Here is a 53,185-nt window from a genome sequence, read left to right as displayed (position 1 = left end):
GCACGCGACGGGCTGCCGCTGGTGCTCGACCGCATCCAGCGCACACCCAACAGCTTCGACGCACACAGGCTGGTCCGCATCGCCGGACGCCAGGGGCTGGGCAATGCAATGGCCGACGCGCTGTTCGCCGCCTATTTCGTCGAGGGCGTCGACATCGGCGACCTGGATGCGCTGGCCAGCGTCGCCGCCGGGCTGGGAATGGATTTCGTCGAGACGCGGCGCCAGTTGTCGAGCGACGCCGAATCGGCCGCGGTGCTCGCCGCCGACGCCCTGGCCCGCCAGATGGGATTGCAGGCGGTGCCCTGCTACATCTTCAACCGCCGCTACGCCCTGTCCGGCGCGCAGGAACCGGCAAGCTTCCTGCCGCTGCTCGACCTCGGTAGCGAGGAGCCGGAAAACCTGTCGGTCGTCGCCGGCTGATCCGGCAAGCGGAACAAGGCCGCCGGAACGGGAAAGGGCGGCCCGGAGGCCGTCCCGTCCCTGTTCGGCACCTCAGGCCGGCGTGCTGCTGGTCTTGGCGTAGCCCAGCGTCTTCAGAGCGTCGGCGATCTCCGGCAGGATGCCCGGATCGTCGATGGTCGCCGGCATCTTGTAGTCCTGGCTGTCGGCGATCTTCTGCATGGTGCCGCGCAAGATCTTGCCCGACCGCGTCTTCGGCAGGCGGTCGACCACCAGGGCACGCTTGAAATCGGCGACCGGGCCGATCTGCTCGCGCACCAGTTGGACCACCTCCTTGACGATCTCTTCATGCGGTCGGGTCACGCCGGCCTTCAGGCAGACGAAGCCCAGCGGCACCTGCCCCTTGAGATCGTCGGCCACGCCGATCACCGCGCATTCGGCGACGTCCTTGTGGCTCGACAGCACCTCCTCCATGGCACCGGTGGAAAGACGGTGGCCGGCGACGTTGATGATGTCGTCGGTGCGGGCCATGACATAGACATAGCCGTCATCGTCGATGAAGCCGGCGTCGCCGGTCTGATAATAGCCCGGGTAGTCGGCGAGGTAGGACTTCTTGAAGCGCTCGTCGGCATTCCACAGCGTCGGCAGCGTGCCCGGAGGCAGCGGCAGCTTGACGCAGATGGCGCCGATGTCGCCGCGCGGAACCTCCTTCAGCTCGGCGTTCAGCACCCGCACGTCCCAGCCCGGCATCGGGCGGGTGGCGGAGCCGTACTTGATCGGGAACAGGTGAACGCCCAGCGGGTTGCCGGAAATCGCCCAGCCGGTCTCGGTCTGCCACCAGTGGTCGATCACCGGGACGTTCAGATTGTCCTCGGCCCAGTGCAGCGTGTCGGGGTCCGACCGCTCGCCGGCCAGGAACAGGGCGCGGAAGTGCGACAGGTCGTACTTCTTCAGGTAGTTGGCGTCCGGGTCCTCGCGCTTGATGGCGCGGAAGGCGGTGGGGGCGGTGAACAGCGTGCCGACCTTGTGCTGCTCGATCACGCGCCAGAAGGTGCCCGGATCGGGGGTGCCGACCGGCTTGCCTTCGAAGACCACGGTGGTGCAGCCGGTCAGCAGCGGCGCGTAGACGATGTAGGAGTGGCCGACGACCCAGCCAACGTCCGACGCCGCCCAATACACCTCGCCCGGCTTGACGTTGTAGATGTTGGTCATGGTCCAGCGCAGCGCCACCGCATGGCCGCCATTGTCGCGCACCACGCCCTTGGGCTGGCCGGTCGTGCCGGAGGTGTAGAGGATGTAGAGCGGATCGGTCGCCTTCACGGCCACGCACTCCGCCGGCTCGGCCGTCGCCACGGCTTCGGCCCAGTCGACGTCGCGGCCGGCGATCAGCGTCGCCGTCTCCTGCGGGCGCTGCCAGACGATGACGCTGGACGGCTTGTGGGCGGACTGCTCGATGGCGGCGTCCAGCATCGGCTTGTACTTGACGATCCGGTTCGGCTCGATACCGCAGGAGGCCGAAACGATCGCCTTCGGCTTGGCATCGTCGATTCGGGTCGCCAGTTCGTGCGGGGCGAAGCCGCCGAACACCACGGAATGGACGGCACCCAGACGGGCACAGGCCAGCATGGCGACAAGCGACTGCGGGATCATCGGCATGTAGAGGAGGACGCGGTCGCCCTTCTCCACGCCCTGGGCGCGCAGAACGCCGGCGAAGCGGGCGACCTGATCCTGAAGTTCGGCATAGGTGATGGTCTGGACGGTCTGGGTGACCGGGCTGTCATAGATGATCGCGGCCTGGGCGCCGCGCCCGCCTTCGACATGGCGGTCCACCGCATTGTAGCAGGTGTTCAGCTCCCCGCCGGTGAACCAGCGGTAGAAGGGCGCGTTGCTGTCGTCCAGCACCTTGTCCCACGGCTTGAACCAGGAGATGTCCTTCGCCGCCTCGCCCCAGAACCCGGCGGGGTCCGACAGGGAGCGGGCATGCATCTGGTCGAAAAGCTCGGCAGTTGTGGTGCTGGCGGTCGGGCTCATGGCAGGGCGTCCCTCGTTCTATTTTGGTACTATTCGGTGCGCATTTCCTCTCGGCCGCGAAACGATCCGTTTCGCGACCTCCACAATCTGCGACAAAAGCATAAGTGCAGGCAAATGTCAGAAGGTCGGGGGTGCGACGGGCTGTCGCATTCCGGATCGGTGAAACGCTGTTCCGAAACCTGGAATTCAAAAGGAAACGCAGACCGGCCGAACGACCAGCGCGACCGATTGCTGGTGGAAGCGCCCCTTGTACAGATCGACGATTTCGCGGATCAGGCCCAGCGTCGCCGGGTCGCCGTCGGCCAGCAGGGTGAGGATTTTGCTGGGCTCGCGCACCAGCCGCCCGGTCTCGATGTCGCGCCAGTGACCCGACCCGTCGGTGACGGTCAGGCCGTTGGGAAACCGCGGTGTCACCTCGCCGTTCAGGAAATCGGTCCAGTCGCGCTCGCTGACGCCGATCTCGTTGCCGATGTTCCGACCAAAGAACAATTGCGCCTCGATCATCGCACCGGCCGCATAGGTTTCACAAACGAGCGCCGGTGCCGTCGCCGTTGGGGCGGGTGCCAGCTGCGCCGCGGCGGGACCGGCCAGCAGAAACAGCGAAAGCGCGGCGGAGGAAAGGCTCGGGACAATCCGCGTGAGGGGCCATGTGACAGGCATGGTGACGGGGCGCATCGGTGTTTCTCCATTCGGACGGGAGAGGGTGCGTGCGGCAGTGCGGTCAGCGACGCTCTGGTCAGGACGCCCCTGGACCGTTATGCATGGATCATGGCCGTCGATCCACCCATCACCGGAATCCGCCCGATCCTGACCGTCGTTCACGGCAACGGCGAGCGGCTGATCGTGGCCCGACTCACCAACCTGGGCGGCGGCAGCCAGTCCAACCGCTTCGTCCTGCGCCGCGCCGATTTCCGCGCGCCCTGGGAACAGCCGGACAAGGGCTATTTCGGCTATGCCGAGGTCGCCCGCGCGCTCGACGCCAACGGCTGGCGCGGCTGCGCCATCGAGGCGATGGCGACCACCGACCTGGAGGAACGCCGCGCCCGCCTGCTGGCCCGCAAGAAGCTGCACCTGCAATGCGTCGAGGCGGCGATCCGGCGGGCGCAGGAGGGGGAGACGCCCAAACTGGGCTAGGTTCCGCGTTCAGCACTTCCCCAGCGCCTTCATGCGCCGGTCGAAATCGGCAGCGAGATCGGCAAGCGTCACTTGGCCAAGATGGCGAACGAGCACCGCCTCCGCCTCACGCAGTGCCCCATCGAGGGCGGCATTCACCGCCTGCTCCACCAAGCAGCTCGGCTCGTCCGCGGTGGGACCGATGGCGAAGATCCCCGGCTCCCCCAATGCCCGGTGAATGTCCAGCAGGGTGATCCCGTCGAGCGGCCGTGCCAGCCGCCAGCCGCCGCCATGGCCCTTTTCCGACCGCACATGGCCGGCCTCGCGCAGCCCCGCCATGGTCCGGCGGATGACCACCGGATTGGTGCTCAGCATCTCGGCAATCGCCTCCGACGTCAGCGCACCGTCATGCCGGTCCATGTGGATCAACACATGCAGCATGCGGGAAAGGCGGCTGTCCTGTCTCATCGGCGATCGGTCCTTTTGGGTGTACGCAGGGCGAGCGGTCAACTCAGGCCACTTCATAAGTTACATGGCACATTGACCGCATCCTTTCATGTAACTTATCGTGTGTCGTGACCGGGCGCGGATGGCGCGCCCGTCCCATCCGTGGAAAGGCACAGACATGAACGGAAACGACACGACGACCTATGACGCCATCATCGTCGGCGGCAGCTACGCCGGCATCGCCGCCGCGCTGCAACTGGCCCGTGCCCGGCGCATGGTGCTGGTGATGGATGAAGGGCTGCGGCGCAATCGCTTCGCCAGCCACTCCCATGGCTTTCTCGGGCAGGATGGCCGTCCGCCGGGAGACATCGCCGCCGAAGCCCGCGCCCAACTGATGCGCTATCCGACCGTCACCTGGATGACCGGACGGGCCGAAAAAGCCGCCAGGACGAGCAAGGGTTTCGAGATCACCGATTCGGAGGGCATCGTCTACCGTGCGCGCCGGCTGCTGATCGCCGTCGGCGTGGTTGACGAACTGCCGGCAATTCCCGGTCTGGCGGAACGTTGGGGCCGCTCCGTCTTCCATTGCCCCTACTGCCACGGCTATGAGCTGATGCAGGGCCGCATTGGCGTCGTCGCCGTCTCCGGGCATTCCATGCACCATGCGCTGATGCTGCCGGATTGGGGACCGACGACGCTGCTGCTGAACGGCACCTTTGAACCGGATGCCGACCAGTCGGCCCATCTGGCGAGGCGTAGAGTCGCCGTCGAGACCGCCCTCATCAGCGGGATCGACAGCGACCCGCCGGAGGTCACGCTCGCCGACGGACGCCGAGTGCCTTTTGCCGGCCTGTTCGTGCTGCCGAGAAGCCGCGTTGCCAGCCCGCTGGCCGCACAGCTCGGGTGCGAGAGCGAGGACGGGCCGCTCGGCACCCATATCAGCGTCGACGCGATGCAGGAAACCAGCATCCCCGGCGTCTTCGCCTGCGGCGATGCGGCACGGGCCGCCGGATCGGTGGCGCTGGCCGTCGGTGCCGGTACGATTGCCGGAACGGCGCTGCATCGGTCGTTGTTGTTCTGCGAGGACGACGCCCTGTTCGCCCGCGCCTAGCCGAACAACAGGCCCACCGCAATCGCCCACATCACCAGGGCGATGCCCCCGTCCATCACCCTCCAGGCGGCGGACCGGGCGAACAGCGGGCGCAGCAGCCGCGCGCCATAGCCGAGCGCAAAGAAGAACAGGAAGGACGCCGTCATCGCCCCCAGGGCGAAGGCGCCCCGCGCCTCGGCGAAGCGGGCGGAGACAGAGCCGACCAGCACCACCGTGTCCAGATAGACGTGCGGATTTAGCCAAGTCAGGGCAAGGCAGGTCAGCAGCGCCGGCAACAGCCCGCCCGGCTCCCGGTCCACCGGGTTCAGCCCGCTGCCGCCCTGCCAGGCCGACCAGGCGCTGCGCAGGCCATAGACCAGCAGGAAGGCGGCACCGGCATAGCGCATCAATGGCTCCAGCCACGGCCAGCGCGCGCCGGCGCTGGCGAATCCGCTGACCCCGACCAGGATCAGCACGGCATCCGACAGGGCGCAGGTGGCGCAGATCGCCAGCACATGCTCGTTGCGCAAGCCCTGGCGCAGCACGAACGCGTTCTGCGCCCCGATGGCGACGATCAGGCTGAAGCCGAGGAACAGGCCCGGCAGGAAGGCGGGAAGCAGGACAGCGGTGGAAAGCTCGGTCATCGTGGCGGTTCCGGCGTCGGTGAGTGCCAATCCGCTACCACCGGCCCCTCATTTACCGTACTTAATCCTCCTTGCCCCAATGAAGCAGAGCTAATCCATGCTGGACTATCCGCTGCTGGCGGCCCTTGCGGCCGTCATCCGCACCGGCAGTTTCGAGCGCGCCGCTCGGCAGTTGCACGTCACCCCCTCCGCGGTGTCGCAACGGGTGAAGCTGCTGGAAGAGCGGTTGGGCACCGTGCTGGTGGTGCGCGGCCAGCCCTGCACCGGCACCGCCGCCGGCCAGCGCCTGTGCCAGCATTTGGAACAGGTAGCCCTGCTGGAAAGCGAGCTGCGCGGCGCCCTGCCCGGCCTCAGCCCGGCGGACGGGCCGGTCACCCTGCGGATCGCCGTGAATGCCGACAGCCTCGCCACATGGTTCGTCGGGGCGATGGCGGAGGTGCCCGGCTGCCTGTTCGATCTGGTGCTGGACGACCAGGACCACAGCGCCGAGTGGCTGCGCAAGGGCGAGGTGCTGGCCGCCGTCACCGCCAGCGCGGCGCCGGTCCCCGGCTGCAACAGCCATCCGCTGGGCGCGCTGCGTTACCGTGCCACCGCCAGCCCGGACTATCTGCGCCGCCATTTCCCCGATGGGGTGACGGCCGAAAGCCTCGCCACCGCACCCTGCCTGACCTTCAACCGCAAGGACCGGCTACAGGCGCAGTGGCTGCGTCTGGTGCTGAGCGATCACGAACCGGTGCCCACCCCGCCGACGCACTGGCTGCCCTCCACCCATGCCTTCGTCGATGGCGCGCTGGCGGGGCTGGGATGGGGAATGAACCCCGACCCGCTGGTCGCCGACCATCTGACAGCCGGCCGTCTGGTCGAACTGGCGCCCGGCCGGCCGCTCGACGTGCCGCTGCATTGGCAGCAGAGCCGCATCGCCGGCACCGCGCTGGCCGAGCTGTCGCGCGCGGTCCTGCGTTCCGGGCGGCAGGCGCTGCACCCAATCGTCGAAAGCATGGGAAGCCCGCCCGCCGCATGAGGACTTTGCCCACGCCGCGTGCGCGCTTATATGGATTCGACAAATCTCTGGAGGGATTCGATGACCAGCAGCGCCGCCATGGCCGCAAACGACACCCCCGATCTGGGTGCGCTTCCCACCTGGGACCTGAGCGACCTTTACCCCGGCACCGAGTCGCCTGAACTGAAGGCCGACCTCGACCGGATGGAGCGCGAATGCAAGGCCTTCCGCGAGCGCTATGCCGGCAAGCTGGCGGCGCTGAGCGGCGACGATCTGGCCGCGGCGATCCGCCAGTATGAGGACATCGACGAGACGCTGTCGCGCGTCATGTCCTATGCCGGGCTGGTCTACAACGGCAACATGGTCGATCCGACCGTCGCCAAATTCTACCAGTCGGCGCAGGAGCGGGTGAACGACATCTCCGCCCACCTGATCTTCTTCACGCTGGAGATCAATCGGCTGGACGAGAACGATCTGGCGGCGAAGCAGAAGGCGTCTTCGTCGCTGCGCCATTACGAGCCGTGGCTGCGCGACGTCCGCCTTTACCGCGACCACCAGTTGTCCGACGAGATCGAGCGCCTGCTGCACGAAAAGCATGTGGTCGGCCGCGCCGCCTGGAACCGCCTGTTCGACGAGACCATCGCCAGCCTGCGCTTCCCGATGGGCGGTAAGGAGTTGACCTGTGCCGAGGCGCTGAACCGCCTGTCCGACCGCAACCCCGCCGTCCGCCGCGAGGCCGGCGAGGTGGTGGGCAAGGTGCTGGGCGAGAACGCGCGGCTGTTCGCGCTGGTCACCAACACGCTGGCCAAGGACAAGGAGATCGAGGACGAGTGGCGCAACTACCCGACGCCGACCTCCGCCCGCAACCTGTCCAATCGGGTCGAGGACGAGGTGGTCGACGCGCTGGTGTCCGCCGTCAAGGGCGCCTATCCGGACCTGTCGCACCGCTATTACACGATGAAGGCCAAGTGGTTCGGGCAGGACCATCTGGATTACTGGGACCGCAACGCCCCCCTGCCGGAGGATGCCGACCGCAGCATTCCCTGGAACGAGGCGCGCGACATCGTTCTGGGCGCCTATGGCCGCTTCTCTCCCGACCTCGCCAGCCTGGGAAAACGCTTCTTCGACAACCCCTGGATCGACGCGCCGGTCCGTCCCGGCAAGGCGCCGGGCGCCTTCGCCCATCCGACCGTGCCCAGCGTCCACCCCTATCTGCTGGTCAACTACCAGGGCAAGACGCGCGACGTGATGACGCTGGCCCATGAGCTGGGGCATGGCGTCCACCAGATCCTGGCCGGCAAGCAGGGCCATTTCCTGTCCGATACCCCGCTGACGCTCGCGGAAACCGCGTCGGTGTTCGGTGAGATGCTGACCTTCCGCGCCCTGCTGGCGGCGGAGACCGACCCGAAGCGCCGCCGCATCATGCTGGCCGGCAAGGTCGAGGACATGTTGAACACGGTGGTCCGCCAGATCGCCTTCTTCGACTTCGAACGCCGTGTCCACACCGAACGGCGCGAGGGCGAACTGACCTCGGACCGCATCGGCGAGATCTGGATGGCGGTGCAGACCGAAAGCCTGGGCCCGGCGCTGCGCTTCGACAAGGGCTATCGCCATTTCTGGTCCTACATCCCCCACTTCATCCACTCGCCCTTCTATGTCTACGCCTATGCCTTCGGCGACTGCCTGGTGAACTCGCTCTACGCGGTCTACCAGGACGCCGAACAGGGCTTTGCCGAGAAGTATCTGGCGATGCTGTCGGCGGGCGGCACCCTGCGTCACAAGGAGCTGCTGGCCCCGTTCGGCCTCGATGCCTCCGACCCGGCCTTCTGGCAGAAGGGCCTCGGCGTCATCCGCGGCTTCATCGACGAACTGGAGGCGAGCGAGGCGAAGGCCTGACCATCCGGGTGGCTTGACCACCGTCAAGAGACCATGTCGGTTGTGCGGGTATGGTGGCCTTCGGAGCGTCGTCTCCGAAGGCCATCTTTTTTGGAAGCGAACATCATGCTTGCGACCACCACACCCGCCGCAACCGCCACACCTGCGGCCGCCAGCACTGTCCCCATGCTCGGCTATGCGGTCATGGACCGCGACCATGTCGATTCGGTCGCGCTGCTGCAGGCGGCCTGCGAGGCCCCGGCCGGCGAGCTCCGGGCTCCCTTCGCCGCCTTCGCCAAGCATCTGCGCGAGCATTTCGCCCGCGAGAACGCGCTGATGACCCAGCACGGCTTTTTCGCCCTGCATTGCCACAAGGAGGAGCACGCCCGCGTCCTGACCGTGGTCGCGACGATGGAGGCCGATCTGGCGGAGGGGAAGGAGAACCGTGCCCGGCTCTATGTGACCGAGCATTTCCCCGACTGGTTCCACACCCATCTGGCGACGATGGACCGGGTAACCGCGGATTTTCTGGCACAGGCAGAGGGGTGAGGAACCGGGAGAGGCATTACGGGAGCCGCCTCTCCCACACAGAACCAAACTCCGGAAATGGAAAGGGGCCGGAACCTGCTCGGTTCCAGCCCCTTATGGATGGTGGGCGCACAAGGACTCGAACCTTGGACCCGCTGATTAAGAGTCAGCTGCTCTACCAACTGAGCTATGCGCCCATCCGTAGGAAATGTTCAAGAGATGGTGGGCGCACAAGGACTCGAACCTTGGACCCGCTGATTAAGAGTCAGCTGCTCTACCAACTGAGCTATGCGCCCATCTCTTGCTGCGGTGAACTTGACTGATATCTTTGCAGAAACCAGCCGACTGTTCATCGCGCCGGCCAAGCCGTTGTCCCGGCCGGTGTGGCGCGGTTTATAACGAAGGGCTTTTGACCTGTCGATAGCAAAATCGCACCCCATGTGAATTTTTTGGTGCGCGCTTTTCGGTGGCCGGACTCCGCTCCCGGCGGCTACACCGGCGCTGTCGAAACGGGGCATCGGAACGGGGGATCGGGGATGGGCGGCTGGACCGAAGGCTATGTCGGCGGCATCGACTATATCCGCGCCGTCTATCGCGACTGGTCGCCGGCCATGCTCTGCTTCGCCCTGACGCTGCGCGGTTGGCGCCCGCCAGAGGCGCTGCGCCGCGGCAGCTTCACCATGGCGGAGCCCGGCTGCGGCCATGGCCTGACCAGCGCCCTGCTGGCCGGTGCCCACCCGGCGGCGCGGTTCGAGGCGATGGACTTCAACCCCTCCCACATCGCCGGCGTCCGCCGGCTGGCCGCCGATGCCGGGCTGTCCAATGCCGAGTTCCTCGAAGAGAGCTTCGCCGAATACGCCCGGCGTGACAGGCCGATGCTGGATGCCGTCGCGCTGCACGGCGTCTGGTCCTGGGTGAGCGCCGGGAACCGGGCGATCCTGCTGGAGGTGCTGCACCGACGGCTGGCGCCGGGTGGCGTCGTCTTCGTCAGCTACAACGCCCTGCCCGGCACGCTGGCCCACATGCCGCTGCGCCGTCTTCTGGTGGAGCGCTGCGCCCAAGGCGACGGCCCCCTGCCCGACCGCATCGCTGCCGCGGTGGAGTTCGCGGCACGGATGACGGCGCAGGGCGGCGGCTGGTTCGCCAATACCGACGGCGTGGTGGAGCGGATCGAACAGCTTCGCCGCAAATCGCCGAACTACATCGCCCATGAATATCTGAACGGCGACTGGACCGCCTTCTACCATGCCGACGTGACGCGCGAGCTTGCTGCCGCCAAGCTGGAGTTCGCCGGTGCCGCCGTCCCGATGGAGCAGTTGGACGATCTCACCCTCTCCCCCGCCCAGCAGGCGCTGGCGGGCGAGGCGCGCGACGCCGCCCAGGCCGAAACCCTGCGCGACGTGATGACCAACCGCAGCTTCCGCCGCGACCTGTTCGTGAAGGGCGGCGAGCGTCTGGGCCGGGCCGAGCGGCGCGCCCTGCTGGGAGAGACCCGTTTCGCGCTTCTGGTCGCCGCCGACGACCTGCCGGAAGGCGCATCCACCCCTGTCGGCCGCCTGTCCTTCCCCCAGGCGCTTTACCAACCGCTGGGCGAGGCTCTGGCGGAAGGACCGCAAAGCCTGGACGCGCTGCTCGCCCGCCCGGCCCTGGCGGCACAGGGCGAGGACGCGGTACTGCGGGCGCTGATCCTGCTGGCCAGCCTGTCGCTGGCGGCACCGGCGATGCCCGAGGATGGGGGCACTGAACGAAACGCCTCCTGTGACCGCTTCAACGCCGCGGTTCTGGAGCGCCATCGCTTCGGTGACACGCCGGGTCAGCTCGCCTCACCACTGCTGGGCTCCGGTGTGCCGGTGTCACGGATCGAGGCGCTGTTCCTGCTTGCCGCCCGTCTGGGCGAGGACCCCGCCGCCTTCGTTTGGCGTCATCTGTCGGCCGACGGCATCGTGCTGGGGCGCGACGGCGAACGCTGCGAGGGGGATGAGGCCAACCGTGCGGAACTGGCGCGACGGCATGCGGCCTTCATGCAGCGGCGGTTGCCGGTTCTGGAAAGGCTTGGGGTGGTTTGATGGACAGGCGGTCTGACGGCAATGACGCCGGATAACGGCCCTCAGCGCTCCGGCGCCGTCTTCGGCAGCTTCTCGGCGATCCCATAGAGCGCCTCGCGCCGGCGGATCTCAGCGAACACGTCGTCGGGATGGATGTTCAGCGTCGCCCACAGGACCGAAAGATTGTAGAGCAGGTCGGCGCTTTCGTTGATGACGCCCTGACGGTCCTCGTTCATGGCGTCAAGAGCCACTTCGACCGCCTCCTCGCCCACTTTCTTGGCGATCTTCTTCGGCCCGGCGGCGATCAGCCGCGCGGTCTTGGAGTGCGCCGGGTCCATCTGCTGGCGGTCGAGGATGGCGGCATAGAGGCGGAGCAGGTCGTCGGTCATCAGGCGGGTATTGTCTCGTGTGCGGGTGACGGAAGCATCGTTCTGCTAACGTGATCACTCCGCAACGGAATTACCATCCCCCATAGGCGCGGTGGAGCGCCGCACAACGGCCTTATGCCATGCGGCGCTCCGCTTCAGCCCACCGGATCGTAGGAATGATCTGCCTTCGGACGCTCTTCGAGCAGGGTCTGGCCGGTGCTGACGAAATAGACGACCTCGGCGATGTTGGTGGCATGGTCGCCGATGCGCTCAAGGTTCTTGGCGATCATCATCAGGTGCATGTGCGCCGTGAACTGGTCCTGCGCCGCCAGGGCCGACCGTTCCACTTCCGCAACGAGGCTGGTGTAAAGCGCATCCACCTCGTCGTCGGTGCGCCAGATCCGCAGGGCGGCCTCGCCGTCATTGTCGACATAGGCGTCGATCACGGCGCTGAGCCGTTCGCGCACCAGCCGGCCGAGCTGCGGCAGACCCGCCATCGATCCGGAGTCGGGCAGGCTGAAGATGGCGACGGCGCGCTTGGCGGTGTTGGCGGCATGGTCGCCGATGCGCTCAAGGTTGCCGGCGATCTTCAAGGCCGCGATCACCTCGCGCAGATCGTCGGCGACCGGCTGGCGCAGGGCCAGCAAGCGCATGCAGTGAGCTTCGATGTCGTGTTCGAAGGAGTCGAGTCGGGCATCCGACTCCACGATCTCCCGCGCAAGCTCGGGGTTGCGCTGGGCCAGACAGATCAGAGCCTGGTCGATCTGCGTCTCCGCAGCGCCGGCCATCTGCACGATGGCGGATTTCAGCCGCTTCAGCGCGTCCTCGAACGCGGACACGATGTGCGGAGCGGAGGTCTTCATGGTCGCCAAACCCTTCCCGGCGGTCTCGTTCCAAGCCGCCACCATAGCGCCCGGACGTTACGGTACGATGACAGCGCCTATGACCAATGGCGGCCGGCCCGCACTTCGCACATGCAGGAGAAACTGTCCGATTGATTTTGCGGCGCAGCATTGCGACACATGGTCCTTATCCCCCTCCCCAACGACGTGCCGAACCCGCCATGATCGAACGCCGCTTTGAACAGATCATCTTCGCCAGCCGCTGGCTGCTCGCGCCCTTCTATCTCGGGCTGGTGGTTTCGCTGGCTGCGCTGCTGGTGAAGTTCACGCAGGAGATCCTGCACATGATCCCGCATGTGCTGGAGATGAGCGAAAAGGACGTGCTTCTGGGCGTGCTGACGCTCATCGACCTGTCCTTCGCCGGCAATCTTCTGCTGATGGTCATCTTCGCGGGGTATGAGAACTTCGTCTCGAAGATCGACGTCGCCAATCACGAAGACCGGCCGGACTGGATGGGCAAGGTCGATTTCGGCGGGCTGAAGCTGAAACTGATCGCCTCCATCGTCGCCATCTCGGGCATCCACCTGCTGAAAGCCTTCATGAACCTGGCGCAGACCTCTCGCGACGAGCTGATGTGGCTGGTCATCATCCACATGACCTTCGTGATTTCCGGTGTTCTGCTGGCCTGCATGGACCGGCTGGAAGGTCATCACGGCCATGCCACCAAGCCTGCGGAGAAAGCCGGGGCGAAATCCGCGGCCGATCATCACTGATAAGTTACGATGTTCCTTCGTCTCGTCTGTCAAATGTCTATTGCGGCACAGCAACGACAGGGATAGACACTGCACCGTCACGCCGGCCAGCAGGGTTTTCAGCGGATCGGAACGGGCTTTGCCGCAGGGCTTGGGCCCGTTGACGGATTATTAACCCTAACCCGCCACTGTGCCCATCACCAGACGCCGTGCCGCGGCGGTCCCCGGTTCGCCGGAGACCCTGTCCACAGCAGGCATCAGGGCTGCCGGGCGCACTCTCCGCTTGAGCGTGCGGGCGCATTCGACTATGGAACCGTTGGCGGGCATGCTATGCCAGTCCGCCGGCTCGGCCGTCTCAACCGCTTTGATAGAGTTCGTCAGCTCCATGCTCTCCAAACTGCTCGGCGTGCTGTCCGCCGACATGGCGATCGATCTGGGGACGGCCAACACCCTGGTCTATGTCAAGGGCCGCGGCATCGTCCTGAACGAACCGTCCGTCGTCGCCATCGCCAACGTGCGCGGCAAAAAGCAGGTTCTCGCCGTCGGTGACGAGGCGAAGATGATGCTTGGCCGCACCCCCGGCAACATCCAGGCCATCCGGCCGCTTCGCGACGGCGTCATCGCCGATTTCGAAGTCGCGGAGGAAATGATCAAACATTTCATCCGCAAGGTTCACAACCGCCGCAGCTTCGCCAGCCCGCAGGTCATCATCTGCGTGCCGTCGGGCTCGACCGCGGTGGAACGCCGGGCGATCCAGGAATCGGCGGAGGCCGCAGGCGCCCGCCGCGTCTTCCTGATCGAGGAACCGATGGCCGCCGCAATCGGCGCCGGACTGCCGGTGACCGAACCGACGGGCTCGATGGTCGTCGACATCGGCGGCGGCACCACCGAGGTGGCCGTACTGTCGCTGGGCGGCATCGTCTATTCGCGGTCGGTGCGCGTCGGCGGCGACAAGATGGACGAGGCCATCATCGGCTACATCCGCCGCAGCCACAATCTGCTGGTCGGCGAAGGCTCCGCCGAGCGGATCAAAAAGGAAATCGGCTCCGCCTGTCCGCCCGAGGACGGCGAAGGCCGCATCTTGGAGATCAAGGGCCGCGACCTGATGAACGGCGTACCGAAGGAGCTGATCATCTCCGAGCGCCAGATCGCCGAGTCGCTGGCCGAACCGGTGTCCGCCATCGTCGAGGCGGTGAAGGTCGCGCTGGAACACACCGCTCCGGAACTGGCCGCCGACATCGTCGACAAGGGCATCGTGCTGACTGGCGGCGGCGCTCTGCTGGGCAACCTGGACTTCGTCCTGCGCCACGCCACCGGCCTGCCGGTGTCGATTGCGGACGATCCCCTCTCCTGCGTGGCGCTCGGCACCGGCCGCGCGCTGGAGGAGATGAAGACGCTGCGAAACGTCTTGGTCAGCGCCTACTGATTGGTGTATCCCTGGTTGGAAGGCCTCCGGTCCCCTGCCCACCCCTGGCGGTGAGGACCGGAGACGGACCGCGTATCTGGACGGGAATTTCCTGTGAAGCCACGCTCATCCGGCTCCGTCATCCGCCTGGCCGCCCCCTTGCGGGCTCTCGCGCAGCGATTCTCCTTCCTACTGCTGGTGCTGGCCTCCATCGCGCTGATGATGGTCGGCAAGATCGAGTCCGTCTCGGTGGACAGCGCACGCGCACGCGTGACAGATGCCTTCGCCCCCATCCTGGACGCCATCTCTCGCCCCGCCGCTACCGCGGCGCGCGTGGTTGAATCCGCGGTGGAGCTTGAGAACGCCTTCGACGAGAACCAGCGGCTGAAGGCCGAGAACGCCCGGCTTCTGCAATGGAAGCAGGCGGCGTTGCGGCTGGAGTCGGAAAACAACAGCCTGCGTAGCCTGCTGCGGGTCCGTCCGGAACCGTCGGTCAACTACATCGCCGCCCGCGTCATCGCCACCCCCGGCAGTTCCTTCGTCCGCACGCTGGTGGTCACCGCCGGCAAGCGCGACGGGGTACGCAAGGGTCAGGCGGCGCTCGCCGGTGCCGGTCTGGTCGGCCGGGTGATCGAGGTCGGCGAATGGTCGTCCCGCGTCCTGCTGCTGACCGACATCAACGCCCGCATTCCGGTGATCCTGTCGAACACGCGCCAGCGCTCGATCCTGGCAGGCGACAACTCCGATCAGGCCAAGCTTCTCTATCTGCCGCCGGACTCGCCGATCCAGGTGGGCGAACGGGTGGTGACCTCCGGCGACGGCGGCCTCTTCCCGCCCGGTCTGCCGGTGGGCGTGGTGACCGCGGTCAGCGAACGCGGCATCCGTGTCCTGCCCAGCGCCGACCTGTCGCGCGTGGAGCATCTGCGTCTGGTGGATTTCGGCCTGCCGAGCACCGATCTGGACCCGTCGCCAGATTCGAAGTGAAGTGGATGTGGAAGTGAGCTGGTTTTGGACGTGAGCCGGACGGACGGTCCGCCGACCGGGGGATTGCCGTCATGACGGCAACCTTCTGGCAGAAGGTGGACAAGACCGGGCGCAATCTGGCGCCCTTCGCCGTCACGGTGATGATGGTGCTGGTCGGCATGATCCCGCTGCCGGTCCCCGGTTATGCCCCGGTTGCACCGAACCTGACGCTGGTCTCGGTCTATTACTGGACGATCCACAGACCTGACCTGATGCGTCCGGGGGTGGCCTTTCTCATCGGACTGCTTCAGGATTTCCTGATCGGCGGGCCATTGGGTGTTAATGCCCTGCTGCTGGTCGTAGCCCAATGGGCGGTCCTGAACCAGCGCCGGGTGTTCCTGGCCAGCACCTTCGCCCTGCTGTGGTTCGGCTTCACGCTGGTGATGGCGGGTGCCGTCCTGCTGCAATGGCTCGCTTTTTCGGTGCTCGACGCCGTCACGCTGTCGATCCTGCCGGCCCTTTTCCAGGGCCTGCTGACGGTAGCGGTGTTTCCTGCGGTGGGTTGGCTGCTGATCCGCGTCCATCGCGCGTTCCTGAACGGGTAAAGGGTCGACGGGTCTCATGAGTTCGATCGATCGCGACACCGACCGCTCCCGCCTGCTGGCGCGCCGCGCCCTGGTGTTGGGCGGTATCAAGCTGGCCGGCCTGTCCGCACTGGTCGGTCGGCTCTATTACCTGCAGGTGGTCGAGTCGGCACGCTACACCATGCTGGCGGAGGAGAACCGCATCAGCCTGCGGCTGATCGCCCCGTCCCGCGGCAACATCGTCGACCGCTTCGGCGTGCCGCTGGCGGTCAACCAGCAGAACTACCGCGTCGTCGTCGTGTCGGAACGCACCCACAACATCCAGGAGACGCTCGACAAGATCTCCCGCATCGTGCCGCTGACCGATGGCGACCGCCGTCGCGTGCTGCGCGAGTTGCACCGCAAGCGCCGCTTCGTTCCCGTCACCGTGCGCGAGAACCTGACCTGGGAACAGGTGGCGACGCTGGAGACCAACACCCCCGACCTGCCCGGTGTGTCGATCGAGGTGGGCGAACTGCGCTATTACCCGCAGGCGGACTGGACCGCCCATATCCTGGGCTATGTCGGCGCCGTCTCGGAGTCGGAACTGAGCGGCAACAGCGACCCCGTCCTGTCGCTGCCCGGTTTCCGCATCGGCAAGGCCGGCATCGAGAAATTCCACGAAAAGGTGCTGCGCGGCACCGCCGGCACCAGCCAGTTGGAGGTCAATGCGGTCGGCCGGGTCATCCGCGAGCTGTCGCGCGACGAGGGCCAATCCGGTCGCGAGGTGCAGCTGACCATCGACATGGCCCTGCAACGTTTTGTGCAGGAGCGGCTGTCGCAGGAGGTCAGCGCCTCGGCCGTGGTGATGGACGTCCATACCGGCGGCATCTATGCCCTGTGCTCGCACCCCAGCTACGACCCCAACCAGTTCACCATGGGCATCAGCGCCGAACTGTGGGAAGAGCTGCTGTCCAATCAGGCGACGCCGCTCAACAACAAGGCGGTGGTCGGGCAATATCCGCCGGGTTCGACCTTCAAGATGATGGCGGCGCTGGCGGCACTCGAATCGGGGGTGGTCAGCAACCGGCACACGGTGTTCTGCCCCGGCCATCTGGAGTTGGGCGACCACCGTTTCCACTGCTGGAAGCGCGGCGGGCACGGCACCATCGATTTCGTAGGCGCGCTGCGCCATTCCTGCGACGTGTTCTTCTACGACGTGTCGCGGCGGATCGGCATCGACCGCATCGCCGAGATGTCCAACCGGTTCGGCCTTGGCAGCCGCACCGGCATCGACCTGCCGCACGAGCGTGCCGGCCTGATCCCGTCCATCGCCTGGAAGAAGGCGACGCTGGGCAAGAACTGGGACATGGGCGAGACGCTGGTCGCCTCCATCGGCCAGGGCTATGTGCTGACGACGCCGCTGCAGCTGGCGGTGATGACCTGCCGGCTGGCCAATGGCGGCTATGCGGTCAAGCCGCACCTGACCAAGCAGATCAAGACGGTCAGCGGCGAGCAGACGGCATGGCCCAGCATCGGCGTGAAGAAGGAAAACCTCGACATCGTGCTGCGCGGCATGACCGAGGTGACCAACGCTCCCAACGGCACCGCCTTCAAGTCGCGCATCACCGAGGTCGGCTATGAGATGGCCGGCAAGACCGGCTCCGCCCAGGTCCGCCGCATCACCATGGCCGAGCGCAACAACGGCGTGAAGAAGAACGAGGATCTGCCCTGGCGCGAGCGCGACCACGCGCTGTTCGTCGCCTTCGCGCCGATCCAGGCGCCGCGCTACGCCTGCGCGGTGTTCGTCGAGCATGGCGGCGGCGGCTCCACCGCGGCCGCCCCGATTGCCCGCGACATCCTGCTGGAAACCCAGAAACGCGACCCCGGCCGCGCCGCCGTCGCCGAAACCCCGCCGACCGGCTTCGGAGAGCCGCGGGGCTGAGAAGCGGATCGGGTCAGGAGCGGGAGCGAGCCGGGATGGTCATCGCCGCCACCCCCAGCACGACCGCGGCACAGCCGGCAAGCATGGTCGGCTCCAGCGTCTCGCCCAGCATCAACACGCCGATGCCAACCCCGATCGGAACCCGCAGGTAGGCTTGTGCGGTCGTCGGAACCGATCCGATGGTGTGGACAAGCCGGAAATAGAGGACGAAGGCCAGCGCGGTCGAGAAGACCGAGAGTCCGGCAAGCGCCAGCAGCGAGTCCGGCGACGGCGACAGGGTCCAGGGACGGTCGACCGCCAGACTGACCGGCAGCAACAGCGCTGCCCCGCACAGCAGCGACCCGGCGGCCGGCATGATCGGATCCAGTCCCTTGAAAACGCGGCCGAAAATGGCTGCTCCGGCATAACAGACGGTGGCGAGGACGATGGCTCCTTGCGCCAGCAGATCGCGGCCTATGCCGTCGACAGCCCCCGTCCCGATGACCAGCACCGTTCCACCGAGACCGGCGAACACGCCGACCGCTTTCCGCCAGCCCACGGCCTCGTGCCGCGTCAGCAGAAGGGTGATAAGGAAGGCGAAGATCGGCGTCGTCGCGTTCAGGATCGCTGCGGACCCGGCATCGACCGTCTGCTCGGCCCAGGCGATCAGGGTAAAGGGGAGAACGCTGTTCAAACAGGCCTGTAGGAGGAACCGCTTCCACACGGCGCCTTCCCGCGGCAGGAACAGGCCGCGCCAGCGGATGACCGCCAGCAGGATGCCTCCGGCGATCAGGGTCCGCCCGGCGATGAAGGTCAGCGGCGGAATCGTCTCGACGCCGATCCGGATGAAGCTGTAGGACGCGCCCCACAAGGTCGCGAGGGCCAGCAGCAAGGCAAGCTCGACACGCAGATCGGGCCGCGAAGCGCGTGCATCGGGGGCTGGAAGGCTGGTCATGATGGCTCCGTCGGTCTTGCAAGGCGGCTCACCATGACAGCCAAGCCCTTGAAAGACTGCCGCGAACGCTTCGGCCGCGGACGAAACGTCGGCGGCTGACGGAGCCGGTGAAGGAGCCTAAGCTGATGGGCATGACCAGCCCATCCTTCCCCCTCGCCTCCGCCAACGGCATCGCCACCATCGCCGCGTTGATCGGCGATCCGGCACGGGCGAACATCCTCTCCGCCCTGATGGGTGGGCAGGCGCTGACCGCCGGCGAATTGTCCTGGCATGCCGGCGTCGGAGCGGCGACCACCAGCGGTCACCTTGCCAAAATGAGCGAGGCGGGATTGCTGGCGATGGAGCGCCAGGGCCGGCACCGCTATTACCGGCTGGCCTCCCCCGACATCGCCCAGGCGATGGAAAGCCTGATGGCGGTGGCGGCCGCCGGCCCGCTGCGGCACCGTCCGCCCGGCCCCAAGGACGAGGCGCTGCGGACCGCCCGCACCTGCTACGACCATCTCGCCGGACGGCTCGGCACAAAACTGGCCGATAGGCTGAACGAGCGCGGGCTCGTGATCCTCAGTGACGGCGGCGCCCTGGTGACGGACGACGGCCGCGATTTCCTGGGCGGCTTAGGGCTCGCAATTCCCGACGCCGACGGGCACCGCAGGCCTCTCTGCCGGGTCTGCCTGGATTGGAGCGAGCGGCGGCACCATCTGGCCGGACGGCTGGGCGCGGCCCTGCTGACCTGTTCGCTGGAGCGCGGCTGGATCGCCCGCAGTCCCGACAGCCGCGCCGTGACGATCACCGAGGCCGGCAGCAAGGAGTTCGTCACGATTTTCGGCATCACGCCGGAACATCTGGCCGCCAAATAAAAAAGCGCGCCCCCGAAGGGACGCGCTTCTCAGCAAACCGACAGGCTTTCGCCGGATCAGTTCTTCGACTTGTCCACCAGACGGCGCTCGGCGATCCACGGCATCATGGCGCGCAGCTTCTCGCCGACCTTCTCGATCTCGTGCTCGGCGTTGCGGCGGCGGATCGCCTTGAAGGACGGCTGGCCGGCCTTGCATTCCAGCATCCAGTCGCGGACGAAGCGGCCTTCCTGGATGTCGGTCAGGACGCGCTTCATCTCGGCCTTGGTCTCCGGCGTGATGATGCGCGGGCCGGTGCGGTAGTCGCCGTATTCGGCCGTGTTGGAGATCGAGTAGCGCATGTTGGCCATGCCGCCCTCGTACATCAGGTCGACGATCAGCTTCACTTCGTGCAGGCACTCGAAGTAGGCCATCTCGGGGGCATAGCCCGCCTCGACCAGCGTCTCGTAGCCGGCACGGATCAGCTCGGTCAGGCCGCCGCAGAGCACGGCCTGCTCACCGAACAGGTCGGTCTCGCACTCTTCTTTGAAGGTCGTCTCGATGATGCCGGCGCGGCCGCCGCCATTGGCCGAGGCGTAGGACAGGGCGATGTCCAGAGCGTTGCCCGAGGCGTTCTGGTGCACGGCGACCAGCGACGGCACGCCGCCGCCACGCTGGTATTCGCTGCGCACGGTGTGGCCGGGGCCCTTCGGCGCGATCATGAACACGTCGAGGTCGGCGCGGGCCTCGATCAGGTTGAAGTGGATGTTCAGGCCGTGCGCGAAGGCCAGGGCGGCGCCCTGCTTCATGTTCGGGGCCAGATCGTCCTTGTACAGGTCGGCCTGCAGCTCGTCCGGGGTCAGAACCATCACGACGTCGGCCCAGGCGGCGGCTTCGGCCGGGGTCATCACGGCGAAGCCGGCGGTCTCAGCCTTCTTGATGGTGGCCGAACCCGGGCGGAGCGCGATCCGCACGTCCTTCACGCCGCTGTCACGCAGGTTGTGGGCGTGGGCGTGGCCCTGGCTGCCGTAGCCGACGATGACGACCTTCTTGCCCTTGATCAGGTTGACGTCGGCATCACGATCGTAATAGACGCGCATGGAGATGATTCCTTGAATTCGCAACGAACGAAGACAGAGTGCGTTTCCTGCGGCGGATTACTCCATTGAGCAAAGCCGCGCGTCAAGAGAAACAATCGCTCGATGGAACGGCAAAATGCAAAGCTTCCTTGCGTTTTTGCCGCCCCAATCTTTCGCAGAATGCTGTTCTGCGGGGAGTGGCGCCTTAGAAGGCCGCCGGCCCCTTCGACATGGCGACCACGCCGGTGCGGCTGGCCTCCACGAGTCCGAGCTGGGTCATCAGACCGACGAAGTCGTCGACCTGCTCGGTGGTGCCGGTCAGCTCGAAGACGAAGCTGGTGAGCGTGGCGTCCACCACCTTGGCCTTGAAGATGTCGGCAAGGCGCAGCGCCTCGATCCGCTTGTCGCCGGTGCCGGCCACCTTGACCAGCGCCAGCTCGCGCTCCACCGCCGGCCCCTCGTCGGTCAGGTCATGGACGCGGTGGACCGGAACCAGCCGGCTCAACTGCGCCTTGATCTGCTCGATGATCATCCGGGTGCCGGAGGTGACGAGCGTGATGCGCGACAGGTGGTCGGCGTTGTTCACCTCGGCCACCGTCAGGCTTTCGATGTTGTAGCCGCGGCCGGAGAACAGCCCGATGACGCGGGCGAGAACGCCCGGCTCGTTGTCCACCAGCACGGCGATGGTGTGCTTTTCGATCGCGTTTTCCATGAGACCCGTCCCTCCTGTTCGTTCGTCGTCAGCCGATCAGACCAGCACCATGCCGTCTTCCGGCGTCGCGTCGGACGGGCTGTCGTCCGGACCGAACAGGATCTCGTTGTGGGCCTTGCCGCCCGGGATCATCGGGAAGCAGTTTTCCTTCGGATCGACGGCGATGTCGATGATGCAGGGGCGGTCGGTGACCGCCAGCATCTTCTCGATCACCTGATCGACCTCGGCCACCGTGGTGGCGCGCAGACCGACGCAACCCCAGGATTCCGCCAGCTTCACGAAGTCCGGCAGGGCTTCGGAGTAGCTCTGGGAATAGCGCGAGCCGTGCAGCAGTTCCTGCCACTGGCGCACCATGCCCATATACTGGTTGTTCAGGATGAAGATCTTGACCGGCGCGCGGTACTGCACGGCGGTACCGATCTCCTGCATGTTCATCAGGAAGCTGGCCTCGCCCGACACGTCGACGACGATGGCGTCGGGGTGGGCCAGCTGGGCGCCGATGGCGGCCGGCAGGCCGTAGCCCATGGTGCCGAGCCCGCCCGAGGTCATCCAGCGGTTCGGCTGGTCGAAGGGCAGGAACTGGGCGGCCCACATCTGGTGCTGGCCGACTTCCGTCGTGATGTAGTGGTCCTTGCCGCGCAGGGCCTCGCGCAGACGCTCCAGCGCATATTGCGGCTTGATGACCGATTCGGTGCGGTTGTAGTTCAGGCAGTTGCGGGCGCGCCAGCCCTCGATCTTGCCCCACCACTCCTTCAGCGCGGCCTTGTCCGGCGACTTGGCGCGCGCCTTCCAGATGCGCAGCATGTCCTCCAGCACGGCGCCGCAGTCACCGACGATCGGAATGTCGACCGCGACGTTCTTGTTGATCGAGCTGGGGTCGATGTCGACGTGGATCTTCTTGGAACCCGGCGAGAAGGCCGACAGCTTGCCGGTCACCCGGTCGTCGAAGCGGGCGCCGATGTTGATCATGACGTCACATTCGTACATGGCGAGATTCGCCTCGTACGTGCCGTGCATGCCGAGCATGCCCAACCACTGGTTTTCGGACGCCGGGAAGGCGCCCAGGCCCATCAGGGTGGAGGTGATCGGGAAACCGGTGGTCTTCACGAACTGGGTCAGCAGCTTGGCCGCGAAGGGGCCGGCGTTGATGACGCCGCCACCGGTGTAGAAGACCGGCCGCTTGGCGTTGGCGATCAGTTCAATCGCCTCTTCGATGCGGGCGATCTCCGGCTTCACCTGCGGCCGATAGGTCTTGTGCTTGACCTCCGTCGGCGGGACGTAGGTGCCGTCGGCGAACTGCACGTCCTTCGGAATGTCGACCAGCACCGGGCCGGGACGGCCGCTGCGCGCGACATAGAAGGCCTCGTGCAGGGTGCGGGCCAGATTGTCGACGTCCTTCACCAGGTAATTGTGCTTGGTGCAGGGACGGGTGATGCCGGTGGTGTCGGCTTCCTGGAAGGCGTCGTTGCCGATCAGGTGGGTCGGCACCTGACCCGACAGGCAGACCAGCGGGATGCTGTCGCACAGCGCGTCCAGCAGGCCGGTCACCGCGTTGGTGGCGCCGGGGCCGGAGGTCACCAGCACGCAGCCGACCTTGCCGGTCGAGCGGGCGTAACCTTCGGCCGCATGAACCGCGGCCTGCTCGTGGCGTACAAGGACATGCTTCAGGTCGTTCTGCTGGAACAGCGCGTCGTAGATGGGAAGTACGGCGCCGCCGGGATAGCCGAAGATGATGTCAACGCCCTGATCCTTCAGGGCCTTGATGACGATCTGGGCGCCGGTCAGCTTCTGTTCGGACATCGCTCACGACCTTCTCATGTGGGCGCCTCCTCTAAGGCACCCGGTTCCTTGGACTTGTCACCGGCCGAGGCTGCTGGGCTATGCCGCCGGAACAACGGCTTAGCCCCGATGGCGGGGGCCGGGAGCGGCAAATTAGTCAAAAGCCCGGTCGCAGGTCAACCCATTTTGCGAATGTTCGCAAAGTTTTTTTGCCGCAGTTTTTCCAAATGTTGCGCATTGGCTTTGCAACATCGGCTCTGCGCCGCTTCGCTCCCACCGGATACGGAAACGGCGGCCGCACCGAAGCGCGGCCGCCGTTCCGAAGAGGCGACGATGAAAAGCCAAAGCCGTCAGGCGGCGGTCTTCAACAACCCGCACAGGCGACGGATGCCCTCGCGGATCTGGGCCGGCTTGGTGACGGAGAAGGCCAGCCGCAGCGTGTTCTTGCCCGACCGGTCGGCGTGGAAGGCCGAACCGGGGACGAAGGCAACGTTGGCCTCCTTGATGGCGCGGGCCAGCAGCTCGGTGCCGTCGACACCCTCCGGCGCCTCGATCCAGACGAACAGGCCGCCTTCCGGCTTGGTCCAGGTGACGCCCGGCGGGGCGTATTCCTCGAGAGCCGCCAGCATGGCGTCGCGGCGCTCCTTGTACTGGGTGCGCAGCAGCTTGAGGTGGCTGTCGAAGATCTGCGAGACGACGTCGTGCATGACGATCTGGTTGATCGTGCTGGCATGCAGGTCGGCGGCCTGCTTCATCAGGACCAGCCGGTTCACCACCTCGGGCGCCGCGTTGACCCAGCCGACGCGCATCGCCGGCACCATCGTCTTGGAGAAGGTGCCGCCGAAGATGACGTTGGTCAGCTTGCCGCCGTTGCGCTCGCAATCCAGCGCGGCCAGCAGCGGCAGATGCTCGCCGTCATAGCGCAGTTCGCAATAGGCGGTGTCCTCGATCACCGGCACGCCGGCCGCCTCGCAGGCGTCCAGGATGGCGTGGCGGCGGGCCAGCGTCACCGTGGTGCCGTTGGGATTCTGGAAATCGGGGACGAGGTAGAAGAACTTCGGCTTCTGCGCCAGCGCCTCGGTCAGCGCCGTCATCTCCGGCCCTTCCTCGTCCATCGGGATCGAGAGATAGGTCGGCTCGTAGGGCGAGAAGGCCTGCAGCGCGCCGAGATAGGTCGGGCGGGTCACCACGATCTTGTCGCCGGGACCGATCAGCAGCTTGCCGACGAACTCCAGCACCTGCTGCGAGCCGTTGGTGATGAGAACGCCGTCCAGCCCGATGTTGACGCCCTTGCCGCCCATATAGTCGCAGATCCACTCCCGCAGCGGCGTGTAGCCTTCGGTGATGGAATATTGCAGGGCGGCGCCGGCACCGGAATTGGACTGGAAGATCTTCTCGTAGGCGCGTGCGATGGCCGAGCTGGGGAACAGATCCGGATCGGGGATGCCACCGGCGAAGGAGATGATCTCCGGACGATCGATCAGCTTCAGCAGTTCCCGGATTTCGGACGCCGTCATGCCGCTCACGCGGCCCGCGAACACATGACCCCAATCAACCGACACGGTGCTTCTCCTTCGGATCAGTAATTTAGTATCGTTCTCAGGCGGTCGAGCATTGCATTTCGTACCGCGAGCGAACAAGGCAGATCGATGGTATGGCAGCTATGCTGTCCTGTATGACTTACCAGCATATCGGGCGATTTGCCAACAATCTGATGTCGGAACCACGTCACCTGCCGTTTGGCATAGCGGCGGGTCGATTGCTGGGCCAGCGCAATGGCCTCGTCGAGCGGGATTTCGCCGTGCAGAACGCCGCGCAGTTCGGGCACTCCCAGGGCTTTCAGCACCGGCAGGTCGGGGGCAAGGGGCTGTTCGCGCGCGAGAGCGTCCAATCGCCGCACCTCCTCCAGCGCCCCCTGTTCCATCATCAGGTGGAAGCGCCTGTCGCACTGGGCATAGAGGTCGGCCCGCGGCGGATCGAGCACAAGGATGGTGAAGCGCAGATCCTCCGGCGCGCCCTGTGCGGTCCAGCTCTGCCAATGGGACAGCGGATGGCCGGTGGCCTCCAGCACTTCCCAGGCGCGGGTCAGGCGGGTGGTATCGCCGGGATTCAGCTTGGCCGACGCCGGGTCGCGGGCGACCAGTTCGGCGCGGAAGGTCTCGCCGCCGATGGCGGCCAGCCGGGCATGGGCGGCGGCACGCACCTCGTCGGGGATGGGCGGCACCTCGCTCAGCCCCTGCATCAGCGCGCGCAGATAGAGGCCGGTGCCGCCGACCACCACCGGCAGACGCCCCTCGGCCCTGGCGGCGGCGATCTCCGCCAGCGCCATCTCGCGCCAGCGCGCCGCCGATCCGCGTTCCGCCGCCGGCAGCACGCCGTAGAGCCGGTGGGGCGCCCGCGCCAGATCCTCGGCCGGCGGCCGGGCGGTCAGCACCTCCAGGTCGGCATAGAGCTGCATGCTGTCGGCATTGATGACGGTGCCGCCAAACACCTCGGCAATGGCAAGCGCCAGCCCCGACTTGCCCGACGCGGTGGGGCCACCGATGACGATGACGTCGGTCAGAGGGTTGGTCAGAGGGGTGGTGAGGTCGCTCATCGCCCTTGCATGGCGTTCCGGCGCCCGCTTTGCAACACCCAACCGCATGCCCCAACCGCACGCCGACGCCGAAGCTTCGTTGGACCCGGCCCCCTTGGCTGTGGTAGGCAGCGCGCAAAGGCCCTCTTTTCCTCGGGATACCCGCCGATGAACGCCGTCGCCACGCTGATCGCCCCCCGCAACGCCACGCTCGACGAGGCCGCCGTCCAGACCGCCAAGGCGGCGCTGGTCGGGCTGGGCGCCGATGCCGGCGCACCGGACTGGCTGGCGCCGGGCACCGCCTGCGACCTGCCCTTCGGCAATCTGGCGCCCGAACAGGCGGAGGCGGCGATCCGCCATGCCCTGACGGCGAATGGGACCGGCGTGGCGCTGGACATCATCGCCCAGCCGGCGGCGACGCGGCGCAAGCGGCTGCTGGTCGCTGACATGGAATCGACGATCATCGAGCAGGAGATGCTGGACGAGCTTGGCGATTATGTCGGGCTGAAGGACCACATCGCCGACATCACCGCCCGCGCCATGAACGGCGAGATCGACTTCAAGGACGCGGTGCGCGAGCGGGTCGCCCTGTTGAAGGGTTTGAACGAGACGGTGATCGATGAGGTGTGGCAGCGCGCCACGCTGATGCCGGGTGCTGCCCAGCTGGTCGGCACCATGCGCGCCAACGGCGCCGTCTGCGTTCTGGTGTCGGGCGGCTTCCGCTGCTTCACCGGCCGGGTGCGCAGCTGGATCGGCTTCGATGACGACCGCGGCAATGAGCTGGAGGTGGAAGGCGGCATGATGACCGGCAAGGTGATCGAGCCGATCCTGGACAAGGACAGCAAGCTCCAGGCGCTGATGGCCTATGCCGGGGAGCATCGCGTGCCGGTGGCGGAAACCATGGCCATCGGCGACGGCGCCAACGACCTGCCGATGCTGCTCGCCGCCGGGCTGGGCGTCGCCTTCCATGCCAAGGCGGTGGTCGCCGCCGAAGCCCGCGCCCGCGTCGACCACGGCGACCTCACCGCCCTGCTCTACGCCCAGGGCTACCGGGCGGCGGAGTTCGTGGGGTAAGGGGCCGCCCCTTCCCCCTCACGCCCACACGCCGCGCACATAGGGCGTCAGCTGCGTGTCCATCAGGATGATGTGGCGGACCAGCCAGTCGGCGGTGAATTTGTAGAGCTGCTCCGCATTCTCGTGGGTGGGTTCGATCGAAAAGCGGTTGGACAGTTCGCTGACCATCTTCACAGCGGCGCGGTGCATGGCGACGTGCTCCTCGAATTTCGGGTAATGCACGATCTGCATGATCCGCTCTTCGCGGGCGAAATGCTCCTTGGTGTATTCCAGCAGCTTGACCAGGATCTTGGCGACGCGGACCGGCTGGAACCGCTGAGCGGCCAGTGCTGCGTCGAGTTCGTTCAGATACTCGATCAGATGCTTGTGATCGTCGTCGATGGACGGTTGGCCGACGCTCAACTGCCGTCGCCATGTTATGGCGCCCATGACCCTGCCGCCTCCCCCCTTGCCGGCACCCCGTTAGCCCGGATTATGGCTGGTGTTACCATTGCGCCAAAACAGCCGGCGGCGTCACACGGCAATATGACGCACCCGCCAGGAGACAGGCGGAGGAGAAGGCCCGGAACGAAACAGGGCGGATGCGTCGCCGCACCCGCCCCATTCCGCATCCTGTGCCCCGCCTCTATCGGGCGGGGATCGGGACCCGTCGTCAGCCGACGATCGAATACCCGCAGTCGACATAGGTGGTGTCGCCGGTGATGCCCTTGGCGCCATCGGTGGCGAGGAAGGCGGTGGTGTAGCCGACCTCTTCGATGGTGACCAGACGGCCTTCCGGCGCGCGCTCGGCGGCCTTGTTCATCAGCTCGTCGAAATGGGCGATGCCGGAGGCGGCGCGGGTCTTGATCGGGCCGGGGGAGATGGCGTGGACGCGAATGCCCTTCGGGCCCAGCTCGGCCGCCAGATAGCGCACGCTGGCTTCCAGGGCGGCCTTGACCGGACCCATGACGCCGTAATTGTCGATGACGCGGTTGGCGCCGAAATAGGACATGGTGAACAGCGACCCACCGTCCTTCATCAGCGGCTCAGCATACTTGGCCATGCGGATGAAGGAATGGCAGGAGACGTCCATCGCCTGCTGGAAGCCCTCGCGCGAGCAATCGACGACGCGGCCGTGCAGATCTTCCTTCGGGGCGAAGGCGATGCTGTGCAGCGCGAAGTCGAGCTTGCCCCACTTCTCGCCGATCTTGTCGAAGATGGCCTTCAGTTCGCCCTCGCCGGTGACGTCCACCGGTTCGAAGATCTCGGCCTCGAGCTGCTGGGCCAGCGGCTCGACGAACTTCTTGGCCTTGTCGTTCAGATAGCTGACCGCGAGGTCGGCACCCATCGCGCGGAAGGCGCGGGCGCAGCCCCAGGCGATCGACTGGTCGTTGGCGATGCCAAGAACGAGCCCCTTCTTGCCTTCGAGCGTGGCGGCGGCGGGAATGATCGTGGTCATGCGGACTGTCCTGCGGTCGATGTGACGGGAGGAGCGGCCGCAACCGTGGCGGCCTTTCGCCGGGTGCACAGACGCGGCGTTCCTTGTGCAGTGCACCATAAACGAACCGCCGCGAGTCCGCAACGTGCAATGGGCGCGAACCGCACATGCGTCTCAATCATTGCGTAGCATTGCTGCAGGCACGATCAGTAAAAGCCGAAGTCGCCCAAATTCTGTCTTTCATTGATCCATATCAAAAACGGCCTGCCAGCGTGGGGCTGGCAGGCCGTTTCTTGATGACATTTCTGTTATGGCATCAGGCCGCTTGGCTGATTGCCCGCTTACCGCGCAACACCCGGGCTGAAGGAGGGCGGATCGCTCGCCGGGAAGGATTCCTGGGAAGCCTCGTCGACGATCTCCTCCTCGCAGCTCTCCTGATAGATGTCGCCGGGATGACGGGAATAGGGGTCGATGCCATGTTCGACATCCTGAGCCGGAAAGGCCACCCGGTCTTTGTGCGACCAGTCGGCCAGCATCGCCTTGCCGGGGCAGTAGCCGGTCAGGCCGCGAGCGACCAGAGCGCCGCCGGCCAGCGCCATGGCGGCGCCGGTCCAGTTGGGCCGGCGCAGGCCCAGCACCGCCAGCACCACGCCGCCGGCCAGCGACGCCAGCCGTTCATTGTGGCCGACATTGATGCCGTAGCTGCCGGTGGGGCCGGGCAAGCGGTCGGCCATATGGTCCGCTATGCCGCGCAGGTTGCGCTGGGCCGTATCGGTGATCGAAGAGAGTTCCATGTCGGTCCTCCTGAATGCGGGTCCCGGTCAGGCGGGTCCCGATCAGGGATCGTCCGCCATCGGATCGTTATCGCGTCACTGTTGGGAAACCGGCGGCTGGGGGTTGCCGTTCCCGGATGGCGTCTGCGCGGCGGCATCCGGCGCCGCCTGGGGCGAGCCGCCCTGCCCCATTCCTGCGCCGGGAGTCACCCCGCTGGAACCGGCGGCGCCGCGCGCCTGCTGCAACTCGCTGTTCAGCCGCGCCACCTCCTGCGACAGGCGCTGCACCTCCTGGCGCAGCGGTGCCGCCGAGACCTCGCTGTTTCCGCCGGCCGCGCCGGCGATGGCGGCCAGCGTCGCCGAATCGCGCATCCAGTAGGGGGCGACGCCGTAATAGGTGTGAACCGCCATCGCCCACTGGCGGTCGTTCATGTTCGGGCGGTTCTTGTCGTCGAACCGCGGCGCGTTGGTCAGCTTGTCCTTCGGCACATTCAGGACATAGCCCTCGCCCGACGGGGTGAACAGCGCCCACGGAACCGCGAAGTCGGCCTCGCCGATGCCGAGGAAGCCGCCCAGTTCGACCGCCGCATAGGCGACACGCCCGGTGCCGGGATCGATGATCAGTTCGGAGATGCTCCCGAGATCCTTGCCATCCGGGCTGCGCAGCTTGGCGTTCTCAAGATCGTCGGCGGCGATGGCACGCGGATGGGCGATGGAGTCCTGGAGCGCCGTCGCCTCGCCCAGGATGGCTTGGCAGGCGGGGGCGTTGCCCTTCTGTGCGGCGGCCTGCGCCGCCTGCTGGAGGGCGCGCAGCTGTGCGGTTTCCTGCGGGGTCACCGGAGCGGCGGAGCCGGGGCCGGCAGCCTCGAGAGCCGCCGCCTGCTGTCCCAGCCGGTCAAGCCCGGCCGCGCAGTCGTCGGCCGCCAGCGCGGGCGCGGCGAAGGACAGTGTTCCCAGCGCGGCCAGCAGCAGGGCCGTTGCAGGGGTGGGGCGCGTCATCAGGGCATCCTCCGGCTTGAATCGTCTCATGCTGCATGAACAGCATGGTCAAGCCGGAGGTTCCATCAGCCAGAGAGTCCCGGGCGCCGATCTTCCCCCAGTTGTGGAAGGTCAGCCCGGAAGGGGCAACCCACCGCGCTGGACGATGAAGGACTGGATGGCATCGACCCCCTCGCCCGCCTTGACGTTGGCGAAGACGAAGGGACGGTCGCCGCGCATCTTGCGGGCATCGCGGTCCATCACCTCCAGGCTGGCGCCGACCATCGGGGCGAGATCGGTCTTGTTGATGACCAGCAGGTCCGACCGGGTGATGCCCGGCCCGCCCTTGCGCGGGATCTTGTCGCCGGCCGACACGTCGATGACGTAGATGGTGATGTCCGCCAGTTCCGGCGAGAAGGTCGCCGCGAGGTTGTCGCCGCCCGATTCGATGAAGATCAGATCGAGGTTGGGGAACTTCGCGTTCATCTGGTCGACGGCGGCGAGGTTGATCGAGGCGTCCTCGCGGATCGCGGTGTGCGGGCAGCCGCCGGTCTCCACCCCCATGATCCGTTCCGGCTTCAGGGCGCCGGAGCGGGTGAGGAACTCCGCGTCCTCCTTGGTGTAGATGTCGTTGGTGATCGCCGCGACCTCCCAATCCTCGCGCATGCGCTTGCACAGCGCGTCGGTCAGCGCGGTCTTGCCGGAGCCGACGGGACCGCCGATGCCGACGCGAAGCGGACCGGCGTGGCTCTTTTCGATAGCGGGGAGAGCGCTCATGAGCGGAACAGCCTCGTATATTGGGTTTCGTGGATCATCGAGGTCCAGTCGACGGCCATCGCCCGGCCGCCGAGATCGTCGAGCGGGGCCGCCAGTGCCGCCTCGGCCGCCCGGTGCGTGATGGGGTCGAGCGCGGCCAGCGCCCGCTGCCCGTCGGTCTGGCCCAGCGGCACCAGCCGCACACCGGCCGACACCAGATTGGCGGAGAAGGCATGGAGATAGGCGGTCAGCGCCGGCCCCTCCGCCACGCCGATCAGGGATGCCGCCAGCGCCACCGCAACCGCATAGGCGACCGGCCGTCCGGTGCCGGCGATCACCGCATCCCAGCGCGCCAGCCCGTCGAGCGGCCATGCGGCGCGGATCGCCAGCAGGAAGGCTTGCCCCTGCGCCCGCGATTCCAGCCCCATCTCGGCCGATGCACGCAGGATGTCGGCCCGCTCCACCGCCCAGGCGAAGCCGGCCTCGTCGCCGGCCAGCACGGCCCGGTGGGCGACGGCGAAGAGCATGCCGTCGGTCCGCCCGGCGCCATGGCGCAGGATGCCGTCGAGCCAGACGATCATCGTCGCCCGGTCGCGCACCAGCCCCTGCTCCACCGCCGCTTCGATGCCATGGCTGTAGGAGAAGCCGCCGACCGGAAAGCTGGGCGACAGCCACGCCAGCAGGCGCGTCAGGGCGTGGGTGGAGACGCCATTGAATCCCCTCTTCCCCCCGGGGAGAGGGTCAGGGTGAGGGGGATGCGCGGCGGAGATATCTTCGGCTGCGCCGAACCCCCTCATCCCAACCTTCTCCCCGCTTTCGGCGGACCATGGGTCCGCCTGTCGCGTCAGCGCAAACTCTGTTTGCGCGTGAGCGGGGGGGAGAAGGGGCTTATCAGTGCGAATGCCCATGCCCGCCGCCATGCGAATGACCGCCATAGGCGCCGCCTTCCGGCATGAAGGGCGCCGACACGTCGCGCACCTCGGCCCCCAGCCCGCGCAGCATGTCCTCGATCACATGGTCGCGGCGCAGCCGGATGGTGTCGCCGACAATCTGCACTGGCAGGTGACGGTTGCCGAGATGCCAGGCGACGCGGGCGAAGGCCTCGACCGGGCCGGGCACGCGGACCTCCATCAGCTCCTCGGGAGCGGCGACCACGCGGAGGAAGTTGCCGTCGCCCAGTTCCAGCCCGTCGCCGTCGTCCAGCGCCACCGCCCGCGGCAGGTCGAGCAGGAAGGCGCCGCCGGCATCGTCGGTCATCGCCATGCGGCGGCGGAAGCGGTCGTCGAAGGCGAGCGTCACGGTGCCGGCCGCCTGCTCGGCCGGCCAATGGCCGCGGGCGTGGACTCGGGTGGCGCGGCGGGCGGGATCGGTCATCAGGTAAGCCGTTCGAAGGGGGTCGGGTGGCCGAAGAAGCGGCCGGCCAGTTCGCTGACCAGCGCCGCGTTCCCGGTGGTGAAGAATTTCAGGCCCCGTTCAACCGGATCGGGCCGGTATTCGGGATGGCGGTCGATATACTGCTCAAGCGAGCGGGCGGTCAGCGTCGGCTGGCACAGCACCTCCACCCCCGGCGGCAGCGCGCGGGCAAACAGATGGCGGACCAGCGGGTAATGGGTGCAGCCCAGCACCACCGTGTCCAGCGGCTGGCTGCCCATCTTGTCCAGCAGGACACGGACATAGCCGTTCACCGCCGGCTCGATCTCGTCGTCCGGCGCGCCGCGTTCGATCAGCGGCACGAGGTCGGGGCAGGCCTGCTGCACGACGCGGACGGACGGGGCGCGCTTGCCGATCTCCCGCGGGAAGGAGCCGGAGTTGACCGTCGCCGCGGTGGCGAAGATGCCGACGCTGCGCGGCTCCGCGAGATGGTCGGGCGGAACGGTGTCGATCATCCACGGCACGCGGGTGATCGCCTCCACCATCGGCACCAGCACGCCCAGCACGTTGCGGCCGGGATGGGCCGACGGCAGCCATTCCTGCTGGAGCCGGCGCAGCGCGACGGCTGCGGCGGTGTTGCAGGCTATGACGATCAGCCGGCAGCCCTGGTCGAACAGACGGTCCATCCCGGCGATGGTCAGCCGGTAGATGTCGTCCTCGCTGCGCGGGCCGTAGGGAGCGGCGGCGTGGTCACCGAGATAGACGAAGGGCCGGCCGGGTGCCGCGTCCACCAGGGCGCGCAGCACCGTCAATCCGCCATGTCCTGAATCGAATACACCGATCACGAATAGACCCTGCCTAAGACTCCTTCTCCCCTGCCCATTATTTAAGGGGGGAGAAAGTTGGGATGAGGGGGTTCGGCGCAGCCGAAGAGATCCTCGAAGCGGCTCCCCCTCACCCTGACCCTCTCCCCGGGGGGGAGAGGGAGTTAAAAATTGCGCCTCAGAACAGGAAATAGCGCTGCGCCATCGGCAGGATTTCCGCCGGTTCGCAGGTCAGCAGCTGTCCGTCCGCCCGCACCTCGTAGGTCTCCGGATCCACCTCGATGTGCGGGGTGGCGTCGTTGTGGATCATGTCCTTCTTGCCGACGGTGCGGGTGCCCTTGACGGCGATCAGTTCGCGGTGCAGGCCGAGTTGGCGGCCAACCTCCAGCTCCAGCGCCTTGGCGCTGACGAAGGTCACGCTGCTGGCCTGCATCGCCCGGCCGAACGCGCCGAACATCGGGCGGTAATGCACCGGCTGCGGCGTCGGGATCGAGGCGTTGGGATCGCCCATCAGCGCGGCGGCGATGGTGCCGCACTTGATGACCATGTCCGGCTTCACCCCGAAGAAGGCCGGCGACCACACCACCAGATCGGCCAGCTTGCCGACCTCGACCGAGCCGACGACATGGCCGATGCCATGCGAGAGCGCCGGGTTGATGGTGTATTTGGCGATGTAGCGCTTGACCCGGAAATTGTCGTTGTCGCCGGTCTCCTGCGGCAGCCGGCCGCGCTGGAGCTTCATCTTGTGCGCGGTCTGCCAGGTGCGGATCACCACCTCGCCCAGCCGGCCCATCGCCTGGCTGTCCGACGAGATCATGGAGAAGACGCCCAGATCGTGCAGGATGTCTTCCGCCGCGATGGTCTCGCGCCGGATGCGGCTTTCGGCGAAGGCGACGTCCTCCGGGATGCGCGGGCTGAGGTGGTGGCACACCATCAGCATGTCGAGATGCTCGTCCACCGTGTTGATGGTGAAGGGCCGCGTCGGGTTGGTCGAGCTGGGCAGCACGTTGGCGAGGCTGGCCACCCGGATGATGTCCGGCGCATGGCCGCCGCCCGCCCCTTCGGTGTGGAAGGTGTGGATGGTCCGGCCCTTGAACGCCGCGATGGTGTCCTCGACGAAGCCCGATTCGTTCAGCGTGTCGGTGTGGATCGCCACCTGGACGTCCAACTGGTCGGCCACCGTCAGGCAAGTGTCGATGGAGTCGGGCGTGGTCCCCCAATCCTCGTGCAGCTTCAGGCCGCAGGCGCCGGCGGCGATCTGCTCCAGCAGCGCGTCGGGGCGGCTGGTGTTGCCCTTGCCGAAGAAGCCGAGGTTGATGGGCAACCCCTCTGCGGCCTGGAGCATCCGCTCCATATGCCAGGGCCCCGGCGTGCAGGTGGTGGCCGAGGTGCCGGCAGCCGGGCCGGTGCCGCCGCCCAGCATGGTGGTGACGCCGCTGTTCAACGCCTCGTCCACCTGCTGCGGGCAGATGAAATGGATGTGGGCATCGATGCCGCCGGCGGTGACGATCTTGCCTTCGCCGGCGATCACCTCGGTGCCCGGACCGATGATGATGTCGACGCCGGGCTGGATGTCGGGGTTGCCGGCCTTGCCGATGGCGGCGATGCGCCCGCCGGTGATGCCGATGTCGGCCTTGACGATGCCCCAATGGTCGATGATCAGGGCGTTGGTGATGACGGTGTCGACGGCTCCCTGGTGGCGCGAGCGCTGGCTTTGTCCCATGCCGTCGCGGATCACCTTGCCGCCGCCGAACTTCACCTCTTCGCCATAGACGGTGTGGTCGCGTTCGACCTCGACGATCAGGTCGGTGTCGGCCAGCCGGATGCGGTCGCCGGTGGTCGGGCCGTAGAGGGCCGCATATTCGGCCCGGTCGATGCGGTGCGCCATTGTCGTTCGCCCTTCCTGTCGGCCCGTCAGAGGGCGCCGTTGACCTTGCGGTTGAAGCCGATGACCACCCGGTCGCCGCCATAGGCGACCAGCGTCACGCGCCGGGTCTGGCCGGGCTCGAAACGCACCGCCGTCCCGGCCGGAATGTCGAGCCGGAAGCCTCTGGCCTGCTCGCGGTCGAAGGTCAGCGCGCTGTTGGTTTCGTAGAAGTGGAAGTGCGAGCCGACCTGGATCGGGCGGTCGCCGGCATTGGCAACGTCGAGTTCGACGGTGGCACGGCCATCGTTCAGCACGATCTCGCCGGCCGCCGGGAAGATTTCACCGGGTTTCATCGGGCATCCCCTCTCAACGGATCGGCTGGTGGACGGTGACGAGCTTGGTGCCGTCGGGGAAGGTCGCCTCGACCTGGATGTCGTGGATCATGTCGGCCACGCCGTCCATCACCTGCTCGCGGGTCAGGACGGTGGCGCCGTCCCGCATCAGTTCCGCCACCGTGCGGCCGTCGCGCGCACCCTCCACCACGTAATCGGTGATGAGGGCGACCGCCTCCGGGTGGTTCAGCTTGACCCCACGCTCCAGCCGCCGCCGCGCCACCATCGCCGCCATCGCGACGAGCAGCTTGTCCTTCTCGCGCCCTGTCAGGTTCATCGGGGGATTGCCCTTTCGCCACCCTGTTCGTTGCCGGCGATTATGCCACGCCGGAGCGGCACGCCAAGTGCGTCGTATGACGTAGAGGGTTGAAAGTGCTGGCAAGCGGCGCCTGAACGTTGCCGTCAGACCTCCCACAGCCGCGGCAGGCGGGTGGGCAGGCCCGCGGCTTCGGCGCGCAGGCCCGACCACAGTGCCGCGTAAGCGCGCCGCACGGCGCGGGCATCGCCGCCGAGGATGCGAACGATCAGCAGACCGTCCAGCGCGGTGGCGCCGATGCGGGCGCCCTCGATCGGCTCGGCCAGTGCCCGGACCGCATCGAGGTGGCGGGCGGCGTCGGGAGCGGCATGGAGAAGGGTGGCGCAGGCGGCGGCACCGCCGAAGCCGGCGGGATGGGCCAGCGTCTCGGCGATGTCGTCGTCCAGATGCAGGGCGTCGGCCCAGGCCAGGCGGCCGTCGCGGGCAACCTCCCAGGCGTCGCGAATCAGGCCGCGGGTGACCGTCTCGCCGAAGGCGGCGCGGCCGAAGACCAGCATCTCGCCGGCGATGGCGCGGCCGTCGCCCGACAGGTCGATCCGTGTCAGGCGGCGCAGGCGGGAGCCTTCGAAGACGATGGCTTCCTGCGGCATCCATTCCAGCCAGCCGCCCTCCTCCACCGACAGGGCGGTGTCGATGCGGCAGTCGGCGCCGGTGGAGCGATAGACCTTCTCGGCCGCCTGGGTGGTGATCAGCGCCTTGGCGCCAGCCCCGACGGACAGGGCGATGTCCATGCGGTCGCCGCCGACCATTCCGCCCGAGGTGGTGGCGAGCACCGCGATGGGCAGGTCATCGCGGCGCGGCGTCGGCATCAGCACCCGCAGCGGGTCATGGTGGTAAAGCGTCGCCAGCCGGGTCTGGCCATGGCGATGTTCGAACCGGACGGTGGCGGCGCCATGGACGGCGACCTTCTTTTCCTCCCGCGCCTTTTCTCCGCCCACCGACTCTTCCGGCCTGCCGGCCTCCGCCACCTGAACCAAGCGCCCGCTCCTCACTGGATCGTAGGGGCGCCAGTCTGCCGGAAGCGGGGCCGTTCAGGCAATGCGGACTCTTCAGCCTTCTCCGGTGAAGCAGCCGTTGCGGGCGGCGACCACCGCCACCTGGGTGCGGTTGCGCACGCCCAGCTTCTGCATGATCGCGCGCACATGCACCTTCACCGTGCCTTCCAGCACACCAAGGCCGCGGGCGATCTCCTTGTTGGAGTGGCCGGCCAGCAGAAGCTCGAACACGTCGCGCTGGCGGTCGGTCAACCGGTCCAGAATGTCGTCGTTGCCGCGCGGCCCCTCGGCCAGCGCCCCATTCAGCACGGCACGCGGCAACGGCAGGAAGATGTCGCCGCTGAGCGCCAGCGAGATGGCATGCTCCAGCACCTCCGGCGGGCTGGTCTTCAGCACATAACCGCGGGCGCCCATGCGGACGCTGTCGACGATGTCGGCCACCTCGTCCGAGTTGGTCAGGATCAGGACCGGCACCTCGCCCAGAGCCTCTTTCAGACGGCGCAGCCCGGCGATGGCGCCGCCGCCCGCGTCATCGCCATCCACGCGCGGCGGGCCGGGGTCGTACAGGACAAGGGCCAGCTCGGGCGTCTGGCGGCCGACGTTCAGCGCTTCATCCAACGACCCGGCCTCCAGCACGCGCGTCCCAGGGCAGATCTCGCCGATGGACAGCGCGAAGCCATGGCGGACCATCGGCTGCTCGTCGACCACCAGAAAAATCCGCGTGGGATTGCCCGCGCTACGCGAACCACCGCGCGCTTGAAGCTCGAACTCCATCGTGTCCCCTTATTCTCAGCGGACCGCTTCTCAGTCAGGGCCAAGAACACCAAAAAGCCCCAATGGGAAAGCGGTTCATTCGCGCCGCTCCTTGGCGCAGCTACCCCTAAATATCGAATGAATGGATCCACGATCATTTTCACCGCAAATCCGATCTATTGGCTGTGACTTTCCTGTTCTCACCTTGCGCTGTTGGTTAATGAACCGTATAAATCATCCCAGCATGAAGCGTAAAGCCCGCTGTTCCGAACAATATTGTTCTAATTTTCTATGTTCGGAGTCCGCGCGGACCGGGCCAACCGGTCCGGTCCTTTTCCTGGACCTTCAGGCGCGGAACAAAAGGGGGATCGCCGCCGCCCGGAAAAAGGGCGGCTCAGCGGAGGATGATCGATGACGACATGGACTGTGATGCTGGTTGACCACGACCGGCTGTTTTCTGCGGCACTGGCAACGTTGATCGGCGGCGGCCCCTTCCGGGTCAGCGCCCACGCGGCCAGCGCCGACGACGCGCTCGACCTGATTGCCGACGGCGAGGAACCTGACCTGATCGTGCTGGCGCTGCAGGATGGCATGCCGGAGGAGATCGCCGGCATCCGGAGGTTGCGCGACGGCACCTCCGCCCGGATCGCCGTGCTCGCCGACACCATCGCCGACCGCAGCCTGTCGCAGTCGCTGAAGGCCGGCGCCGACGCTTATCTGAACAAGAGCATGTCGAGCGAGAGCCTGCTGCGCTCCCTGCGGCTGGTGATGCTGGGCGAGGTGGTCTATCCCACCCATGTCGCCGGCCTGCTGATGGCCGCCGCCAACGAACGCCCGCAGCACAACCCCACCCCGATTGCCATGCCGCCCAGCAGCGACCTGTCGAAGCGTGAGGTGCAGATCCTGCGCTGCCTGCTGGCCGGCCAGTCGAACAAGGCCATCGCGCGCAATCTGCACATCACCGAATCGACGGTGAAGATGCATTTCAAAAACGTGATGCGGAAGATCAACGCGCAGAACCGCACCCAGGCCGCGGTGTGGGCCATCCAGAACGGCTTGTCACCGCTGGTGACGGCGTAGGTTCAGCGGGAGAGGGGCGCCCTCTTCCCATATGTTCGATAGCCCCCTTCCCTCCCCCGCTTCGCGGGAGAGGGATAGGCAGGGAGCAAATCTGCTTCCTTACTCCGCCGCGTGGCGATGGCCGGCGTGGCGGCCTTCGCAGAACTCCTCGATCATCTTGCGGCAGAAGGCCGGAATGTCGTCCGGCTTGCGCGACGTGACCAGCCCGTGGTCGGTCACCACCTGCTCGTCCACCCAGTTGGCGCCCGCGTTGCGCAGGTCGGTCTGCAAGGACGGCCAGGACGTCATTCGCTTGCCGCGCACGCCGCCGGCATCGATCAGCGTCCAGGGACCGTGGCAGATCGCGGCGATGGGGCGGCCGGACTCCACGAAGCTCTTCACGAACGCGATTGCCTTCGGCTCCAGCCGCAGCGAATCCGGGTTCATCACCCCGCCCGGCAGCAGCAGCGCGTCGTAACGTCCGGCATCGGCCTGGTCGAGCGTCACATCGACATCGACCATGTCGCCGCGGTCATGGTGATTCCAGCCCTGAATCTGCCCGCCTTTGGGGGCGACCACATGCACGGTGGCGCCGGCCTCGCGCAGCGCCTTCACCGGTTCGGTCAGTTCCACCTGTTCGAAGCCGTCGGTGGCGAGCACGGCAACGGTCTTTCCATCGAGTTTCTGAGCCATCGAGGCACGTCCTTCACTGAGGGTCATGCCGCAAAAACCGGATTACCCCTGGATGGTTCCCTGGGAACTGTCCCGCAATTCCCATGTTGATTGTGACATACGAGACACACATCAGCGATGGGAGCCGAAATCATGAGGTTCCAGACCCTGTTGGCCGGCCTTGCGCTGGCGGCAACCCTGCCATTCGCCCACATCGAGTCGGTCCAGGCCGCGGATCCGCGCGGTGGCGACGATCTTGTCGGGCTGGAAGTGACCGGCCTGCTCGGCGAAGAGCTGGGCCAGATCGTTTCCGTTTCGCCCAGCGCCGACGGCAAGGACACCAGCATCCTGGTCGAAGCCAGCGGCATGCTGGATGTCGGCCACCGCTTCTTCACCGTCCGCCGCTCGCAACTGTCGCCGGGCGAGGATGAGGACACGGTGACCTACAAAAAGACCGCGCAGGACGTGATCAGCCGCCTGCACGCCGATACCCAGGTCGCGGAGCGCTGATCGCCAGCGCTCTGGACCCGTCTCGAAGCGGTCAGGCCGGTTCGTCGGGGTGGCAGGGTTTGCAGCCGGTGGGCCAGGGCTCGCCCAGATCCTCCACCATCACGCGCCAGGACGGCGCATCGAGGCGGACACAGCCGCCACCGGCGAAATGCAGGGCGACGCCGCCCTCCACTGTCTCCATCGACAGCAGCTCCATGATGCGGCCGCGTTCCTTCAGGTCGAAGCCGCGCAGCTTGGCACCGGTGACCCCCTCCACCCGCAGGCCGCAATGGACCCGCTCATAGGGGGCCAGAACGTCGTCATCGGCGGACGGGCCGGGACGCGGGCCGTCGGCGGCCTCCCAGCGGAAGCGGTTGACGACCATGACGAACCGCTTCTCGTCGGGTTGGAAGCACATGTCGCCGACCGGCAGGATGGCGTCCTGCAAGCAGGCGGAGACGACCTTCAGATCCTCCTCGTCTTCGGCGCGCAGGCGGATCGGGGTCATGGCTGGGGCCGTCATGTTCGGGGGCACCTCTCGGGAAAGGCCAACCTCAGGGGATGGCGGGAGGGGCACCCCCGCCGTTTACTCGTCGCCGCCGTGGATGCGTTCGATCTCCGCACCGCAGGCGGCCAGCTTCTCCTCCACCCGCTCATAGCCGCGGTCGAGGTGGTAGACGCGGTTGACCGTGGTTTCCCCCTCCGCCGCCAGCCCGGCGAGCACCAGCGACACCGAAGCGCGCAGGTCCGTCGCCATCACGGGCGCGCCGGTCAGCCGTTCCACGCCGCGCACCAGGGCCGACGAGCCGTGGACCGTGATCCGCGCGCCCATGCGGGTCAGCTCCGGCGCGTGCATGAACCGGTTCTCGAAGATCGTTTCCGTGATCATCGCGGCACCCGTCGCCGTGCACATCAGGGCCATCATCTGGGCCTGAAGGTCGGTGGGGAAACCGGGGAACGGCTCGGTCATCACATCGACGCCGTGCAGTTCTCCGTTCGCGCGCGACACGCGGATTCCGTTCTCGATCTCCTCGAAGGCGACGCCGGCCGGAGCCAGCGCCTTGACCGCCGCTTTGATCAAATCGAGACGGGTGTTCATGATGTCAAGACGGCCACCGGTGATGGCGGCGGCCATGGCATAGGTGCCGGTCTCGATGCGGTCGGCCACCACCATGTGGCGGGCGCCGTGCAACCGGTCGACACCCTCGACCACCAGCCGGTCGGTGCCGATGCCGGTGATCTTCGCCCCCATCTTGACCAGACATTCGGCAAGGTCGGTCACCTCCGGCTCGCGCGCGGCGTTGACCAGGATGGTGGTGCCCTTGGCGAGCGTAGCCGCCATCAGCAGGTTCTCAGTCGCGCCGACCGACACCTTGGGGAAGACGTATTCCGCACCGCGCAAGCCGCCCGCCGGAGCCTTGGCGACGATGTAGCCGGCATCGATCCGGATGTCGGCGCCCATCGCCTCCAGGCCCTTGATGTGCAGGTCCACCGGACGCGCGCCGATGGCGCAGCCGCCGGGCAGCGACACCTTGGCCTCGCCGCAGCGGGCCAGCAGCGGCCCCAGCACCAGCACGCTGGCGCGCATCTTGCGCACCAGATCGTAGGGGGCGGTGGTGTTGGTGATGTCGCGCGCGGTGAAGTCCACGGCGCGGCCGGCGCAATCGCCACCCGCCCCGGCCATGTGGATCGCCACGCCGTGCTGCAACAGCAGATTGCACAGCGTGTTGATGTCGGCCAGGATCGGCAGGTTGGTCAGCGTCAGCGTCTCGTCGGTGAGAAGAGACGCCGTCATCAGCGGCAGGGCGGCGTTCTTGGCGCCACCAACGGTGATGGAGCCGTTCAGCGGGCGGCCGCCGCGGATGCGGATCTTGTCCATGGACCTGTTTCTTTCGCGGATACGCTTTTGAAGGCGTTCAGAGAGGAGTGCTCAGAGCCGGGGCAACGTGACGCCCTTCTGCCCCATGTATTTGCCGGACTTGTCGGCGTAGGACACATCGCAGACGCTGTCGCCCTTCAGGAACAGGAACTGGCACAGCCCCTCGTTCGCATAGACCTTGGCAGGCAGCGGGGTGGTGTTGGAGATCTCCAGCGTGACGTGGCCTTCCCACTCCGGCTCCAGCGGGGTGACGTTCACGATCAGACCGCAGCGGGCATAGGTGCTCTTGCCCAGGCAGATGACCAGAACGTCGCGCGGGATGCGGAAATACTCGACCGTGCGGGCCAGCGCGAAGCTGTTCGGCGGGATGATGCAGACGTCGGTCTTGCGGTCGACGAAGCTCGAATCGTCAAAGCGCTTCGGGTCGACGATGGCGTTGTCGACGTTGGTGAAGATCTTGAACTCGTCGGCGACCCGGGCGTCGTAGCCGTAGGACGACACGCCGTAGGAAATCACGCCTTCGCGCTTCTGGGTCTCGACGAAGGGCTCGATCATGCCCTTGGTCTCGGCCATCTCGCGGATCCAGCTGTCCGGCATGATGCCCATCGCGGGGGTACTCCTTGGCGTATCGATTGGATGGAGGGGTCGTGAAGGCTGGTTTGTAGCCGAGCACGCGGCGGCGCTCAAGGAAAGGTGGGCCGCTTGGCGCGCATGGACGGTTCTTTATCACGGCGCTGGTCTTCGTCGCCGCGGCGTCTAAGCTCGGCGTCCATGAGCCAGAACTTCATCCTGTCCGTGACGGACACCCCCACCCCGGCCGACCTCGCCGGAATCTACGAGGGCCTGCGCGCCTACAACGAGGCGTCGCTCGGCCGCGCCTATGACCGCCGCGACCTAGTGGTTGCCGCCCGCGATGCGGATGGCGCGCTGAAGGGCGGGCTGGTCGGCTACACCAACTGGGAATGGCTGTATGTCGACCTGCTGTGGGTGGACGACTCCACGCGCGGCAGCGGTCTCGGCGGCCGGTTGCTGGCCGCGGCGGAGGCGGAGGCCGAGGCCCGCGGCTGCCGCTGGTCGCGGCTCTACACCTACGATTTCCAGGCGCCCGGCTTCTACCCGAAGCAGGGCTATGAGGTGTGGGCGGAGATGGAGGGCTACCCGCCGGGGCATAGGCAGATCTGGTTCAGGAAGGAACTGGCCTAAAGCGGTTTGGCCTGAGCGGAAGCGCCCTCTCCCCAAGTTCGGGAGAGGGAAGATTCCGGGAGAGGGACTATTCCCCTCGCTGCCGCGCCTGTTCCTTGCGCTTGCGCAGGTTCTCGCGCAGGCGGGCGGCAAGGCGTTCGTCACGGCCCGATGCCGCCGGCTTCGGCTTCACCGAGGCCGGCGGCGGGGTCGTGGTTTCGGCGGGGTCGTCCATCGGCGCGGCTCCGCCCCGGATGTCAGTGGTCGGAATGGTGCAGGATCTGGTCGCGCAGCCCGGTGTCGTACTCGACACCGGTCGCGGTCAGGATCGCGGCGGCGGGCGTGCGCTTCACGATGCCTTTACGCTCCAGAATGGTCCAGACGGCATCGTTCTGCAGGCCGGTGGCGTCCTTGGCGGCGACGACGGCATGGCCGAGATGGAAATGGTTGCCGTGGGCGTGCGGCAGGCCGGTGATCATGAAGCCACCCTCCTCGTCCTCGGCCGGCTTGTTCTCCAGGCGGGCGATCTCCTGCAGCAGGGTCAGGGTGCGCAGCTGGAGCGGGTTCAGGTTCAGCGGATTCTTCTTCGGGGGCATCGATCGTCCCATCGGTCCTGATGTGTCGCGGTCGCGCAGTAGACCGGCAGGGCGGATCGGCTGTCAAGCGTGCGAACCGGTCGGTGGAGGCTCGTGGATGGAGGCTGGCGCGCCAACCGCCGCTGGGGCATAAGACCGGCGGACCATCGTCACATAGGGTGTCGGACCATGACCATCCTCGTCACCGGGGCCGCCGGCTTCATCGGATCGCATGTCGCGGCTGCGCTGCTGGACCGCGGGGAGAGCGTGCTCGGCATCGACAACCTGAACGACTATTATGCGGTGACGTTGAAAGAGGCGCGGCTGGCCCGGCTGACCGGCCGGCCCGGCTTCCGCTTCATCAAGGCCGACATCTCCGACCGCGCGACGGTGGAGGGGTTGTGGCCGCAGTTCGCCGATGTGACCGGCGTCGTCCATCTGGCGGCGCAGCCGGGCGTGCGCTACTCCATCGAGAACCCCTATGCCTACGTCGACGCCAACGTCACCGGTCAGGTGACGTTGCTGGAGGCGGCGCGGCGCATGCCGGGCCTGCGGCATTTCGTCTATGCGTCGACCTCGTCGGTCTATGGCGCCAACCGCAAGATGCCCTTCTCGGTGGAGGACAGGGTGGACAGCCCGGTATCGGTCTATGCCGCCACCAAGAAGGCGGCGGAGATGCTGGCCTTCACCTACAGCCATCTTTACCGGATGCCGATGACCGGCCTGCGCTTCTTCACGGTCTACGGCCCGTGGAGCCGCCCGGACATGGCGACATGGCTGTTCGCCGACGCCATCACCGCCGGCCGGCCGATCCGCGTCTTCAACGACGGCAAGATGAAGCGCGACTTCACCTATATCGACGATATCGTCGACGGCGTGCTGGCCGCCCTCGACCGTCCCGCCCCGGTGGATGCGGAGACCGGCGCCCCGCACCGCGTCTTCAACCTCGGCAACAACCGCTGCGAAGAGCTGATGCGCTTCATCAGCGTGCTGGAGCAGGCTCTTGGCCGCGAGGCGGTGAAGGTGATGGAGCCGATGCAGGCCGGCGACGTGCATGAGACCGCCGCCGACATCGACCTGAGCCGCCAATTGCTGGGCTTCGAACCGAAGACACCCATCGAGATCGGCCTGCCCCGCTTCGTGGAGTGGTACAAGCGCTATCACAAGCTCTGACCTCCCCCTCTTTTCCACCATCCGAGCCGCCATGACCTCCACCGCCTATTCGACCGCGCTGATCGGCGTCTTCCTGCTGTGTCTGGCCATCGGCTGGTACCTGTCGACGCGGGTGCTGCGCTATCTTCTCGCCAGCAGCATCATGGACATCCCGAACGAGCGGTCGAGCCATCAGGCCCCCACCCCGCGCGGCGGCGGATGGGCGGTGATGCTGACGGTGGTGCCGGTCTTCGCCATCGCCGGACTCGTCCTGGGCCGGCCGCTGGAGACCGGGGCCGTTCTGCTGGGCACGCTGGCGCTGATGGGGGTGTCATGGATGGACGACCGGCGCACCCTGTCGCCGCTGCTGCGGCTGGCGGTGCAGGCGCTGGCGGTGGCGTTCGGACTGCTGGCGCTGCCTGCGGACCAGCTGGTCTGGCAGGGCTGGCTGCCTTGGGGCCTGGACCGGGCGGCGACGGCCTTCCTGTGGCTGTGGTTCGTCAATCTCTACAATTTCATGGACGGCATCGACGGGCTGGCCGGCAGCGAAACCATCCTGATCGGCGGCGGCGTGGCGCTGGTGTCGCTGGTCATGGGCGATTTCGGCCTGACCGGGGTTGCCGGGGCGGCGCTGGCCGGAGCCGCGGCGGGCTTCCTGACCCACAACTGGCGGCCGGCGCGCATGTTCATGGGCGATGTCGGCAGCATTCCGCTCGGCCATATCCTGGCCTTCCTGCTGGCCTCGCTGGCGGCCCGCGGCGATTGGGCGGCGGCACTGATCCTGCCCGCCTATTACCTGACCGACGCCACCATCACGCTGCTGCGCCGCCTGCTGCGCGGCGAAAAGATCTGGCAGGCCCACCGCGAGCATTTCTACCAGAAGGCCGCCAAGGGCGTGGGCCGGCACGACCGCGTGGTGCTGACCATCATCGCCTACAGCCTCGTCCTGGTCGCCGCCGCGCTGGCCGCGGGGACCTTCGGGGCCTGGACGCTGGCGCCGGGGGCGGTCGCCGTCGCGCTGCTGCTGGCGACGCTGACCCGCATGGCGAAGGCGTGATCCGATGACTCCCGCTTTCCTCGACCTGTCCGTCGTCCTGTACCATCCCGATCGGGAGCTGCTTGCCCGCTCGCTCGACACCATCGGTGCCGCCGCCGACCGGCTGGCGGCGGGAACCGGCGTTCATACCAGGCTGTGGATCGTCGACAATGGCGCGCCAAAGGGCAGCGACGCGGCGACCAACCCGTTCCGGGCTCTGCTTGACCGCTATGCGGAGACCGGCCGGCCGCCGGTGACGCTGATCGCCGGGCACGGCAATGTCGGCTATGGCGCCGGGCACAATCTGGCGATCCGGCAGGGCGACGCGCCCTACCATCTGATCCTGAACTACGACATCCTGCTGGAACCGGACGCGCTGCTGGCCGGCTGGCGGTACATGGAGGCGCATCCGCGCACCGTGCTGCTGACGCCCAAGGTGTTCGGCCCGTCGGGTGAGCAGGAGTTCCTGTGCAAGCGCCGGCCGACCGTGCTGGATCTGGGGCTGCGCGCCTTCGCCCCCGGCTCCGTGAAGCGGATGTTCGCCAAGCGGCTCGACCGCTACGAGATGCGTGACGTCACCCGCGACGCCGTCGTGACCGGGCTGGAGCAGGTCAGCGGCGCCTTCATGCTGTTCCGACGCGATGCGCTGACCCGGCTGGGCGGCTTCGACGACGGCTATTTCCTGTATTTCGAGGATTTCGACCTGTCGCGCCGGGCGATGGCGCTGGGCGAGATCGCCTATGTGCCGGATGTCCGCATGGTGCATTTCGGCGGCAAGGCGGCGCGCAAGGGCGGCGCGCACATCCGGATGTTCGCCCGCTCCGCCCTACGCTTTTTCAACACCCACGGCTGGCGGCTGGTCTGAGCGGCGCGACAGCCGGCATCCCGGCCGGCCACGCGTCTTCAGCAGCAGCGGGTTCCAGGCGATCATGCGGGCAACCTGCCCAAGCGTCGCCTTGCGGTCGTGCTGAATGGCCCGGCGCTTGGCGATCATCCCCGGCAGTCCGCGCAGCGCGTCGCGGATGCCGCGGCCGATGGCGCCGGTGCGCCCGCTGCCCAGGCTGCGGAAGACCAGATAGACCACCAGCAGCGTATGGCCGAGGAAGGCCAGCGGCAGCAGCGGCAGCGGCATGTTCTTCACCATCGTCCACACCAGATTGCGGACGCCGTGATACTGGGCGAAGGTGCCGTACTGCTTGGACACGCCGCTGCTGACATGCTCCACCACCGCGTCGCCGACCTGCACCGCCGGTCCGCCGCCGAGCCGGATGCGGAAGCCGAGGTCGACATCCTCGCAATAGCAGAAGAAATCCTCGTCGAAACCGCCGACCGCCTCGAAATAGTCGCGCCGGTACATGGCCGCCGCGGCACAGGGCGAGAAGACCGCTCCGCTGTAATAGGGCGGCTTCAGCATGCGGCGGTAGTTGACCCGCCAGGCGAAGCCGAAGATCGAATACTGGTCGCCCTCGCCGTCGATCATCCGGGGATCGTGCGAGAAGAGCTGGGTCGAGCCGAACATCGCCACGTCGGGCTGCGCATGGGCGGCGGCCTGCAGCCGCTCCATCCAGTCGCGGCGCGGGAAGGCGTCGGGGTTCAGCGTGACGATCCAGGGGACGGTGGCCCCGGCAGCGCCGACGTTGTTCGCCTTGGCGAAGCCGACATTCGTGTCCATCCGCACCATGCGAAAGCGCGGATCGGCGGGCAAAGCGATGCCGTCGACATCCTTGGAGGCATTGTCGACGATCACCACCTCGAAGGCGGGATCGGTCTGATCGAGCAGACAGCCAATGACGCGATTGACGAAGTCTGCGCAATTAAAGCTGACGATGATGATCCGGCTGTGCCGATCATTTGCACCGTCGACGGTATGTGACATGTCTTGGTAGCGTCCTTATTCACGCGTCCCTCTCCAGCTTATAGCCATTCCGACCCCCGACCGAAAGCTGGAAAAGGGTCTTGGGGCTTTGTGCCGTGGCGCCACCCGGCCAAACCGGATACTAAGGCATGCTTGCCTGCACCAACCGAATCCAGCCCGGACCGTCCTCCCCATGCGCGTTCTCCTGACCGGCGCCACCGGCTTCGTCGGCCGCCACACCATCCCGCTTCTGGCCGCCCACGGGCACACGGTGCGTGCCGCCCTGCGCAACCCGCAGGATGGGCCATGGGAACCGGCGGTGGTGGAACCGGCGGTGGTCGGCGACATCGGCCCCGGCACCGACTGGACCGCGGCGCTGGCCGGCATCGACGCGGTGATTCACATGGCGGCCCGCGTCCATGTGATGCGCGACAAGGCCGCCGACCCGCTGGCGGAGTTCCGCCGCGTCAACACCGCCGGCACGATCCGGCTGGCGGAGCAGGCGGCCGCCGCCGGGGTCAAGCGCTTCGTCTTCCTCAGCAGCATCAAGGCGATGGTGGATGAAAGCCGCCCCGCCCCGCTGGACGAGGCGACGGTACCCGACCCCCACAGCCCCTACGGCATCTCGAAGCTGGAAGCGGAACGTGGGCTGGCGGCGATCTCCGCCCGCACCGGCATGGAGGTGGCGGTGATCCGGCCGCCGCTGGTCTACGGCCCTGGTGCGGCCGGCAACATGCGGGCCCTGGTCAAGCTGGTGGCGACCGGCCTGCCGCTGCCGCTTGGCGGCATCCACAACCGGCGCAGCCTGATCTATGTCGGCAACCTCGCCGACGCAGTGGTGACGGTGCTGGAACATCCCGACGCCGCCGGCCGGACCTTCCTCGTCCAGGATGGGGAGCCGGTTTCGACCGCCGGACTGGTGCGCGCCATCGCCGAAGCGCTCGGCCAGCCGGCACGGCTGGTCCCGGTGCCGCGCGGGCTGATCGCGCTGGGGGCGGCATTGACCGGCACGCGGGCGGTGTTCGACCGGCTGGCCGGCACGCTGACGGTGGATGACGACCCCATCCGCGAAAGGCTCGGCTGGCGCCCGCCCCATGACCTTGCGTCCGGGTTGCGCGCCACCGCGGAATGGTTCAAAGCTTCCCGCGGCTGATTTCCGGGCTGGAACAGCCATGGCCGGCTCCAGCCCACCGGTTTCCACGGCCGAACGAATGAACAAGGTTTAGCGGCATGCGCATCCCGTCCGCACGGGCCTCCCTGGTTTTCCTGCACGATCTGGTGATGACCGGGGTCGCGCTGGTCGTCGCCCTGTACCTGCGGGTGGGCGGTTCCGCCTTCGGCCTGTATTTCGACGCCCTGACCATCGCGCTGCCGGTACTGGTCGGCGTTTCGGCGGCGGTCTTCCTGCTGTTCGGGCTGTACCGCGGCATCTGGCGCTACGCGTCCATTCCAGACCTGATGCAGGTGGTGCGCGCCGTTACGGTGGCGGTCCTGTGCTTCGTGCTGGCGATGTTCCTGCTGACGCGAGCCGAACTGCTGCCGCGCTCGCTGCCGCCGATCCTGTGGCTGGTGCAGATGCTTCTGCTCGGCGGGCCGCGCTTCGCCTATCGCTTCATGAAAGACCGCCGCTTCAGCTGGGCCGAGGCGGTGGAGGGCGTGCCGCGCATTCCCGTGCTGCTGCTGGGCGTCGGCGACGCCGCCGAACTGTTCATCCGTTCGCTCGACCAGCCGGGCCAGTCTGCCTATCGCGTGGTCGGCATCCTCGACGACAAGGGCCGGCGCGTCGGCCATGCCGTGCGCGGCGTGCCGGTGCTGGGCGGTCCCGACGACCTGGAACAGGTGGTCCAGACGCTGGAGCGCAAGCACGAGCGGCCGCAGCGGCTGATCGTCACCAAGGGCAATGCCGAGTTGAAGGGGTCGACCCTGCGCAGCCTGCTCGACCGGGCGGAGGCACTGGGGCTGGTCCTGTCGCGCCTGCCCAGCCTGACCGAGTTCAAATCGGCGCTCGGCGAAGGCAAGGGCATCGAGGTGCGACCCATCGCGCTGGAGGATCTGCTGGGCCGGCCGCAGGCGGTGCTGGACCGCGGCGCCATTTCCGGACTGGTCGGCGGGCGGCGGGTGATCGTCACCGGCGCCGGCGGCACCATCGGCAGCGAACTGGTCCGCCAGATCGCCGCATTGGGACCGGAACGGCTGATCCTGCTCGATGCCGGGGAGTTCAACCTCTACAGCATCGAGATGGAGGTGCGGGAGAAGTTCCCCGACCTCGACCCGCGTCCGGTGATCGCCGACGTGCGCGACCGCGACCGCATCATGCGTCTGTTCCAGGAGGAGCGCCCTGCCCTGGTCTTCCACGCCGCGGCGCTGAAGCATGTGCCGCTGGTGGAGGCCAACCCGTGCGAGGGCACGCTGACCAACGTCGTCGGCACCCGCAACGTGGCCGATGCGGCCCGCGCCGCCGGCTGCCTCGCCATGGTGCTGATCTCCACCGACAAGGCGATCCGTCCGACCAGCGTCATGGGGGCGGCCAAGCGCTTCGCCGAGACCTATTGTCAGGCGCTGGACGTGCTGCCGCCCCGCGACGGGACGGATCATGCCACCCGCTACATGACCGTGCGCTTCGGCAATGTGCTGGGCTCCTCGGGCTCGGTGGTGCCGCTGTTCACCCGCCAGCTGGCGAAGGGCGGCCCGCTGACCGTTACCCATCCCGACATGCGCCGCTATTTCATGACGGTGCGCGAAGCGGTGGAACTGGTTCTGCAGGCCTCCGCCCACGGCGCCACGCGGGCGGAGGATCGCGGCAAAATCCTGGTGCTGGACATGGGCGAGCCGGTGAAAATCGCCGACCTCGCCCGCCAGATGATCCGGCTGGCCGGCTACCGCCCCGGCGTGGACATCGAGATCGCCTACACCGGCCTGCGTCCGGGCGAGAAGCTGTTCGAGGAAATCCTGACCGCCGCGGAGGCGCCGAGCCGCACCGAGGCCGACGGCGTCTTCCTCGCCTCCCCCCGGCTGATCGACTATGCGCTGATCAACCGCGCCGTGGGCGAGTTGGAGGCGGCTGCGCGGGCCGGCGATGGCGAGCGGGTCCTTTCGATCCTCGGCACCGTCGTGCCCGATTTCCGCGCCGAAGCGGTGCTTCCGCCGGCCGCGACGCAGGCCTGATCCGGGCAGTCGTTCCGGGCGCGAAAAAAAGTGAGGGACAAGGTGATTTTAAGCGCTTGCATCCCCAAAAGGCCTGTGGCATAACCCGCGCCACTTCGGGGGGCGGTCAAGCCTGAACGCCTCACCCGGACACATCGCCCCAGCGATGATCGGTTATCGGGGCTGCCGTAGCTCAGTGGTAGAGCACTCCCTTGGTAAGGGAGAGGTCGAGAGTTCAATCCTCTCTGGCAGCACCATTCTTCCGATCTTGTCATGAGGCGCCTGCATCTGGCGCTGCCGTAGCTCAGTGGTAGAGCACTCCCTTGGTAAGGGAGAGGTCGAGAGTTCAATCCTCTCTGGCAGCACCATTCCCCTTTTTAAAAACTCCCCCTTAAAAATCAGCGCATCGCTTCCTTGACCTTGCCGCCGAAAGGCCGCAAGAAATCCGCGCAAATAGACGCTACGTCATTTATCGGCGCGGGTTCGTTTCGGGAGGATGTCACCATGGCCGGCAACAGCTTCGGCACGCTTTTCCGCTTCACCACCTGGGGCGAGAGCCACGGCCCGGCCATCGGCGTCGTCGTCGACGGCTGCCCGTCGCTGCTCGACCTCGTGGCGGAAACGGACATCCAGCCCTGGATGGACAAGCGCCGGCCCGGCCAGTCGCGCTACACGACCCAGCGCCAGGAACCCGATCAGGTGAAGATCCTGTCCGGCGTGTTCGAAGGCAAGACGACCGGCACGCCCATCTCACTGCTGATCGAGAACACCGACCAGCGCTCCAAGGACTACAGCGACATCGCCGGCAAATTCCGCCCCGGCCATGCCGACTACACCTACTGGCAGAAATACGGCATCCGCGATTACCGCGGCGGCGGCCGCTCCTCGGCGCGGGAAACCGCCTGCCGGGTCGCCGCCGGTGCGGTGGCGCGCAAGGTGTTGGGGTCCGCCATCCAGGTGCGCGGTGCGCTGGTGCAGGTCGGCCCGCACAAGATCGACCACAGCCGCTGGGACTGGGCGGAGATCGACAACAACCCCTTCTTCTGCCCCGACCCGGTCGCCGCCACCCAATGGGCCGAGTATCTCGACGGCATCCGCAAGAGCGGCTCGTCGGTCGGCGCGGTGGTCGAACTGGTGGCCTCCGGCGTGCCGGTGGGACTGGGCGACCCGCTCTATGACAAGCTCGACAGCGACCTCGCCTGCGCGATGATGACGATCAACGCGGTCAAGGGCGTCGAGATCGGCAATGGCTTCGCCGCCGCCGAGCTGACCGGCGAGGACAACGCCGACCAGATGCGCATGGGGCCGGACGGCCAGCCGCAGTTCCTGACCAACAATGCCGGCGGCATCCTGGGCGGCATCTCCACCGGGCAGGACATCGTCGTGCGCTTCGCGGTCAAGCCGACCAGCTCGATCCTGACGCCGCGCCAGACGGTGGACACCGCCGGCAACGACACCGACATCCTGACCAAGGGCCGTCACGACCCCTGCGTCGGCATCCGCGCCGTGCCGGTGGGCGAGGCGATGATGGCCTGCGTCCTGGCCGACCATCTGCTGCGCCGGCGGGCGGAACGGCGGGAGTGACCGCCCGATGCCCGGCCAGATGCCCAGACGCCGCCACGGACAGCGCCTGATCCCAGCCCTGGCGATGCTGGCCGCCATCGCCTTTGCCGCCATCGCTGCCGCTCCGGCGGCGATGGCGGACGACAAGCCGTTCCGGGAGTTCGACGAGAGCTTCAAAAGCTGGAAGCTCTACTGCCAGCTCTGGTCCGGCAAACGGCAGGTCGAATGCGAGCTGTCCGCCCGCGGCGTCAACGACCGCACCGCCCGGCTGGTCTGGCTGCGCTCGACCGAACGCTGGCGCGAGGGGCTGCGCTTCCGCGTCTCCCCCGAATCGCTGGATTTGGACCGGCTGGTCCGCGTCTGGGCCGATCGGGCGGTGTTCAAGCCCGATTCCCCCTGCAAGCCTTTCCGCTTCGAAACCAACACCTGCGCGATGACCGATCCCGACCTGAACCGCCGCATGGTGGAGAAGATCGCCCCGGCGCCGGAGGTTTCCATCGTCGGCCAGTCGCCGGCCGGGGAGAAGACGGAGGTCCGCTTCCCGCTGGCCGGCTTCCGCGAGGCGCTGGAGCGCAGCGACGCCATCCGGGCGATGGTCGGCCGCAGCTGGGCGACGAGTCCCGGCCCGGAGTGATCGCCATGCGGAGCGATCCCGCTACGGATTGATCCCTATATAGCCATACCAGCGACAAGAACCGACGGATCCCCCGCCCAGTGACCGACAGCCATTTCCCCAGCAAGGACGCCATCCTCGCCTTCATCCGGTCCAGCACCACCCCCGTCGGCAAGCGCGAGATCGCCCGTGCCTTCAAGCTGTCCGGATCGGCCGACCGTGAGACGCTGAAGGATCTGCTGCGGGAGCTGGAGGCGGACGGTACGGTGGAGCGCGGGCGCAACAAGCGCATGGCCCCGCCCCAGTCCCTGCCCGCCGTCGCCGTGCTGCTGGTCACCGGCGTCGATGCGGACGGCGGGCTTGCCGCCCGGCCGCTGACCTGGACCGGCGAGGGCAACCCGCCGCGCATCTTCCTGCTGCCGGAGAAGAAGTCGCGGGGAGAGGAGAAGCCGCTGGCGGTCGGCAACACGCTGCTGGCGAAGCTTGCTCGCATCAACGACCGCCTCTACGAAGCCCGCGTCATCCGCC

At 67.2% G+C, this 53,185-nt stretch carries 57 protein-coding genes and 4 tRNA genes (2 of these 61 cut by a window edge); 27 read left to right on the top strand and 34 right to left on the bottom strand.

From position 1 onward, the window contains the following. Nucleotides 1–420, top strand: partial view of a DsbA family oxidoreductase gene (locus tag ABNQ40_RS20550; RefSeq protein WP_109050841.1) — the 3' portion only. The gene continues 234 nt to the left of window position 1, outside the view; the window shows 420 of its 654 coding nt (coding positions 235–654); its start codon lies off the left edge, out of view; its stop codon occupies nucleotides 418–420. 72 nt (nucleotides 421–492) lie between these two features. Here ABNQ40_RS20550 and ABNQ40_RS20545 read toward each other — a convergent pair whose 3' ends face one another. After that, nucleotides 493–2,430, bottom strand: coding sequence for a propionyl-CoA synthetase (locus ABNQ40_RS20545; protein ID WP_109050842.1), 1,938 nt, complete (start codon nucleotides 2,428–2,430; stop codon nucleotides 493–495). Nucleotides 2,431–2,616: 186 nt separating this feature from the next. Continuing rightward, on the bottom strand, nucleotides 2,617–3,105 hold the full coding sequence (locus ABNQ40_RS20540; protein WP_109050843.1) for a DUF3574 domain-containing protein: 489 nt from the start codon (nucleotides 3,103–3,105) through the stop codon (nucleotides 2,617–2,619). A gap of 93 nt (nucleotides 3,106–3,198) precedes the next feature. Between ABNQ40_RS20540 and ABNQ40_RS20535 the strand changes: the two genes are divergently transcribed. Further along, nucleotides 3,199–3,564, top strand: a complete 366-nt coding sequence (locus tag ABNQ40_RS20535; RefSeq protein WP_109050844.1) for a hypothetical protein — start codon at nucleotides 3,199–3,201, stop codon at nucleotides 3,562–3,564. 9 nt (nucleotides 3,565–3,573) lie between these two features. Here ABNQ40_RS20535 and ABNQ40_RS20530 read toward each other — a convergent pair whose 3' ends face one another. Further along, nucleotides 3,574–4,011, bottom strand: a complete 438-nt coding sequence (locus tag ABNQ40_RS20530) for an Rrf2 family transcriptional regulator (RefSeq protein ID WP_109050845.1) — start codon at nucleotides 4,009–4,011, stop codon at nucleotides 3,574–3,576. Nucleotides 4,012–4,168: 157 nt separating this feature from the next. On the opposite strand from ABNQ40_RS20530, the gene ABNQ40_RS20525 reads away from it, so the two are divergent. After that, entirely contained in the window at nucleotides 4,169–5,101 is a 933-nt protein-coding gene (locus ABNQ40_RS20525) for an NAD(P)/FAD-dependent oxidoreductase (protein ID WP_109050846.1), read from the top strand. Here the strand turns inward: ABNQ40_RS20525 and ABNQ40_RS20520 are convergent. Then, nucleotides 5,098–5,724, bottom strand: a complete 627-nt coding sequence (locus tag ABNQ40_RS20520) for a LysE/ArgO family amino acid transporter (RefSeq protein WP_109050847.1) — start codon at nucleotides 5,722–5,724, stop codon at nucleotides 5,098–5,100. The two genes, ABNQ40_RS20525 and ABNQ40_RS20520, sit on opposite strands and share 4 nt — an antisense overlap. Before the next feature lie 97 nt (nucleotides 5,725–5,821). On the opposite strand from ABNQ40_RS20520, the gene ABNQ40_RS20515 reads away from it, so the two are divergent. The 3 genes from ABNQ40_RS20515 to ABNQ40_RS20505 all read left to right on the top strand — a co-directional run bounded on the left by ABNQ40_RS20515 (nucleotide 5,822) and on the right by ABNQ40_RS20505 (nucleotide 9,148). Beyond that, nucleotides 5,822–6,745 carry a LysR family transcriptional regulator ArgP gene (locus ABNQ40_RS20515; RefSeq protein ID WP_109050848.1) on the top strand — a complete coding sequence of 308 codons (924 nt, stop codon included), beginning with the start codon at nucleotides 5,822–5,824 and terminating at the stop codon, nucleotides 6,743–6,745. A gap of 60 nt (nucleotides 6,746–6,805) precedes the next feature. Continuing rightward, entirely contained in the window at nucleotides 6,806–8,620 is a 1,815-nt protein-coding gene (locus tag ABNQ40_RS20510) for a M3 family oligoendopeptidase (protein ID WP_109050849.1), read from the top strand. Nucleotides 8,621–8,725: 105 nt separating this feature from the next. Then, nucleotides 8,726–9,148 carry a bacteriohemerythrin gene (locus ABNQ40_RS20505; protein ID WP_109491063.1) on the top strand — a complete coding sequence of 141 codons (423 nt, stop codon included), beginning with the start codon at nucleotides 8,726–8,728 and terminating at the stop codon, nucleotides 9,146–9,148. Between the two features lie 100 nt (nucleotides 9,149–9,248). Here the strand turns inward: ABNQ40_RS20505 and ABNQ40_RS20500 are convergent. Beyond that, nucleotides 9,249–9,324: transfer RNA gene (locus ABNQ40_RS20500), tRNA-Lys, on the bottom strand. 23 nt (nucleotides 9,325–9,347) lie between these two features. Then, nucleotides 9,348–9,423, bottom strand: a tRNA-Lys gene (locus ABNQ40_RS20495). Between the two features lie 240 nt (nucleotides 9,424–9,663). On the opposite strand from ABNQ40_RS20495, the gene ABNQ40_RS20490 reads away from it, so the two are divergent. Continuing rightward, nucleotides 9,664–11,193, top strand: a complete 1,530-nt coding sequence (locus tag ABNQ40_RS20490; protein ID WP_109050850.1) for a class I SAM-dependent methyltransferase — start codon at nucleotides 9,664–9,666, stop codon at nucleotides 11,191–11,193. 41 nt (nucleotides 11,194–11,234) lie between these two features. Here the strand turns inward: ABNQ40_RS20490 and hisE are convergent, their stop codons facing one another. Both hisE and phoU read right to left on the bottom strand, forming a co-directional pair. After that, complete coding sequence (hisE, locus tag ABNQ40_RS20485; RefSeq protein WP_098739349.1) at nucleotides 11,235–11,561, bottom strand: phosphoribosyl-ATP diphosphatase; 327 nt, start codon at nucleotides 11,559–11,561, stop codon at nucleotides 11,235–11,237. A 134-nt stretch (nucleotides 11,562–11,695) separates the two neighbouring features. Beyond that, nucleotides 11,696–12,403, bottom strand: coding sequence for a phosphate signaling complex protein PhoU (phoU, locus tag ABNQ40_RS20480; protein WP_098739348.1), 708 nt, complete (start codon nucleotides 12,401–12,403; stop codon nucleotides 11,696–11,698). Nucleotides 12,404–12,603: 200 nt separating this feature from the next. Between phoU and ABNQ40_RS20475 the strand changes: the two genes are divergently transcribed. The 5 genes from ABNQ40_RS20475 to mrdA all read left to right on the top strand — a co-directional run bounded on the left by ABNQ40_RS20475 (nucleotide 12,604) and on the right by mrdA (nucleotide 18,010). Next, the gene (locus ABNQ40_RS20475; RefSeq protein ID WP_109050851.1) at nucleotides 12,604–13,155 is read left to right on the top strand and encodes a TIGR00645 family protein; all 552 of its coding nucleotides are present in this window, start codon (nucleotides 12,604–12,606) and stop codon (nucleotides 13,153–13,155) included. 364 nt (nucleotides 13,156–13,519) lie between these two features. Further along, a complete protein-coding gene (locus tag ABNQ40_RS20470; RefSeq protein ID WP_012974729.1) occupies nucleotides 13,520–14,560 on the top strand; it encodes a rod shape-determining protein in 1,041 nt (346 codons plus the stop codon). Nucleotides 14,561–14,653: 93 nt separating this feature from the next. Continuing rightward, nucleotides 14,654–15,523, top strand: coding sequence for a rod shape-determining protein MreC (gene mreC, locus ABNQ40_RS20465; protein WP_109050853.1), 870 nt, complete (start codon nucleotides 14,654–14,656; stop codon nucleotides 15,521–15,523). Nucleotides 15,524–15,594: 71 nt separating this feature from the next. Beyond that, nucleotides 15,595–16,107, top strand: a complete 513-nt coding sequence (mreD, locus tag ABNQ40_RS20460; RefSeq protein WP_109050854.1) for a rod shape-determining protein MreD — start codon at nucleotides 15,595–15,597, stop codon at nucleotides 16,105–16,107. A 16-nt stretch (nucleotides 16,108–16,123) separates the two neighbouring features. After that, nucleotides 16,124–18,010, top strand: a complete 1,887-nt coding sequence (gene mrdA / locus ABNQ40_RS20455) for a penicillin-binding protein 2 (protein ID WP_098739343.1) — start codon at nucleotides 16,124–16,126, stop codon at nucleotides 18,008–18,010. A gap of 13 nt (nucleotides 18,011–18,023) precedes the next feature. Here the strand turns inward: mrdA and ABNQ40_RS20450 are convergent, their stop codons facing one another. Then, nucleotides 18,024–18,944, bottom strand: a complete 921-nt coding sequence (locus tag ABNQ40_RS20450) for a DMT family transporter (RefSeq protein ID WP_109050855.1) — start codon at nucleotides 18,942–18,944, stop codon at nucleotides 18,024–18,026. 125 nt (nucleotides 18,945–19,069) lie between these two features. Here ABNQ40_RS20450 and ABNQ40_RS20445 point away from each other — a divergent pair, with 125 nt between their 5' ends. Continuing rightward, nucleotides 19,070–19,801 carry a helix-turn-helix transcriptional regulator gene (locus ABNQ40_RS20445; RefSeq protein ID WP_109050856.1) on the top strand — a complete coding sequence of 244 codons (732 nt, stop codon included), beginning with the start codon at nucleotides 19,070–19,072 and terminating at the stop codon, nucleotides 19,799–19,801. A 56-nt stretch (nucleotides 19,802–19,857) separates the two neighbouring features. On the opposite strand, the gene ilvC is transcribed toward ABNQ40_RS20445, so the two are convergent. The 5 genes from ilvC to miaA all read right to left on the bottom strand — a co-directional run bounded on the left by ilvC (nucleotide 19,858) and on the right by miaA (nucleotide 25,943). Then, nucleotides 19,858–20,877, bottom strand: coding sequence for a ketol-acid reductoisomerase (ilvC, locus tag ABNQ40_RS20440; RefSeq protein WP_109050857.1), 1,020 nt, complete (start codon nucleotides 20,875–20,877; stop codon nucleotides 19,858–19,860). A 184-nt stretch (nucleotides 20,878–21,061) separates the two neighbouring features. Continuing rightward, entirely contained in the window at nucleotides 21,062–21,568 is a 507-nt protein-coding gene (gene ilvN, locus ABNQ40_RS20435) for an acetolactate synthase small subunit (protein ID WP_109050858.1), read from the bottom strand. Nucleotides 21,569–21,604: 36 nt separating this feature from the next. Continuing rightward, on the bottom strand, nucleotides 21,605–23,368 hold the full coding sequence (locus ABNQ40_RS20430; RefSeq protein ID WP_109050859.1) for an acetolactate synthase 3 large subunit: 1,764 nt from the start codon (nucleotides 23,366–23,368) through the stop codon (nucleotides 21,605–21,607). A gap of 329 nt (nucleotides 23,369–23,697) precedes the next feature. Then, nucleotides 23,698–24,909, bottom strand: a complete 1,212-nt coding sequence (locus tag ABNQ40_RS20425) for a PLP-dependent aminotransferase family protein (RefSeq protein ID WP_109050860.1) — start codon at nucleotides 24,907–24,909, stop codon at nucleotides 23,698–23,700. Nucleotides 24,910–24,926: 17 nt separating this feature from the next. Then, complete coding sequence (gene miaA / locus ABNQ40_RS20420; RefSeq protein WP_109050861.1) at nucleotides 24,927–25,943, bottom strand: tRNA (adenosine(37)-N6)-dimethylallyltransferase MiaA; 1,017 nt, start codon at nucleotides 25,941–25,943, stop codon at nucleotides 24,927–24,929. Nucleotides 25,944–26,090: 147 nt separating this feature from the next. Between miaA and serB the strand changes: the two genes are divergently transcribed. Continuing rightward, complete coding sequence (gene serB, locus ABNQ40_RS20415) at nucleotides 26,091–26,996, top strand: phosphoserine phosphatase SerB (protein WP_109050862.1); 906 nt, start codon at nucleotides 26,091–26,093, stop codon at nucleotides 26,994–26,996. A gap of 18 nt (nucleotides 26,997–27,014) precedes the next feature. Here serB and ABNQ40_RS20410 read toward each other — a convergent pair whose 3' ends face one another. From ABNQ40_RS20410 to ABNQ40_RS20350, 13 genes are all read right to left on the bottom strand, one after another. Beyond that, nucleotides 27,015–27,425, bottom strand: coding sequence for a bacteriohemerythrin (locus ABNQ40_RS20410; protein ID WP_109050863.1), 411 nt, complete (start codon nucleotides 27,423–27,425; stop codon nucleotides 27,015–27,017). A 223-nt stretch (nucleotides 27,426–27,648) separates the two neighbouring features. Next, a complete protein-coding gene (gene fabI, locus ABNQ40_RS20405) occupies nucleotides 27,649–28,434 on the bottom strand; it encodes an enoyl-ACP reductase FabI (RefSeq protein WP_109050864.1) in 786 nt (261 codons plus the stop codon). Between the two features lie 320 nt (nucleotides 28,435–28,754). Then, nucleotides 28,755–29,207 (bottom strand): DUF2892 domain-containing protein, encoded by a 453-nt coding sequence (locus ABNQ40_RS20400; protein WP_109050865.1) that lies wholly within the window; start codon nucleotides 29,205–29,207, stop codon nucleotides 28,755–28,757. Nucleotides 29,208–29,282: 75 nt separating this feature from the next. Beyond that, nucleotides 29,283–30,185 (bottom strand): PRC-barrel domain-containing protein, encoded by a 903-nt coding sequence (locus tag ABNQ40_RS20395; protein ID WP_247879912.1) that lies wholly within the window; start codon nucleotides 30,183–30,185, stop codon nucleotides 29,283–29,285. Nucleotides 30,186–30,296: 111 nt separating this feature from the next. Further along, a complete protein-coding gene (gene ureG / locus ABNQ40_RS20390) occupies nucleotides 30,297–30,941 on the bottom strand; it encodes an urease accessory protein UreG (RefSeq protein ID WP_098739331.1) in 645 nt (214 codons plus the stop codon). Next, nucleotides 30,938–31,717, bottom strand: a complete 780-nt coding sequence (locus tag ABNQ40_RS20385; RefSeq protein WP_247879913.1) for an urease accessory protein UreF — start codon at nucleotides 31,715–31,717, stop codon at nucleotides 30,938–30,940. Before ABNQ40_RS20385 ends, ureG begins: the two co-directional genes overlap by 4 nt. 94 nt (nucleotides 31,718–31,811) lie before the next feature. Further along, a complete protein-coding gene (locus ABNQ40_RS20380) occupies nucleotides 31,812–32,294 on the bottom strand; it encodes an urease accessory protein UreE (RefSeq protein ID WP_109050867.1) in 483 nt (160 codons plus the stop codon). After that, a complete protein-coding gene (gene murI / locus ABNQ40_RS20375) occupies nucleotides 32,294–33,136 on the bottom strand; it encodes a glutamate racemase (protein ID WP_109050868.1) in 843 nt (280 codons plus the stop codon). The genes ABNQ40_RS20380 and murI overlap by 1 nt, the downstream gene beginning before the upstream one ends. Nucleotides 33,137–33,293: 157 nt before the next feature. Next, nucleotides 33,294–35,003, bottom strand: a complete 1,710-nt coding sequence (gene ureC, locus ABNQ40_RS20370) for an urease subunit alpha (protein ID WP_109050869.1) — start codon at nucleotides 35,001–35,003, stop codon at nucleotides 33,294–33,296. Between the two features lie 26 nt (nucleotides 35,004–35,029). Then, a complete protein-coding gene (locus ABNQ40_RS20365; RefSeq protein ID WP_109050870.1) occupies nucleotides 35,030–35,335 on the bottom strand; it encodes an urease subunit beta in 306 nt (101 codons plus the stop codon). A gap of 13 nt (nucleotides 35,336–35,348) precedes the next feature. Then, entirely contained in the window at nucleotides 35,349–35,651 is a 303-nt protein-coding gene (locus ABNQ40_RS20360) for an urease subunit gamma (protein ID WP_109050871.1), read from the bottom strand. Between the two features lie 125 nt (nucleotides 35,652–35,776). Further along, on the bottom strand, nucleotides 35,777–36,658 hold the full coding sequence (locus tag ABNQ40_RS20355; RefSeq protein ID WP_247880206.1) for an urease accessory protein UreD: 882 nt from the start codon (nucleotides 36,656–36,658) through the stop codon (nucleotides 35,777–35,779). An 81-nt stretch (nucleotides 36,659–36,739) separates the two neighbouring features. Next, a complete protein-coding gene (locus ABNQ40_RS20350) occupies nucleotides 36,740–37,393 on the bottom strand; it encodes a response regulator transcription factor (protein WP_247879914.1) in 654 nt (217 codons plus the stop codon). A gap of 456 nt (nucleotides 37,394–37,849) precedes the next feature. On the opposite strand from ABNQ40_RS20350, the gene ABNQ40_RS20345 reads away from it, so the two are divergent. Then, the gene (locus tag ABNQ40_RS20345; RefSeq protein WP_109050874.1) at nucleotides 37,850–38,518 is read left to right on the top strand and encodes a response regulator transcription factor; all 669 of its coding nucleotides are present in this window, start codon (nucleotides 37,850–37,852) and stop codon (nucleotides 38,516–38,518) included. A gap of 99 nt (nucleotides 38,519–38,617) precedes the next feature. On the opposite strand, the gene ABNQ40_RS20340 is transcribed toward ABNQ40_RS20345, so the two are convergent. Further along, nucleotides 38,618–39,190, bottom strand: a complete 573-nt coding sequence (locus ABNQ40_RS20340) for a type 1 glutamine amidotransferase domain-containing protein (RefSeq protein WP_109050875.1) — start codon at nucleotides 39,188–39,190, stop codon at nucleotides 38,618–38,620. 132 nt (nucleotides 39,191–39,322) lie between these two features. Here ABNQ40_RS20340 and ABNQ40_RS20335 point away from each other — a divergent pair, with 132 nt between their 5' ends. Then, the gene (locus tag ABNQ40_RS20335; RefSeq protein WP_109491065.1) at nucleotides 39,323–39,679 is read left to right on the top strand and encodes a hypothetical protein; all 357 of its coding nucleotides are present in this window, start codon (nucleotides 39,323–39,325) and stop codon (nucleotides 39,677–39,679) included. Between the two features lie 31 nt (nucleotides 39,680–39,710). On the opposite strand, the gene ABNQ40_RS20330 is transcribed toward ABNQ40_RS20335, so the two are convergent. The 3 genes from ABNQ40_RS20330 to dcd form a co-directional block, all read right to left on the bottom strand. After that, nucleotides 39,711–40,181 carry a DUF2948 family protein gene (locus tag ABNQ40_RS20330; protein ID WP_109050876.1) on the bottom strand — a complete coding sequence of 157 codons (471 nt, stop codon included), beginning with the start codon at nucleotides 40,179–40,181 and terminating at the stop codon, nucleotides 39,711–39,713. Nucleotides 40,182–40,244: 63 nt separating this feature from the next. After that, nucleotides 40,245–41,537 carry a UDP-N-acetylglucosamine 1-carboxyvinyltransferase gene (murA, locus tag ABNQ40_RS20325; RefSeq protein ID WP_109050877.1) on the bottom strand — a complete coding sequence of 431 codons (1,293 nt, stop codon included), beginning with the start codon at nucleotides 41,535–41,537 and terminating at the stop codon, nucleotides 40,245–40,247. A gap of 51 nt (nucleotides 41,538–41,588) precedes the next feature. After that, nucleotides 41,589–42,143, bottom strand: a complete 555-nt coding sequence (gene dcd, locus ABNQ40_RS20320) for a dCTP deaminase (protein ID WP_042696175.1) — start codon at nucleotides 42,141–42,143, stop codon at nucleotides 41,589–41,591. A 165-nt stretch (nucleotides 42,144–42,308) separates the two neighbouring features. On the opposite strand from dcd, the gene ABNQ40_RS20315 reads away from it, so the two are divergent. Next, complete coding sequence (locus tag ABNQ40_RS20315; RefSeq protein WP_109050878.1) at nucleotides 42,309–42,740, top strand: GNAT family N-acetyltransferase; 432 nt, start codon at nucleotides 42,309–42,311, stop codon at nucleotides 42,738–42,740. A gap of 67 nt (nucleotides 42,741–42,807) precedes the next feature. Here ABNQ40_RS20315 and ABNQ40_RS20310 read toward each other — a convergent pair whose 3' ends face one another. Further along, nucleotides 42,808–42,954, bottom strand: coding sequence for a hypothetical protein (locus ABNQ40_RS20310; RefSeq protein ID WP_199235372.1), 147 nt, complete (start codon nucleotides 42,952–42,954; stop codon nucleotides 42,808–42,810). Between the two features lie 22 nt (nucleotides 42,955–42,976). Beyond that, a complete protein-coding gene (locus ABNQ40_RS20305) occupies nucleotides 42,977–43,315 on the bottom strand; it encodes a hypothetical protein (RefSeq protein WP_109050879.1) in 339 nt (112 codons plus the stop codon). Nucleotides 43,316–43,483: 168 nt separating this feature from the next. On the opposite strand from ABNQ40_RS20305, the gene ABNQ40_RS20300 reads away from it, so the two are divergent. From ABNQ40_RS20300 to ABNQ40_RS20290, 3 genes are read left to right on the top strand one after another with little or no spacing between them, the layout of a single operon-like run. Further along, a complete protein-coding gene (locus tag ABNQ40_RS20300) occupies nucleotides 43,484–44,467 on the top strand; it encodes an SDR family NAD(P)-dependent oxidoreductase (RefSeq protein ID WP_109050880.1) in 984 nt (327 codons plus the stop codon). Between the two features lie 31 nt (nucleotides 44,468–44,498). Then, nucleotides 44,499–45,503: a glycosyltransferase family 4 protein gene (locus ABNQ40_RS20295; RefSeq protein ID WP_109050881.1), complete on the top strand. Its 1,005-nt coding sequence runs from the start codon at nucleotides 44,499–44,501 to the stop codon at nucleotides 45,501–45,503. Nucleotides 45,504–45,507: 4 nt separating this feature from the next. Beyond that, nucleotides 45,508–46,347 (top strand): glycosyltransferase family 2 protein, encoded by an 840-nt coding sequence (locus tag ABNQ40_RS20290; RefSeq protein ID WP_109050882.1) that lies wholly within the window; start codon nucleotides 45,508–45,510, stop codon nucleotides 46,345–46,347. Here ABNQ40_RS20290 and ABNQ40_RS20285 read toward each other — a convergent pair. After that, on the bottom strand, nucleotides 46,309–47,358 hold the full coding sequence (locus ABNQ40_RS20285; RefSeq protein ID WP_109050883.1) for a glycosyltransferase family 2 protein: 1,050 nt from the start codon (nucleotides 47,356–47,358) through the stop codon (nucleotides 46,309–46,311). The genes ABNQ40_RS20290 and ABNQ40_RS20285 overlap by 39 nt on opposite strands. Before the next feature lie 172 nt (nucleotides 47,359–47,530). On the opposite strand from ABNQ40_RS20285, the gene ABNQ40_RS20280 reads away from it, so the two are divergent. The 7 genes from ABNQ40_RS20280 to rnr form a co-directional block, all read left to right on the top strand. Next, the gene (locus ABNQ40_RS20280; RefSeq protein WP_109050884.1) at nucleotides 47,531–48,490 is read left to right on the top strand and encodes an SDR family oxidoreductase; all 960 of its coding nucleotides are present in this window, start codon (nucleotides 47,531–47,533) and stop codon (nucleotides 48,488–48,490) included. Between the two features lie 77 nt (nucleotides 48,491–48,567). Further along, a complete protein-coding gene (locus ABNQ40_RS20275; RefSeq protein ID WP_109050885.1) occupies nucleotides 48,568–50,502 on the top strand; it encodes a nucleoside-diphosphate sugar epimerase/dehydratase in 1,935 nt (644 codons plus the stop codon). Between the two features lie 161 nt (nucleotides 50,503–50,663). Beyond that, nucleotides 50,664–50,738, top strand: a tRNA-Thr gene (locus tag ABNQ40_RS20270). 36 nt (nucleotides 50,739–50,774) lie between these two features. Continuing rightward, nucleotides 50,775–50,849, top strand: a tRNA-Thr gene (locus tag ABNQ40_RS20265). A gap of 136 nt (nucleotides 50,850–50,985) precedes the next feature. Beyond that, entirely contained in the window at nucleotides 50,986–52,065 is a 1,080-nt protein-coding gene (aroC, locus tag ABNQ40_RS20260) for a chorismate synthase (protein ID WP_109047232.1), read from the top strand. A 7-nt stretch (nucleotides 52,066–52,072) separates the two neighbouring features. Beyond that, the gene (locus ABNQ40_RS20255) at nucleotides 52,073–52,678 is read left to right on the top strand and encodes a hypothetical protein (RefSeq protein ID WP_247879458.1); all 606 of its coding nucleotides are present in this window, start codon (nucleotides 52,073–52,075) and stop codon (nucleotides 52,676–52,678) included. 80 nt (nucleotides 52,679–52,758) lie between these two features. Further along, a protein-coding gene (gene rnr, locus ABNQ40_RS20250; protein ID WP_109047233.1) for a ribonuclease R crosses the window boundary here: on the top strand, nucleotides 52,759–53,185 show its beginning. 1,724 nt of this gene lie beyond the right edge of the window; 427 of the gene's 2,151 nt are visible here — the first part of the coding sequence; the start codon lies at nucleotides 52,759–52,761; its stop codon lies off the right edge, out of view.

The sequence above is a fragment of the Azospirillum sp. A23 genome, from assembly GCF_042938965.1.
Taxonomy (GTDB): domain Bacteria; phylum Pseudomonadota; class Alphaproteobacteria; order Azospirillales; family Azospirillaceae; genus Azospirillum; species Azospirillum melinis.
The sequence above is the reverse complement of the archived record's forward strand: the minus strand, read 5'-3'. Positions and strand labels throughout refer to the sequence as shown.

Excerpts from the sequence above, each read along its gene's own strand:
- ureG (WP_098739331.1), bottom strand. The coding sequence starts at position 30,941 with ATGAGCGCTCTCCCCGCTATCGAAAAGAGCCACGCCGGTCCGCTTCGC.
- ABNQ40_RS20445 (WP_109050856.1), top strand. The coding sequence starts at position 19,070 with ATGGGCATGACCAGCCCATCCTTCCCCCTCGCCTCCGCCAACGGCATC.
- ABNQ40_RS20305 (WP_109050879.1), bottom strand. The coding sequence starts at position 43,315 with ATGCCCCCGAAGAAGAATCCGCTGAACCTGAACCCGCTCCAGCTGCGC.
- ABNQ40_RS20295 (WP_109050881.1), top strand. The coding sequence starts at position 44,499 with ATGACCTCCACCGCCTATTCGACCGCGCTGATCGGCGTCTTCCTGCTG.
- fabI (WP_109050864.1), bottom strand. The coding sequence starts at position 28,434 with ATGACCACGATCATTCCCGCCGCCGCCACGCTCGAAGGCAAGAAGGGG.
- ABNQ40_RS20430 (WP_109050859.1), bottom strand. The coding sequence starts at position 23,368 with ATGTCCGAACAGAAGCTGACCGGCGCCCAGATCGTCATCAAGGCCCTG.
- ABNQ40_RS20365 (WP_109050870.1), bottom strand. The coding sequence starts at position 35,335 with ATGAAACCCGGTGAAATCTTCCCGGCGGCCGGCGAGATCGTGCTGAAC.
- ilvN (WP_109050858.1), bottom strand. The coding sequence starts at position 21,568 with ATGGAAAACGCGATCGAAAAGCACACCATCGCCGTGCTGGTGGACAAC.
- ABNQ40_RS20510 (WP_109050849.1), top strand. The coding sequence starts at position 6,806 with ATGACCAGCAGCGCCGCCATGGCCGCAAACGACACCCCCGATCTGGGT.
- ABNQ40_RS20515 (WP_109050848.1), top strand. The coding sequence starts at position 5,822 with ATGCTGGACTATCCGCTGCTGGCGGCCCTTGCGGCCGTCATCCGCACC.
- ABNQ40_RS20540 (WP_109050843.1), bottom strand. The coding sequence starts at position 3,105 with ATGCGCCCCGTCACCATGCCTGTCACATGGCCCCTCACGCGGATTGTC.
- ABNQ40_RS20315 (WP_109050878.1), top strand. The coding sequence starts at position 42,309 with ATGAGCCAGAACTTCATCCTGTCCGTGACGGACACCCCCACCCCGGCC.
- ABNQ40_RS20395 (WP_247879912.1), bottom strand. The coding sequence starts at position 30,185 with ATGACGCGCCCCACCCCTGCAACGGCCCTGCTGCTGGCCGCGCTGGGA.
- ABNQ40_RS20310 (WP_199235372.1), bottom strand. The coding sequence starts at position 42,954 with ATGGACGACCCCGCCGAAACCACGACCCCGCCGCCGGCCTCGGTGAAG.
- ABNQ40_RS20340 (WP_109050875.1), bottom strand. The coding sequence starts at position 39,190 with ATGGCTCAGAAACTCGATGGAAAGACCGTTGCCGTGCTCGCCACCGAC.
- ABNQ40_RS20490 (WP_109050850.1), top strand. The coding sequence starts at position 9,664 with ATGGGCGGCTGGACCGAAGGCTATGTCGGCGGCATCGACTATATCCGC.
- ABNQ40_RS20470 (WP_012974729.1), top strand. The coding sequence starts at position 13,520 with ATGCTCTCCAAACTGCTCGGCGTGCTGTCCGCCGACATGGCGATCGAT.
- hisE (WP_098739349.1), bottom strand. The coding sequence starts at position 11,561 with ATGACCGACGACCTGCTCCGCCTCTATGCCGCCATCCTCGACCGCCAG.
- ABNQ40_RS20525 (WP_109050846.1), top strand. The coding sequence starts at position 4,169 with ATGAACGGAAACGACACGACGACCTATGACGCCATCATCGTCGGCGGC.
- ureC (WP_109050869.1), bottom strand. The coding sequence starts at position 35,003 with ATGGCGCACCGCATCGACCGGGCCGAATATGCGGCCCTCTACGGCCCG.
- ABNQ40_RS20255 (WP_247879458.1), top strand. The coding sequence starts at position 52,073 with ATGCCCGGCCAGATGCCCAGACGCCGCCACGGACAGCGCCTGATCCCA.
- ABNQ40_RS20380 (WP_109050867.1), bottom strand. The coding sequence starts at position 32,294 with ATGACCGATCCCGCCCGCCGCGCCACCCGAGTCCACGCCCGCGGCCAT.
- mrdA (WP_098739343.1), top strand. The coding sequence starts at position 16,124 with ATGAGTTCGATCGATCGCGACACCGACCGCTCCCGCCTGCTGGCGCGC.
- ABNQ40_RS20285 (WP_109050883.1), bottom strand. The coding sequence starts at position 47,358 with ATGTCACATACCGTCGACGGTGCAAATGATCGGCACAGCCGGATCATC.
- ABNQ40_RS20290 (WP_109050882.1), top strand. The coding sequence starts at position 45,508 with ATGACTCCCGCTTTCCTCGACCTGTCCGTCGTCCTGTACCATCCCGAT.
- ABNQ40_RS20545 (WP_109050842.1), bottom strand. The coding sequence starts at position 2,430 with ATGAGCCCGACCGCCAGCACCACAACTGCCGAGCTTTTCGACCAGATG.
- ABNQ40_RS20330 (WP_109050876.1), bottom strand. The coding sequence starts at position 40,181 with ATGACGGCCCCAGCCATGACCCCGATCCGCCTGCGCGCCGAAGACGAG.
- dcd (WP_042696175.1), bottom strand. The coding sequence starts at position 42,143 with ATGGGCATCATGCCGGACAGCTGGATCCGCGAGATGGCCGAGACCAAG.
- ilvC (WP_109050857.1), bottom strand. The coding sequence starts at position 20,877 with ATGCGCGTCTATTACGATCGTGATGCCGACGTCAACCTGATCAAGGGC.
- aroC (WP_109047232.1), top strand. The coding sequence starts at position 50,986 with ATGGCCGGCAACAGCTTCGGCACGCTTTTCCGCTTCACCACCTGGGGC.
- ABNQ40_RS20275 (WP_109050885.1), top strand. The coding sequence starts at position 48,568 with ATGCGCATCCCGTCCGCACGGGCCTCCCTGGTTTTCCTGCACGATCTG.
- ABNQ40_RS20335 (WP_109491065.1), top strand. The coding sequence starts at position 39,323 with ATGAGGTTCCAGACCCTGTTGGCCGGCCTTGCGCTGGCGGCAACCCTG.
- ABNQ40_RS20280 (WP_109050884.1), top strand. The coding sequence starts at position 47,531 with ATGCGCGTTCTCCTGACCGGCGCCACCGGCTTCGTCGGCCGCCACACC.
- ABNQ40_RS20385 (WP_247879913.1), bottom strand. The coding sequence starts at position 31,717 with ATGAGGGGGTTCGGCGCAGCCGAAGATATCTCCGCCGCGCATCCCCCT.
- ABNQ40_RS20505 (WP_109491063.1), top strand. The coding sequence starts at position 8,726 with ATGCTTGCGACCACCACACCCGCCGCAACCGCCACACCTGCGGCCGCC.
- ABNQ40_RS20475 (WP_109050851.1), top strand. The coding sequence starts at position 12,604 with ATGATCGAACGCCGCTTTGAACAGATCATCTTCGCCAGCCGCTGGCTG.
- murA (WP_109050877.1), bottom strand. The coding sequence starts at position 41,537 with ATGGACAAGATCCGCATCCGCGGCGGCCGCCCGCTGAACGGCTCCATC.
- mreD (WP_109050854.1), top strand. The coding sequence starts at position 15,595 with ATGACGGCAACCTTCTGGCAGAAGGTGGACAAGACCGGGCGCAATCTG.
- phoU (WP_098739348.1), bottom strand. The coding sequence starts at position 12,403 with ATGAAGACCTCCGCTCCGCACATCGTGTCCGCGTTCGAGGACGCGCTG.
- ABNQ40_RS20345 (WP_109050874.1), top strand. The coding sequence starts at position 37,850 with ATGACGACATGGACTGTGATGCTGGTTGACCACGACCGGCTGTTTTCT.
- ABNQ40_RS20360 (WP_109050871.1), bottom strand. The coding sequence starts at position 35,651 with ATGAACCTGACAGGGCGCGAGAAGGACAAGCTGCTCGTCGCGATGGCG.
- ABNQ40_RS20450 (WP_109050855.1), bottom strand. The coding sequence starts at position 18,944 with ATGACCAGCCTTCCAGCCCCCGATGCACGCGCTTCGCGGCCCGATCTG.
- serB (WP_109050862.1), top strand. The coding sequence starts at position 26,091 with ATGAACGCCGTCGCCACGCTGATCGCCCCCCGCAACGCCACGCTCGAC.
- ABNQ40_RS20520 (WP_109050847.1), bottom strand. The coding sequence starts at position 5,724 with ATGACCGAGCTTTCCACCGCTGTCCTGCTTCCCGCCTTCCTGCCGGGC.
- ABNQ40_RS20535 (WP_109050844.1), top strand. The coding sequence starts at position 3,199 with ATGGCCGTCGATCCACCCATCACCGGAATCCGCCCGATCCTGACCGTC.
- miaA (WP_109050861.1), bottom strand. The coding sequence starts at position 25,943 with ATGAGCGACCTCACCACCCCTCTGACCAACCCTCTGACCGACGTCATC.
- ABNQ40_RS20400 (WP_109050865.1), bottom strand. The coding sequence starts at position 29,207 with ATGGAACTCTCTTCGATCACCGATACGGCCCAGCGCAACCTGCGCGGC.
- ABNQ40_RS20300 (WP_109050880.1), top strand. The coding sequence starts at position 43,484 with ATGACCATCCTCGTCACCGGGGCCGCCGGCTTCATCGGATCGCATGTC.
- ABNQ40_RS20530 (WP_109050845.1), bottom strand. The coding sequence starts at position 4,011 with ATGAGACAGGACAGCCGCCTTTCCCGCATGCTGCATGTGTTGATCCAC.
- ABNQ40_RS20410 (WP_109050863.1), bottom strand. The coding sequence starts at position 27,425 with ATGGGCGCCATAACATGGCGACGGCAGTTGAGCGTCGGCCAACCGTCC.